The 53,496-nt window shown below is 59.2% G+C and carries 66 protein-coding genes, 1 tRNA gene and 1 pseudogene (1 of these 68 running past the window's edge); 47 read left to right on the top strand and 21 right to left on the bottom strand.

Annotation, left to right across the window (positions count from 1 at the left end; all coding sequences use genetic code 11):
* Window positions 1-23 precede the first annotated feature (23 nt).
* Complete coding sequence (locus J4721_RS11945; protein ID WP_081498373.1) at window positions 24-998, bottom strand: DUF4238 domain-containing protein; 975 nt, start codon at window positions 996-998, stop codon at window positions 24-26.
* Window positions 999-1,232: 234 nt separating this feature from the next.
* Here J4721_RS11945 and rpsJ point away from each other — a divergent pair, with 234 nt between their 5' ends.
* Genes rpsJ through J4721_RS11925 form a run of 4 tightly spaced genes read left to right on the top strand, consistent with a single transcriptional unit; the run spans window position 1,233 to window position 3,185 of the window.
* Window positions 1,233-1,547: a 30S ribosomal protein S10 gene (gene rpsJ / locus J4721_RS11940; protein WP_008563081.1), complete on the top strand. Its 315-nt coding sequence runs from the start codon at window positions 1,233-1,235 to the stop codon at window positions 1,545-1,547.
* Window positions 1,548-1,564: 17 nt separating this feature from the next.
* On the top strand, window positions 1,565-2,278 hold the full coding sequence (gene rplC / locus J4721_RS11935; protein ID WP_014876010.1) for a 50S ribosomal protein L3: 714 nt from the start codon (window positions 1,565-1,567) through the stop codon (window positions 2,276-2,278).
* Window positions 2,275-2,892 (top strand): 50S ribosomal protein L4, encoded by a 618-nt coding sequence (rplD, locus tag J4721_RS11930; protein WP_014878913.1) that lies wholly within the window; start codon window positions 2,275-2,277, stop codon window positions 2,890-2,892. Before rplC ends, rplD begins: the two co-directional genes overlap by 4 nt.
* Window positions 2,889-3,185: a 50S ribosomal protein L23 gene (locus J4721_RS11925; protein WP_014876008.1), complete on the top strand. Its 297-nt coding sequence runs from the start codon at window positions 2,889-2,891 to the stop codon at window positions 3,183-3,185. The genes rplD and J4721_RS11925 overlap by 4 nt, the downstream gene beginning before the upstream one ends.
* Window positions 3,186-3,452: 267 nt before the next feature.
* On the opposite strand, the gene J4721_RS11920 is transcribed toward J4721_RS11925, so the two are convergent.
* Window positions 3,453-4,991, bottom strand: a complete 1,539-nt coding sequence (locus J4721_RS11920) for a Fic family protein (protein WP_211003478.1) — start codon at window positions 4,989-4,991, stop codon at window positions 3,453-3,455.
* A 308-nt stretch (window positions 4,992-5,299) separates the two neighbouring features.
* Between J4721_RS11920 and rplB the strand changes: the two genes are divergently transcribed.
* The 5 genes from rplB to rplP are packed head-to-tail and all read left to right on the top strand — an operon-like array spanning window position 5,300 to window position 7,941.
* Entirely contained in the window at window positions 5,300-6,142 is an 843-nt protein-coding gene (rplB, locus tag J4721_RS11915) for a 50S ribosomal protein L2 (protein WP_014876006.1), read from the top strand.
* A 3-nt stretch (window positions 6,143-6,145) separates the two neighbouring features.
* Complete coding sequence (gene rpsS / locus J4721_RS11910; RefSeq protein ID WP_005980699.1) at window positions 6,146-6,424, top strand: 30S ribosomal protein S19; 279 nt, start codon at window positions 6,146-6,148, stop codon at window positions 6,422-6,424.
* 3 nt (window positions 6,425-6,427) lie between these two features.
* On the top strand, window positions 6,428-6,808 hold the full coding sequence (gene rplV, locus J4721_RS11905) for a 50S ribosomal protein L22 (RefSeq protein WP_008560423.1): 381 nt from the start codon (window positions 6,428-6,430) through the stop codon (window positions 6,806-6,808).
* On the top strand, window positions 6,808-7,515 hold the full coding sequence (rpsC, locus tag J4721_RS11900) for a 30S ribosomal protein S3 (protein WP_014876005.1): 708 nt from the start codon (window positions 6,808-6,810) through the stop codon (window positions 7,513-7,515). The genes rplV and rpsC overlap by 1 nt, the downstream gene beginning before the upstream one ends.
* A gap of 12 nt (window positions 7,516-7,527) precedes the next feature.
* The gene (gene rplP, locus J4721_RS11895; RefSeq protein ID WP_014876004.1) at window positions 7,528-7,941 is read left to right on the top strand and encodes a 50S ribosomal protein L16; all 414 of its coding nucleotides are present in this window, start codon (window positions 7,528-7,530) and stop codon (window positions 7,939-7,941) included.
* Between the two features lie 120 nt (window positions 7,942-8,061).
* Here the strand turns inward: rplP and J4721_RS11890 are convergent, their stop codons facing one another.
* On the bottom strand, window positions 8,062-8,529 hold the full coding sequence (locus tag J4721_RS11890; protein ID WP_102859342.1) for a DM13 domain-containing protein: 468 nt from the start codon (window positions 8,527-8,529) through the stop codon (window positions 8,062-8,064).
* 122 nt (window positions 8,530-8,651) lie between these two features.
* On the opposite strand from J4721_RS11890, the gene J4721_RS11885 reads away from it, so the two are divergent.
* Entirely contained in the window at window positions 8,652-9,272 is a 621-nt protein-coding gene (locus tag J4721_RS11885; RefSeq protein ID WP_211002745.1) for a TIGR02466 family protein, read from the top strand.
* Between the two features lie 458 nt (window positions 9,273-9,730).
* On the opposite strand, the gene J4721_RS11880 is transcribed toward J4721_RS11885, so the two are convergent.
* Window positions 9,731-10,162: a hypothetical protein gene (locus J4721_RS11880; RefSeq protein WP_211003477.1), complete on the bottom strand. Its 432-nt coding sequence runs from the start codon at window positions 10,160-10,162 to the stop codon at window positions 9,731-9,733.
* A 174-nt stretch (window positions 10,163-10,336) separates the two neighbouring features.
* On the opposite strand from J4721_RS11880, the gene rpmC reads away from it, so the two are divergent.
* The 11 genes from rpmC (at window position 10,337) to rpmD (ending at window position 14,700) form a co-directional block, all read left to right on the top strand.
* Window positions 10,337-10,537, top strand: a complete 201-nt coding sequence (gene rpmC, locus J4721_RS11875; protein ID WP_014876000.1) for a 50S ribosomal protein L29 — start codon at window positions 10,337-10,339, stop codon at window positions 10,535-10,537.
* Window positions 10,538-10,549: 12 nt separating this feature from the next.
* A complete protein-coding gene (gene rpsQ / locus J4721_RS11870; protein ID WP_014875999.1) occupies window positions 10,550-10,780 on the top strand; it encodes a 30S ribosomal protein S17 in 231 nt (76 codons plus the stop codon).
* A 99-nt stretch (window positions 10,781-10,879) separates the two neighbouring features.
* Window positions 10,880-11,248 carry a 50S ribosomal protein L14 gene (rplN, locus tag J4721_RS11865; RefSeq protein WP_005621870.1) on the top strand — a complete coding sequence of 123 codons (369 nt, stop codon included), beginning with the start codon at window positions 10,880-10,882 and terminating at the stop codon, window positions 11,246-11,248.
* A 2-nt stretch (window positions 11,249-11,250) separates the two neighbouring features.
* The gene (gene rplX / locus J4721_RS11860; RefSeq protein ID WP_014875998.1) at window positions 11,251-11,562 is read left to right on the top strand and encodes a 50S ribosomal protein L24; all 312 of its coding nucleotides are present in this window, start codon (window positions 11,251-11,253) and stop codon (window positions 11,560-11,562) included.
* A complete protein-coding gene (gene rplE, locus J4721_RS11855; protein ID WP_014875997.1) occupies window positions 11,555-12,118 on the top strand; it encodes a 50S ribosomal protein L5 in 564 nt (187 codons plus the stop codon). Before rplX ends, rplE begins: the two co-directional genes overlap by 8 nt.
* Window positions 12,119-12,136: 18 nt before the next feature.
* Complete coding sequence (rpsN, locus tag J4721_RS11850) at window positions 12,137-12,442, top strand: 30S ribosomal protein S14 (RefSeq protein ID WP_008561382.1); 306 nt, start codon at window positions 12,137-12,139, stop codon at window positions 12,440-12,442.
* Between the two features lie 13 nt (window positions 12,443-12,455).
* Window positions 12,456-12,848 carry a 30S ribosomal protein S8 gene (rpsH, locus tag J4721_RS11845; protein ID WP_014875996.1) on the top strand — a complete coding sequence of 131 codons (393 nt, stop codon included), beginning with the start codon at window positions 12,456-12,458 and terminating at the stop codon, window positions 12,846-12,848.
* 12 nt (window positions 12,849-12,860) lie between these two features.
* Window positions 12,861-13,394: a 50S ribosomal protein L6 gene (gene rplF / locus J4721_RS11840; RefSeq protein ID WP_014875995.1), complete on the top strand. Its 534-nt coding sequence runs from the start codon at window positions 12,861-12,863 to the stop codon at window positions 13,392-13,394.
* A gap of 11 nt (window positions 13,395-13,405) precedes the next feature.
* Window positions 13,406-13,765, top strand: a complete 360-nt coding sequence (gene rplR, locus J4721_RS11835) for a 50S ribosomal protein L18 (protein WP_014875994.1) — start codon at window positions 13,406-13,408, stop codon at window positions 13,763-13,765.
* Window positions 13,766-13,932: 167 nt separating this feature from the next.
* A complete protein-coding gene (rpsE, locus tag J4721_RS11830; RefSeq protein WP_014875993.1) occupies window positions 13,933-14,499 on the top strand; it encodes a 30S ribosomal protein S5 in 567 nt (188 codons plus the stop codon).
* 12 nt (window positions 14,500-14,511) lie between these two features.
* Window positions 14,512-14,700 carry a 50S ribosomal protein L30 gene (gene rpmD / locus J4721_RS11825; protein WP_014875992.1) on the top strand — a complete coding sequence of 63 codons (189 nt, stop codon included), beginning with the start codon at window positions 14,512-14,514 and terminating at the stop codon, window positions 14,698-14,700.
* A gap of 208 nt (window positions 14,701-14,908) precedes the next feature.
* Here the strand turns inward: rpmD and J4721_RS11820 are convergent, their stop codons facing one another.
* Window positions 14,909-15,127, bottom strand: coding sequence for a hypothetical protein (locus J4721_RS11820; protein WP_014875991.1), 219 nt, complete (start codon window positions 15,125-15,127; stop codon window positions 14,909-14,911).
* 208 nt (window positions 15,128-15,335) lie between these two features.
* Window positions 15,336-16,748 (bottom strand): PLP-dependent aminotransferase family protein, encoded by a 1,413-nt coding sequence (locus J4721_RS11815; protein WP_211002743.1) that lies wholly within the window; start codon window positions 16,746-16,748, stop codon window positions 15,336-15,338.
* An 80-nt stretch (window positions 16,749-16,828) separates the two neighbouring features.
* On the opposite strand from J4721_RS11815, the gene J4721_RS11810 reads away from it, so the two are divergent.
* The 20 genes from J4721_RS11810 (at window position 16,829) to J4721_RS11715 (ending at window position 35,377) form a co-directional block, all read left to right on the top strand.
* Window positions 16,829-17,773: a DMT family transporter gene (locus J4721_RS11810; RefSeq protein ID WP_211002742.1), complete on the top strand. Its 945-nt coding sequence runs from the start codon at window positions 16,829-16,831 to the stop codon at window positions 17,771-17,773.
* Window positions 17,774-17,920: 147 nt separating this feature from the next.
* Window positions 17,921-18,136 carry a DUF1127 domain-containing protein gene (locus J4721_RS11805; protein ID WP_014875988.1) on the top strand — a complete coding sequence of 72 codons (216 nt, stop codon included), beginning with the start codon at window positions 17,921-17,923 and terminating at the stop codon, window positions 18,134-18,136.
* A 484-nt stretch (window positions 18,137-18,620) separates the two neighbouring features.
* Window positions 18,621-19,229: a hypothetical protein gene (locus tag J4721_RS11800; RefSeq protein ID WP_211002741.1), complete on the top strand. Its 609-nt coding sequence runs from the start codon at window positions 18,621-18,623 to the stop codon at window positions 19,227-19,229.
* Between the two features lie 156 nt (window positions 19,230-19,385).
* On the top strand, window positions 19,386-19,856 hold the full coding sequence (gene rplO / locus J4721_RS11795) for a 50S ribosomal protein L15 (RefSeq protein WP_014875986.1): 471 nt from the start codon (window positions 19,386-19,388) through the stop codon (window positions 19,854-19,856).
* Window positions 19,857-19,966: 110 nt separating this feature from the next.
* A complete protein-coding gene (gene secY / locus J4721_RS11790; RefSeq protein ID WP_014875985.1) occupies window positions 19,967-21,331 on the top strand; it encodes a preprotein translocase subunit SecY in 1,365 nt (454 codons plus the stop codon).
* Window positions 21,328-21,975: an adenylate kinase gene (locus J4721_RS11785; RefSeq protein ID WP_014878922.1), complete on the top strand. Its 648-nt coding sequence runs from the start codon at window positions 21,328-21,330 to the stop codon at window positions 21,973-21,975. Before secY ends, J4721_RS11785 begins: the two co-directional genes overlap by 4 nt.
* A 334-nt stretch (window positions 21,976-22,309) precedes the next feature.
* Window positions 22,310-22,678: a 30S ribosomal protein S13 gene (gene rpsM, locus J4721_RS11780; RefSeq protein WP_014875983.1), complete on the top strand. Its 369-nt coding sequence runs from the start codon at window positions 22,310-22,312 to the stop codon at window positions 22,676-22,678.
* Between the two features lie 15 nt (window positions 22,679-22,693).
* Entirely contained in the window at window positions 22,694-23,083 is a 390-nt protein-coding gene (rpsK, locus tag J4721_RS11775; RefSeq protein WP_014875982.1) for a 30S ribosomal protein S11, read from the top strand.
* Window positions 23,084-23,198: 115 nt separating this feature from the next.
* Window positions 23,199-24,215, top strand: a complete 1,017-nt coding sequence (locus J4721_RS11770) for a DNA-directed RNA polymerase subunit alpha (RefSeq protein ID WP_014875981.1) — start codon at window positions 23,199-23,201, stop codon at window positions 24,213-24,215.
* A 146-nt stretch (window positions 24,216-24,361) separates the two neighbouring features.
* On the top strand, window positions 24,362-24,784 hold the full coding sequence (gene rplQ / locus J4721_RS11765; protein ID WP_014875980.1) for a 50S ribosomal protein L17: 423 nt from the start codon (window positions 24,362-24,364) through the stop codon (window positions 24,782-24,784).
* A 190-nt stretch (window positions 24,785-24,974) separates the two neighbouring features.
* Complete coding sequence (locus J4721_RS11760) at window positions 24,975-26,372, top strand: trypsin-like peptidase domain-containing protein (RefSeq protein ID WP_102915852.1); 1,398 nt, start codon at window positions 24,975-24,977, stop codon at window positions 26,370-26,372.
* Window positions 26,373-26,374: 2 nt separating this feature from the next.
* Window positions 26,375-27,697, top strand: a complete 1,323-nt coding sequence (locus J4721_RS11755) for a replication-associated recombination protein A (protein ID WP_211002740.1) — start codon at window positions 26,375-26,377, stop codon at window positions 27,695-27,697.
* Window positions 27,698-27,833: 136 nt separating this feature from the next.
* Complete coding sequence (crcB, locus tag J4721_RS11750; protein WP_014878925.1) at window positions 27,834-28,214, top strand: fluoride efflux transporter CrcB; 381 nt, start codon at window positions 27,834-27,836, stop codon at window positions 28,212-28,214.
* A complete protein-coding gene (locus J4721_RS11745; RefSeq protein ID WP_102888519.1) occupies window positions 28,211-29,257 on the top strand; it encodes an RluA family pseudouridine synthase in 1,047 nt (348 codons plus the stop codon). Before crcB ends, J4721_RS11745 begins: the two co-directional genes overlap by 4 nt.
* Before the next feature lie 14 nt (window positions 29,258-29,271).
* Window positions 29,272-29,937, top strand: a complete 666-nt coding sequence (locus J4721_RS11740; RefSeq protein ID WP_211002781.1) for an HAD-IA family hydrolase — start codon at window positions 29,272-29,274, stop codon at window positions 29,935-29,937.
* 4 nt (window positions 29,938-29,941) lie between these two features.
* Window positions 29,942-30,649: an ATP12 family chaperone protein gene (locus J4721_RS11735; protein WP_211002739.1), complete on the top strand. Its 708-nt coding sequence runs from the start codon at window positions 29,942-29,944 to the stop codon at window positions 30,647-30,649.
* Window positions 30,650-30,878: 229 nt separating this feature from the next.
* On the top strand, window positions 30,879-31,895 hold the full coding sequence (locus tag J4721_RS11730) for an amino acid ABC transporter substrate-binding protein (protein ID WP_014875973.1): 1,017 nt from the start codon (window positions 30,879-30,881) through the stop codon (window positions 31,893-31,895).
* Window positions 31,896-32,038: 143 nt separating this feature from the next.
* A complete protein-coding gene (locus J4721_RS11725) occupies window positions 32,039-33,271 on the top strand; it encodes an amino acid ABC transporter permease (RefSeq protein WP_014875972.1) in 1,233 nt (410 codons plus the stop codon).
* A 3-nt stretch (window positions 33,272-33,274) separates the two neighbouring features.
* A complete protein-coding gene (locus tag J4721_RS11720; RefSeq protein WP_014878930.1) occupies window positions 33,275-34,573 on the top strand; it encodes an amino acid ABC transporter permease in 1,299 nt (432 codons plus the stop codon).
* Window positions 34,574-34,585: 12 nt separating this feature from the next.
* Window positions 34,586-35,377 (top strand): amino acid ABC transporter ATP-binding protein, encoded by a 792-nt coding sequence (locus tag J4721_RS11715; protein WP_040174773.1) that lies wholly within the window; start codon window positions 34,586-34,588, stop codon window positions 35,375-35,377.
* A gap of 148 nt (window positions 35,378-35,525) precedes the next feature.
* Here the strand turns inward: J4721_RS11715 and J4721_RS11710 are convergent, their stop codons facing one another.
* The 4 genes from J4721_RS11710 to argB all read right to left on the bottom strand — a co-directional run bounded on the left by J4721_RS11710 (window position 35,526) and on the right by argB (window position 38,500).
* Window positions 35,526-35,984, bottom strand: coding sequence for a DUF411 domain-containing protein (locus J4721_RS11710; protein WP_102859334.1), 459 nt, complete (start codon window positions 35,982-35,984; stop codon window positions 35,526-35,528).
* Window positions 35,985-36,202: 218 nt separating this feature from the next.
* Entirely contained in the window at window positions 36,203-36,700 is a 498-nt protein-coding gene (locus J4721_RS11705) for a histidine phosphatase family protein (RefSeq protein WP_014875968.1), read from the bottom strand.
* Window positions 36,697-37,440 (bottom strand): ferredoxin, encoded by a 744-nt coding sequence (locus J4721_RS11700; RefSeq protein WP_211002780.1) that lies wholly within the window; start codon window positions 37,438-37,440, stop codon window positions 36,697-36,699. The genes J4721_RS11705 and J4721_RS11700 overlap by 4 nt, the downstream gene beginning before the upstream one ends.
* Before the next feature lie 199 nt (window positions 37,441-37,639).
* Window positions 37,640-38,500 carry an acetylglutamate kinase gene (gene argB, locus J4721_RS11695; protein WP_014875966.1) on the bottom strand — a complete coding sequence of 287 codons (861 nt, stop codon included), beginning with the start codon at window positions 38,498-38,500 and terminating at the stop codon, window positions 37,640-37,642.
* A gap of 224 nt (window positions 38,501-38,724) precedes the next feature.
* Between argB and J4721_RS11690 the strand changes: the two genes are divergently transcribed.
* On the top strand, window positions 38,725-39,453 hold the full coding sequence (locus J4721_RS11690; protein ID WP_014875965.1) for an SDR family NAD(P)-dependent oxidoreductase: 729 nt from the start codon (window positions 38,725-38,727) through the stop codon (window positions 39,451-39,453).
* An 89-nt stretch (window positions 39,454-39,542) separates the two neighbouring features.
* Here J4721_RS11690 and yihA read toward each other — a convergent pair whose 3' ends face one another.
* The 5 genes from yihA to ttcA form a co-directional block, all read right to left on the bottom strand.
* Window positions 39,543-40,193, bottom strand: coding sequence for a ribosome biogenesis GTP-binding protein YihA/YsxC (yihA, locus tag J4721_RS11685; protein WP_211002738.1), 651 nt, complete (start codon window positions 40,191-40,193; stop codon window positions 39,543-39,545).
* Window positions 40,193-40,945 (bottom strand): MOSC domain-containing protein, encoded by a 753-nt coding sequence (locus J4721_RS11680; RefSeq protein WP_211002737.1) that lies wholly within the window; start codon window positions 40,943-40,945, stop codon window positions 40,193-40,195. Before J4721_RS11680 ends, yihA begins: the two co-directional genes overlap by 1 nt.
* Window positions 40,942-42,759 carry a membrane protein insertase YidC gene (gene yidC, locus J4721_RS11675; protein WP_014875962.1) on the bottom strand — a complete coding sequence of 606 codons (1,818 nt, stop codon included), beginning with the start codon at window positions 42,757-42,759 and terminating at the stop codon, window positions 40,942-40,944. Before yidC ends, J4721_RS11680 begins: the two co-directional genes overlap by 4 nt.
* A gap of 439 nt (window positions 42,760-43,198) precedes the next feature.
* Window positions 43,199-44,743 (bottom strand): bifunctional diguanylate cyclase/phosphodiesterase, encoded by a 1,545-nt coding sequence (locus tag J4721_RS11670; RefSeq protein ID WP_211002736.1) that lies wholly within the window; start codon window positions 44,741-44,743, stop codon window positions 43,199-43,201.
* Window positions 44,744-44,809: 66 nt separating this feature from the next.
* Entirely contained in the window at window positions 44,810-45,697 is an 888-nt protein-coding gene (ttcA, locus tag J4721_RS11665; RefSeq protein WP_014875960.1) for a tRNA 2-thiocytidine(32) synthetase TtcA, read from the bottom strand.
* A 164-nt stretch (window positions 45,698-45,861) separates the two neighbouring features.
* Here ttcA and J4721_RS11660 point away from each other — a divergent pair, with 164 nt between their 5' ends.
* Window positions 45,862-46,434 (top strand): DUF3833 domain-containing protein, encoded by a 573-nt coding sequence (locus J4721_RS11660; RefSeq protein ID WP_014875959.1) that lies wholly within the window; start codon window positions 45,862-45,864, stop codon window positions 46,432-46,434.
* 5 nt (window positions 46,435-46,439) lie between these two features.
* Here J4721_RS11660 and yidD read toward each other — a convergent pair whose 3' ends face one another.
* From yidD to rpmH, 3 genes are all read right to left on the bottom strand, one after another.
* A complete protein-coding gene (gene yidD / locus J4721_RS11655; RefSeq protein ID WP_014875958.1) occupies window positions 46,440-46,712 on the bottom strand; it encodes a membrane protein insertion efficiency factor YidD in 273 nt (90 codons plus the stop codon).
* Between the two features lie 98 nt (window positions 46,713-46,810).
* The gene (gene rnpA / locus J4721_RS11650; RefSeq protein ID WP_211002735.1) at window positions 46,811-47,263 is read right to left on the bottom strand and encodes a ribonuclease P protein component; all 453 of its coding nucleotides are present in this window, start codon (window positions 47,261-47,263) and stop codon (window positions 46,811-46,813) included.
* Window positions 47,264-47,289: 26 nt separating this feature from the next.
* The gene (gene rpmH, locus J4721_RS11645) at window positions 47,290-47,424 is read right to left on the bottom strand and encodes a 50S ribosomal protein L34 (protein WP_005980833.1); all 135 of its coding nucleotides are present in this window, start codon (window positions 47,422-47,424) and stop codon (window positions 47,290-47,292) included.
* Between the two features lie 396 nt (window positions 47,425-47,820).
* Between rpmH and J4721_RS11640 the strand changes: the two genes are divergently transcribed.
* From J4721_RS11640 to J4721_RS11625, 4 genes are all read left to right on the top strand, one after another.
* A complete protein-coding gene (locus tag J4721_RS11640; protein WP_102873487.1) occupies window positions 47,821-48,624 on the top strand; it encodes a TVP38/TMEM64 family protein in 804 nt (267 codons plus the stop codon).
* Between the two features lie 2 nt (window positions 48,625-48,626).
* Window positions 48,627-50,048 (top strand): NAD(P)/FAD-dependent oxidoreductase, encoded by a 1,422-nt coding sequence (locus tag J4721_RS11635; RefSeq protein WP_102873488.1) that lies wholly within the window; start codon window positions 48,627-48,629, stop codon window positions 50,046-50,048.
* Window positions 50,049-50,064: 16 nt separating this feature from the next.
* The gene (locus J4721_RS11630; protein ID WP_014875954.1) at window positions 50,065-51,453 is read left to right on the top strand and encodes a HAMP domain-containing sensor histidine kinase; all 1,389 of its coding nucleotides are present in this window, start codon (window positions 50,065-50,067) and stop codon (window positions 51,451-51,453) included.
* Window positions 51,454-51,563: 110 nt separating this feature from the next.
* Window positions 51,564-51,640, top strand: a tRNA-Arg gene (locus J4721_RS11625).
* 123 nt (window positions 51,641-51,763) lie between these two features.
* Here J4721_RS11625 and J4721_RS11620 read toward each other — a convergent pair.
* From J4721_RS11620 to J4721_RS11610, 3 genes and pseudogenes are all read right to left on the bottom strand, one after another.
* A pseudogene (locus tag J4721_RS11620) lies at window positions 51,764-51,904 on the bottom strand (IS5/IS1182 family transposase); the annotation flags it as partial.
* A 136-nt stretch (window positions 51,905-52,040) separates the two neighbouring features.
* Entirely contained in the window at window positions 52,041-53,342 is a 1,302-nt protein-coding gene (locus J4721_RS11615) for an MFS transporter (RefSeq protein WP_102873489.1), read from the bottom strand.
* Window positions 53,343-53,356: 14 nt separating this feature from the next.
* Window positions 53,357-53,496 carry the end of a zinc transporter ZntB gene (locus J4721_RS11610; RefSeq protein WP_014875952.1) on the bottom strand. The gene runs 823 nt beyond the window's last position, so the window shows 140 of its 963 coding nt (coding positions 824-963); its start codon lies beyond the right edge, outside the window — the gene reads right to left on this strand; the stop codon is at window positions 53,357-53,359.

The following is a 53,496-nucleotide window of genomic DNA, read 5'->3' as shown; positions in this document are numbered from 1 at the left end:
GTCCGGGCGGGGATGAGCAGCAATTATATGCGAGAAAGTTTATGCTCTGGCTGATAGGCAAGCTTCAGCTTGGCTTTTTTCCCGGTTAACGACTCGATTAGTCTCTTGGAGTGGGAGGCTATCTGGCTGCTGTTGCGTGCAGCATACTCGTTGACTTCTCGGATATGGGAAGGCGCCTCAACCACCCTGTCTGGAATTCGATTGGCTTTGTCGCGAGTAAGTACCATCGAGATTTTTGGCGAAATCGGCAGCCAAATCTCCATGTTGGGATTGATTAACCCATTTGGGCCACCGTTTCCTATGCGGTATGCCATCATACTTGACAGGATAAAGGAGTGGTGAGTTTCGCTCACTGCCCATCGAACCTTGAAATCCTTCAACGCCTCTGCTGTCTTTTCAGATCGTTTGACAGTGGCTCTGACACGCACGTCGCGCCCATACTGCCTGAGTAGGGCAGGGTCGTTAAGTATTTCGAGGTAGTGAGAACGCTTCTCGAAATCGGTTTCATCCTCAAGCCCTGCCAAAACGCTCTCCACTAGCGATTGCCCGATTTCTTGGTCGCTTTCGTACTGCTTGACGAACTCTGGAGTCCGCTTGGCCATTTCCATTGCTACAGTTCGCGCGCTTTCCAGAGAGGCTTCTGACAGCCGTGGAACTTTGTCGGCGTCAAATATCCCCAAGACCTCTGGTATGAAGTCGCCTAGAAAGTTGTCTATTTCTCCATAGAAAAGACGTTCAATCGCATCAGAAGGTTGCCCATTCTCGAGGACAGTGTAGTAGTTTCTAATTCGAAAGGTCTTTTCAATGTTTCGAAGTTCAGGCTGAGAGAAACGCCCGTCAGTCCCGCGCTCGGAATACCATATGCGATTGTCTTCGGTTCGAAATCTCTTCTGAAGGACTTTCGGGACAAAGTGGTGGTTCTTAATCCTTTTGGACACAGCGCCCTCTAGCTTCGTTCCTCTTAGGGTTGTTGTAAGGGCGGGTGGTTGTCTTGACAACCACCCGCCCTTAACCCCAACTCAACCTCCCCAACAAACCCAAACCCACCACGTTCTGCAAACCCAACCATCCCCACCCAAACCCCCTTGCCACACACGGCTATCAGGCGTATACGGCGCCATCCCGCTCTGCGGGGATGAGGCGGGGTGATTCCCGCCTTTTGGGTTCGATGAGGGTGCGCGGTGGTCGCTTGCCCTCCTCTCAACCCCAACGCCTGAAAAAAAGGCATGACTATGCAAAGCCAAAATATCCGTATCCGGCTGAAGGCATTCGACTTCCGTGTACTGGACGCCAGCACGCAGGAAATCGTGAACACTGCCAAGCGGACCGGCGCGCAGGTGCGCGGCCCGATCCCCCTGCCGAACAAGATTGAGAAATTCACCGTTCTGCGTGGCCCGCACGTTGACAAGAAATCTCGTGACCAGTTCGAGATCCGCACCCACAAGCGGCTCCTGGACATCGTTGATCCGACCCCCCAGACCGTGGACGCGCTGATGAAGCTCGACCTCGCCGCTGGTGTGGACGTCGAAATCAAGCTGCAATCCTAAGATCGGAGGGTAAACATATGCGCTCTGGTATTATCGCAAAGAAAGTCGGCATGACCCGGCTGTTCCTCGAAGACGGCAAGCAGGTTCCTGTGACCGTTCTTCAGCTGGACGGCCTGCAAGTGACCGCACAGCGCACCGAGGAAAAAGACGGCTACACCGCCGTTCAGCTCGGCGCAGGTTCGGCCAAGGTCAAGCGCGTCTCCAAAGCCATGCGTGGCCACTTCGCAGCAGCGAAGGTTGAGCCCAAGCGCAAGCTGGTTGAATTCCGCGTGCCTGCGGACGCCCTGATCGAAGTGGGTGCGGAAATCTCCGCCGAGCACTTCCTGGAAGGTCAGAAGGTTGACGTGACCGGCACCTCCATCGGTAAAGGTTTTGCCGGTGCGATGAAGCGCTGGAACTTTGGTGGTCTGCGCGCCTCGCACGGTGTGTCGATCTCCCACCGTTCCCACGGTTCGACCGGTCAGTGTCAGGATCCCGGCAAGGTTTTCAAAGGCAAGAAAATGGCCGGTCACATGGGTGCTGCCCGCGTGACAACTCAGAACCTTGAAGTCGTCAAGACCGACGCCGATCGTGGCCTGATCATGATCAAAGGCGCCGTTCCCGGCTCCAAAGGTGGCTGGGTCACCGTCAAAGACGCCGTGAAAAAGAAAGCCCCCGAAGGTCTGCCCTATCCGGCAGCTCTGAAGTCGGCTGCAGCGGAAGAAGTCTCCGCGGAAGGTGGTGAAGCATGAAACTTGATGTGATCAAACTGGACGGCGGCAAAGCCGGCGACATCGAGCTGGATGCAGAGCTGTTCGGCCTCGAGCCGCGCACCGACATCCTGCACCGTGTGGTGCGCTGGCAGCGTAACAACGCGCAGGCCGGTACCCACAAGGTCAAGACGCGGTCCGAGACCTCCTACTCGACCAAGAAGATCTATCGCCAAAAAGGCACCGGTGGCGCACGTCACGGTGACCGTAACGCGCCGATCTTCCGCAAGGGTGGTATCTACAAGGGTCCGACCCCGCGTTCGCACGGCCACGATCTGACCAAGAAATTCCGCAAGCTGGGTCTGCGCCATGCGCTGTCCGCCAAAGCAAAAGCGGGTGAACTGGTCGTTATTGAAAACGCCGATTCCGCAGGCAAGACAGCCGCTCTGGCCAAGCAGGTCAAGGACCTGGGCTGGAAGCGCGCGCTGGTCATCGATGGCGCATCCGTGGACGAGGGCTTCGCCCGCGCCGCGCGCAACATCGAAGGTCTGGATATCCTGCCGACAATGGGCGCAAACGTCTATGACATCCTGAAGCGTGACACCCTGGTGCTCACCAAAGCAGGTGTCGAAGCACTGGAGGCTCGCCTGAAATGAGCGCGAAGGCAGAACACTACGACGTGATCCGCAAGCCGATCATCACCGAAAAAGCAACCATGGCATCCGAAACCGGTGCAGTGGTGTTTGAAGTGTCGATCGACTCCAACAAACCCCAGATCAAAGAAGCCGTAGAGGCGCTCTTTGGTGTGAAGGTCAAAGCGGTTAACACCACCATCACCAAGGGTAAGGTCAAGCGTTTCCGCGGCCAGCTGGGCAAGCGTAAAGACGTGAAAAAAGCCTATGTCACCCTGGAAGAAGGCAACACCATCGACGTGTCCACCGGACTCTGAGATCCGTTTGTCTGAGACTTAAGAAGGCCCCTGCGAAAGCGGGGGCCTTTTTTTGTTGAGGGAGCCACGAAGGGTGGGGCCCGACCTCGGGCGGATGCGAAGCGCCCTCCCGAGGCCGGGCGCTGCTCGGCTAGATTCTTGACACGTCGCGTGCGGAGCCTGCGCAACGAGCTTCCGGAGAGAAGGCACTGCATAAGCTGTAAGAAGGAGCTTTCCCAGAGTGATTTATCGCAGAGCCGGGCTTGGCTACGGCGCCAGGACTAGAGCCTAAACGCCAAGCTTCTTTTCAAAGAGGTCATAGTAAAGGTGCTCCAAAATATTGTTCAGTGATAAATTGCAATCAACCTCCCACTCTTCAATTTTGTCTTGCCGGCCCATTCTTTCTTTCCCTTTGAAATAGTAGTGGTACAAGTCCTCTGCATGAAAAAGAATCTCCCTCAATCGAATATCGAGGTCTTGAAATAAGCCGAAATCATATCGTTCGCTAGGAGCGCCACCCGTAAACCTCAAACAGATAAGCGCGTCATCTGTTTGAAATGGGTCTGCGGGAAAATTGATGTGTTGCCGAAAGTAGAAGACAAACCGGTACACTCTTTCACCATCCACTTTAAGCGTTTGACTGAAGAACCAAGTGTCGCGCCTACGTACTCCTGAGTTCATTTCTTTCCATGCCTTGAAGTCCATTATAGGATAGGATTGATGCTCAATTTCTAGTACGTCGGATGCAGTTCCGACTTCTTGCGCGGTGGCTTCAAAGGCTGATTGAATTTCATTCATTTTATGCGCCCAAACCAAATACTGTTTGTGTTGCGCGCCACGCTTTTTGTCATCGGCTTTTTTAGCCAGGCGAGTCACCCAGACAGTACGTTCTTGACGCTCATTGGCAATACCACTTGCTTTGGCAACAATATTTAATTGCCGGTTAGCGATAATACTTACCAAGCCGTCCCAGTCATCGTTGTCAGCTTCGGAAAGAGCATCGTAGTAGTCGTCCCTTAATGCAGATGGGACGCCAGTTGGGAATAGCTTTCCTGAGAGCAACGCAAAGTCCTGTAGCAGGCGAGCAGTTCTCCCATTACCGTCGAGAAAAGGGTGTATGTACGTGAAGCGATTGTGTAGCCAGGCTGCTCTTACGATAGGATGCGCAGTGCTATCCTCTAAATAAATTGCTATCATTTCCTTCATGCAAATCGGTACATCTGTATGCGAAGGAGGAGTGAATAAAGCCTGCGATATTTTCACGTCCCGCTGTCGGTATGATCCCGGCGTCTCACCTACTTTATCTTCGATCTTCGCGTGGATTTGACGAATTAGAGCCTCGCTGAGTTTTTCACCAGCTTCAGCTGCGTCAATTGTCAGCTCATCGGCGCTCAAAGCATTGAGAACTTCTTGCTCGGACTTAGATGAAGAGTCCATAAGCGTCATGGAATCCATTATGGCTAATGTTTGCCTGCGTGTTGCAACGATTCCTTCCATATTGAGACTGGAAGTGACCCGGTCAGGCAAAAAGGCCATCTTAAGTCTGTCTTTAACGTCCGAACTCAAGGGGCGGAGTTTGTTGAACTCTTTGATCTCGGAATCCACTTGGTCCAAAAGTTGTTCAGTATCTTGACGTAAAGTGATGTGTGAGGGGGTTCCAAGTTGTATCAATTCTACGTCTCCAAGGTCGCCTGTTGTGCTTATTAAATTTATTGGTTTCGCGATGCGATGCGAAGTGAGGGGAAGGCTTCGCGCTTGAGTATGGTTCGCGCTGTTGGAAGTGTCTATAGGTTGTGCGTTAATTGAGGGATCGCTATCGTGGCTCACTAAGGTTTCAATTCGGCTAGTTGAGGCAGACATGGTAGGAGAAGCTGTCAATCTTTTTCAAGAATTCTTCGTAGCCCCGTAGACTTGATCAAGCACCTCTGCTAAGCCGCAGCAATCCTGACGACCCCGGATTCGCTCCGGGGTTATTACGTTTGTCAGGATGTTCGAACCTGGGGACCTTCGGGGCCCTATAATCTGGCCACCCTAGTAGGGCGTCTCATCGTGGGACAACCGGGCGGGGGGCTTACACATAGCGGGCCCAAAGACAAAAACCTAAGGGTCTGCACGCTAAACGGAAGACAGAAAGCATGGCACTCAAGTCGTATAAGCCGACGACGCCGGGCCAGCGTGGGCTGGTTCTGATCGACCGTTCGGAGCTTTGGAAAGGGCGTCCGGTCAAATCTCTCACTGAGGGTCTGACCAAATCGGGCGGCCGGAACAACACCGGACGGATCACTTCACGTCGTCGTGGCGGCGGCGCAAAGCGTCTCTACCGGATCGTTGACTTCAAACGGAACAAATTTGATGTCGCGGCAACCGTTGAACGGATCGAATATGACCCGAACCGGACCGCATTCATCGCGCTGATCAAATACGAAGACGGCGAGCAGGCCTATATCCTCGCTCCGCAGCGTCTGGCAGTTGGTGACAAAGTCGTTGCATCCGCAAAGGCCGACATCAAGCCGGGCAACGCAATGCCGTTCTCGGGCATGCCGATCGGTACCATCGTTCACAACATCGAAATGAAGCCCGGCAAAGGCGGCCAGATCGCCCGTGCAGCCGGTACTTACGCTCAGTTCGTTGGTCGTGATGGTGGCTACGCTCAGATCCGCCTGTCCTCGGGCGAACTGCGCCTGGTTCGTCAGGAATGCATGGCCACCGTTGGTGCGGTCAGCAACCCCGACAACTCGAACCAGAACTTTGGTAAAGCCGGCCGTATGCGCCACAAGGGCAAGCGTCCTTCTGTGCGTGGTGTGGTTATGAACCCGATCGACCACCCGCACGGTGGTGGTGAAGGTCGTACCTCCGGTGGCCGTCACCCCGTGACACCCTGGGGTAAGCCGACCAAAGGCAAGCGTACCCGCAACAAAAACAAAGCGTCGCAAAAGCTTATCATCCGCTCGCGCCACGCCAAGAAGAAGGGACGTTAATCTATGTCTCGCTCTGTATGGAAAGGCCCCTTTGTCGATGCTTACGTGCTGAAAAAAGCCGAAGCAGCGCGCGAGTCGGGCCGCAACGAAGTCATCAAGATCTGGTCGCGTCGTTCCACCATTCTGCCCCAGTTCGTGGGTCTGACATTTGGTGTGTACAACGGTCAGAAGCACATTCCCGTCAACGTCTCGGAAGACATGATCGGTCAGAAGTTCGGTGAATACTCCCCGACTCGGACCTATTACGGTCACGCTGCGGACAAAAAAGCGAAGCGGAAGTAAGTCATGGGCAAGGCAAAAAATCCCCGCCGCGTGGCAGACAACGAAGCAATGGCAAAACTGCGCATGCTCCGTACCTCCCCGCAGAAACTGAACCTCGTCGCCGGCATGATCCGTGGCAAGAAAGTTGAGAAGGCTCTGACCGACCTGACTTTCTCCAACAAACGGGTCGCGCAGGACGTGAAGAAATGCCTTCAGTCCGCGATTGCGAACGCCGAGAACAACCATAACCTGGACGTCGATGAACTGATCGTTGCCGAGGCTTATGTGGGTAAGAACCTGACCATGAAACGCGGCCGTCCTCGTGCCCGTGGCCGGTTTGGCAAAATCCTCAAGCCGTTTTCGGAGATCACCATCAAGGTGCGTCAAGTTGAGGAGCAAGCCTAATGGGACATAAAGTCAATCCGGTCGGCATGCGCCTTCAGGTCAACCGTACCTGGGACAGCCGTTGGTACGCCGACACCAAAGATTATGGTGATCTGCTGCTGGAAGACCTGCGCATCCGTGATTTCATCAAGGAAGAGTGCAAGCAGGCAGGCATCGCTCGCGTGATCATCGAACGCCCCCACAAAAAGTGCCGTGTGACCATTCACACCGCGCGTCCGGGCGTGATCATCGGTAAAAAAGGTGCTGACATCGAAGTGCTGCGCAAGAAGCTTGCCTCGATGACAGACTCGGAACTGCACCTCAACATCGTTGAAGTCCGCAAGCCCGAGCTCGACGCACAGCTGGTTGGCGAGTCCATCGCTCAGCAGCTGGAACGTCGTGTGTCCTTCCGTCGCGCGATGAAGCGTGCCGTACAGAACGCCATGCGCATGGGCGCCCTGGGTATCCGGGTGAACGTTGCTGGCCGTCTGGGCGGTGCTGAAATCGCACGGACCGAATGGTACCGTGAGGGCCGTGTGCCGCTGCACACGCTGCGCGCCGACATCGATTACGCTCACTCCGAAGCCATGACCCCTTACGGGATCATCGGGATCAAAACCTGGATCTTCAAAGGCGAGATCATGGAACACGATCCTCAGGCGCGTGACCGTAAAGCACAGGAACTCCAGGACGGTCCGGCACCTCGCGGTGCAGGCGGTCGTCGCTAAGGAGGAGATGACATGCTTCAACCAAAGCGTACTAAATTCCGCAAAATGCACAAAGGCCGGATCTCCGGTCTGGCAAAAGGCGGTTCGGACCTGAACTTCGGCACCTATGGCCTGAAGGCAACCACTCCTGAGCGCGTCACCGCGCGTCAGATTGAGGCTGCTCGTCGTGCCATGACCCGTCACATGAAGCGTCAGGGTCGTGTCTGGATCCGCATCTTCCCGGATACCCCGGTGACCTCCAAGCCCGTCGAAGTTCGTATGGGTAAAGGTAAGGGTTCCGTGGATTACTGGGCTTGCAAAGTGAAGCCCGGTCGCGTGATGTTCGAGATCGACGGCGTCAATGACGACATCGCACGTGAGGCCCTGCGCCTGGCCGCGATGAAGCTGCCGGTCAAGACCCGCGTCGTGGTTCGCGAAGACTGGTAAGCGGCGGCGCTCTTGCGCATCCGATGAGAAAACAAAAAGCCCCCGCCGAGCAATCGGTGGGGGCTTTCTTATGTTCCTTCGGCGCGGAGTGATTTGTCCGGCTCGGCGCCGCCGGTCAGGCTAGCGATATTTTGCGGCGGTGATGAACTCTCCGAAGGCCTCACACCAGATCACTACGGTGGTGTAATCCTCGATGTTGATCCCTTCGGAGATGGGCAGGATCAGCCCGTCGAACATCTTCACATCGCCAATCCGCACCGACGCGGCCTTGATCGCCTCGAACCCGGCCTCATCCTCAACAAACTCCGGCGTCAGGTAGAGTTTGTAGTCCGGTCCCGGCGCCAGCGCGCCCATATGGGTGATCTGCTGCGGCGACAGGCTGATACTGCCGGTGCCCCAGTGCAGGAAATCGCTGCCCGCCAGATCGCGGGTGAAACTGCCGGTATATGTGGCCCCTTCCGCGCTGGCGGTCAGAGCTGCAGCATCGGGACTATCGGGGGCCGTCAGAATGGGCAGCATGTAGATCCCCAGCGCAAAGCCGATCGCCAGCGCAATACCGTGGCTCAGCAGTCTCAAAATCCAGCGCATATTCTGTTCCTCCTATGGGTGAGGCCAGCTTAGCCAGCCCGCGGATCAAAAGGGAAGATGCGCGCGTGCAGGAGCCGGCAAAGGTCCTCGTACTTCGCGCTGTGTTGCGCTAAAGGACGGATATGGCACAGATCGATTCCCTCTTCGTAACCCGTCTCTACCGCGCTGCTTTGTCCGAACACGGACCCAAGGTTGACGCTGGTGAACTTGAAAACTCCTGCTTTGTGATCGCTCAGGATGACGATGCAGGCCAGGACTGGTGCGAGGAGAACGGTTATCCCGGCTACACCTCCTATGCCTCATTGACTGATCTGCCCTGGCGTTTCCCGATCTTTGCCGATCTGGTGAAATCGCTCGATCTTCATGTCGCGGCCTTTGCCAAGGATCTGCAGCTGGATCTGGACGGTCGCGCATTGGTGCTGGAGGATCTCTGGATCAACATCCTGCCCGAGGGCGGCACCCACGCCAGCCACATTCATCCCCATTCGGTGATTTCCGGCACCACCTATGTCTCAATGCCCGAAGGCGCCAGCGCGCTGAAGCTGGAAGACCCGCGCCATGCGATGATGATGGCCCACCCGCCGCGTGTCAAAGACTGTCGGCAGGAGCTGAAGACATTTGTCTATCAGTCGCCCGCAGCGGGCGATGTGCTGCTGTGGGAAAGTTTCATCCGCCACGAGGTGCCGATGAACATGGCCGAAGATGAGCGCGTCTCGGTGAGCTTTAACTACCGGTGGGAGTGAAACTTGGGTTGCACTTGCAGCGCTGGCAACTATGCAGGGCGCACAACCTAAGAGGACGGCTGATTAAATGAAATCAATTCTAGTTCTTGCTTCTGTATCCCTAATGGCGCTGTCTGCCTGCGTTGATTCTGAGAAGGCAGCGATGCGACGTGCGTCTCTCATCGCGCAGATTTTTCCTAACCCGGCTGATCGAACGGGCATCCATCTGGCTTTCCCTGTGGGCTCATCGTTGGAGATCATCTACTTCAAGAACGAAGTTAGCTCTAATGCTATTGATCGTCGTGTCGCGGGCTATTGCGAACGTATCGGTAAGCCCGTCTTAACCGTGTATAAGGCCCCGAAGGTGAGCGTTGCGACGTTAGCAAATGGAACGCAGCGACCCGCTACGACAATCTGGTATGACTGTGACTAACCTGTGAGTTCCCTTTGCCCCACCTTCATTCCAGGTGGGGTAAAATTCAAATGACGAACGGTAAGTAAGCCAGATGTACGATCACGCGGCAATCGAGCTTCTTGCCGGTGAGCAGGTGGTTCACGCCACTCACGCCCGAATTGCACCAACGCTGACTGAGGTAATCGTTATCTTGCTTTGCGCGCCAGTGGCGCTGGTGATCTGGCTGTTCATCCATCGTGCCTTTCGCTCGGTCACCTACATCATGACCACACAGCGCGTGCTGATTGTCGAAAAGCAAGGCATCGCCGATCAGATCCGCATTCAGGATATCCAGCGTGTTCAGGCGAGGCGGCATGCGGTGATGATCTCTGGAATGGGGAAACGCCTGTGGCTCGCGCGGCTCCAAAACGGGTGGCAATTTGACACGATCTTGACGCGGGTTCGCGGGCTGCGCAAAGCGCAGTGACCGGGTGCCAAACGGTGTCGCAAACTTCACCCTTGCCCCCACCCTCTACCTCCTGTAAGTGGACCCATCGCCTGACCCTTGATCTGTATGGATCCGGGGCTGGTGATTCTTTTTGCCGTGCCCTCTGGCGCGGTGTGACATAACCCACCAGGTAACAAGGTGACCCTCGGGGCCTTCTGGTGCTTTGGACAAGGAACAAAGGCGATGAACGCCAATGATCTGCGCGAGAAAACCGTGGATGAACTCCGCGATACCCTCGCATCCCTGAAAAAAGAGAGCTTCAACCTGCGTTTTCAGCAGGCAACCGGTCAGCTGGAATCGACTGCAGGCATCAAGGCGGCTCGCCGCAATGCTGCACGCGTCAAAACCATCCTGAACGAAAAAGCTGCAGCAGCAGCTGAATAAGGAGCTTCTCGAATGCCTAAACGTATCCTGTCCGGCGTTGTGACCTCCGACGCCAACGCACAGACCGTAACCGTTTCCGTAGAGCGTCGCTTTACGCATCCGGTTCTGAAGAAAACCATCCGTAAGTCCAAGAAGTACCGGGCTCACGATGAACAGAACGCTTTCAAGGTCGGCGATTCCGTACGCATCATCGAGTGCGCGCCGAAATCGAAAACGAAACGCTGGGAAGTTCTGGAAGCCTAAGAGTCTCATCCGAGACTCCTGGCGACTAGACTTAACAGTTAGTCGAAACCCTGGGGGATCACGCCACGCATCGGCGCCCCAAAGGTCGGGAGAAACCACATGATCCAGATGCAAACAAACCTGGATGTTGCTGACAACTCCGGCGCTCGCCGAGTTCAGTGCATCAAGGTTCTGGGTGGTTCCAAGCGTAAATACGCATCCGTAGGCGACATCATCGTCGTCTCGGTCAAGGAAGCCATCCCGCGCGGCCGCGTGAAAAAAGGGGACGTCCGCAAGGCCGTCGTCGTACGCACCGCCAAAGAGGTCCGTCGTGAAGACGGTACCGCAATCCGCTTTGACCGCAATGCAGCTGTCATCCTGAACAACAACAACGAGCCCGTAGGTACACGTATCTTTGGCCCGGTTGTTCGTGAGCTGCGCGCCAAAAACTTCATGAAGATCATCTCGCTCGCTCCGGAGGTGCTGTAATCATGGCTGCTAAACTCCGCAAAGGCGACAAGGTCGTCGTGCTGGCCGGCAAGGACAAGGGCAAAGAAGGCACCATCGCCTCCGTTGACCCCAAAGCTGGCAAAGCCATCGTTGACGGTGTGAACATGGCAATCCGCCACACCCGTCAGACCCAGTCCGACCAGGGTGGCCGCCTGCCTAAGGCACTGCCGATCCAGCTGTCGAACCTGGCTCTGCTGGACGCAAACGGCAAGGCAACCCGCGTTGGCTTCCGCATGGAAGGCGACAAGAAAGTGCGCTTCGCCAAAACCACGGGGGACGTGATCGATGCTTGATAACGCAACCTACACCCCGCGTCTGAAAGCTCTTTACAAGGACTCCATCCGTGGCGCCCTGAAAGAAGAGTTCGGCTACAAGAACGAAATGATGATCCCTAAGCTGGAGAAAATCGTTCTGAACATCGGCTGCGGCCGTGCTGCCGTCAAAGACAGCAAGAAAGCCAAGTCTGCTCAGGCTGACCTGACCGCAATCGCGGGCCAGAAAGCTCTGACCACCGTGGCCAAGAACTCCATCGCCGGCTTCCGCGTTCGCGAAGGCATGCCGATGGGCGCAAAGGTGACTCTGCGCGGCGACCGGATGTACGAATTCCTCGACCGTCTGACCACCATCGCGATGCCCCGTATCCGCGACTTCCGCGGCGTGTCGGGCACGTCTTTTGACGGCCGTGGCAACTACGCCATGGGTCTGAAAGAGCACATGGTCTTCCCCGAGATCGACTTCGACAAGATCGACGAACCCTGGGGTATGGACATCGTGATTGCCACCACCGCGAACACCGACGCGGAAGCAAAGGCGCTGTTGAAAGCTTTCAACATGCCCTTCAACAGCTAAGCGCGGGAAGGAAGAGACATGGCTAAGAAAAGCATGATCGAACGCGAGAAGAAGCGCGAGCGCCTGGTGGCAAAATACGCCGCAAAGCGTGCCGAGCTGAAAGAAATCGCAAACGACGAATCTCGTCCGATGGAAGAGCGTTTCAAAGCGCGCCTCGATCTGGCGAAACTGCCGCGTAACTCGTCGGCAACCCGTCTGCACAATCGCTGCCAGCTGACCGGCCGTCCTCACGCTTACTATCGTAAGCTGAAGATCAGCCGTATCGCTCTGCGGGAACTGGGCTCGAATGGCCAGATCCCCGGCATGGTGAAATCGAGCTGGTAAGGGAGAGACTGATATGAACGATCCTATCGGCGATATGCTCACCCGTATCCGTAACTCGCAAATGCGCGGCAAATCCACTGTCATGACACCGGCTTCCAAGCTGCGTGCATGGGTTCTGGATGTGCTCAAGCAAGAGGGTTACATCCGCGGTTATGAGTCTGCGACTGATGCAAAGGGCCATCCGGCTCTCGAAATCAGCCTGAAGTACTTCGACGGCGAACCTGTCATTCGTGAACTGAAGCGGGTCTCCAAACCCGGTCGTCGCGTTTACATGGGCGTCAATGACATCCCGTCGGTCCGTCAGGGCCTGGGTGTGTCGATTGTCTCCACCCCCAAGGGTGTGATGTCGGACGCAAGCGCACGCGCAGCCAACGTTGGCGGCGAAGTGCTCTGCACCGTCTTCTAAGGAGGCCCCACGATGTCCCGTATTGGTAAAAAACCGGTCGAACTTCCCAGCGGCGTAACTGCTTCTGTGTCCGGCCAGACCATCGAAGTCAAAGGCCCGAAAGGCGCCCGTACCTTCACCGCGACCGACGACGTCACCCTGACTGTTGACGACAATGTCGTCAAAGTTGACCCCCGCGGCAAATCCAAGCGCGCGCGCCAGCAGTGGGGCATGTCCCGCACTATGGTCGCAAACCTGGTTGCAGGCGTGACCTCCGGCTTCAAAAAAGAGCTGGAGATCCAGGGTGTGGGTTACCGGGCTCAGATGCAGGGCAACACCCTGAAGCTGAACCTGGGCTACAGCCACGACGTTGATTTCACTGCTCCGGAAGGTATCACCATTACCGCACCGAAGCAGACCGAAATCGTTGTCGAAGGTAATGATCAACAACTCGTTGGCGAAGTTGCGGCCAAAATCCGCGACTGGCGTCGTCCCGAGCCCTACAAAGGCAAAGGCATTCGCTACAAAGGCGAGTTTATCTTCCGCAAGGAAGGCAAGAAGAAGTAAGGACCAGCAAAATGGCAAACAGCAAACGCACCCTGTTTCTGAAGCGCCGGCTGCGCGTCCGGAACAAGCTTCGCAAGGTCAACGCAGGCCGTCCGCGCCTGTCCGTGCACCGCTCGAACAAGAACATCTCTGTTCAACTGATCGACGACGTACGTGGTGTGACCCTCGCTTCGGCATCGACCCTGGAAAAAGACCTGGGTCTCGTTGGCAAGAACAACGTCGAAGCAGCCACCAAAGTGGGTTCGGTTATCGCCGAACGCGCCAAGGCGGCAGGCGTCTCCGAGGCCTATTTCGATCGTGGCGGCTTCCTGTTTCACGGCAAGGTGAAGGCTCTGGCCGACGCTGCGCGTGAAGGCGGCCTGAAGATCTAAGGATCTGCGCCCTGTGTTCTCGGCTATCCGGGAATACGGGGCGCACCCAAGTCAAGGTGGATGGCGTTCGCGCCATCCCGATGATCCGGGGGTGGGTCGGTTCGGCCCTCGCCCACCTGGATTGAGTATAAGTCAGGCGCTTGTCGCCAGAATAAAAGGATTGCCTCATGGCAGAACGTGAAAATCGCCGTGGCCGTGGCCGCCGCGAAGAAGAAACACCGGAATTCGCTGACCGTCTGGTCGCGATCAACCGGGTGTCGAAAACCGTAAAAGGTGGTAAGCGCTTTGGCTTCGCCGCTCTTGTGGTTGTTGGCGATCAGAAAGGCCGCGTCGGCTTCGGTAAAGGTAAAGCGAAAGAGGTCCCCGAGGCCATTCGTAAAGCCACCGAGCAGGCCAAGCGTCAGATGATCCGTGTGCAGCTGAAGGAAGGCCGCACCCTGCATCACGACATGCACGGCCGTCACGGCGCAGGCAAAGTTGTCATGCGCACCGCACCTGAAGGTACCGGTATCATCGCAGGTGGTCCGATGCGTGCTGTCTTCGAAATGCTCGGCGTCAAAGACGTTGTTTCGAAGTCGATCGGTTCGCAGAACCCCTACAACATGATCCGCGCCACTATGGACGGTCTGAAAAAAGAGCAGTCGCCCCGTTCGGTTGCTCAGCGTCGTGGCAAGAAAGTCGCCGACATCCTGCCCAAGCGGGATGAAGCACCTGCTGCTGAAGCAGAAGCGTAAGGAGACGGACACATGGCAAAAACCATCGTTGTTAAGCAGATCGGTTCCCCGATCCGCCGCCCCGCAGACCAGCGTGCAACCCTCGTTGGCCTGGGCTTGAACAAGATGCACAAAACCCGTGAACTGGAAGATACCCCTTCCGTACGCGGTATGGTCAACAAGATCTCGCATCTGGTTGAGATCATCGAAGAGCGCGACTAAGCGCTCTCTCGTATGACCCAAACAAAAGAAAGCGCCCCGATTTCGGGGCGCTTTTTTGTTGCAGAGATCAATTCGGGAGGAGGGGGCTATCTATCTGATCCGCCGGGAGAGAGGCTCCCGGCCATCTGGATTATCGGTTTTCAACATCAGCGATGATCACCGGATCCGCGATGGCACAGACGAGGGGCGGCCAGCGGTGGTCGGATGATCAGCCGAAGTAGGTGCGGGCGTCGTAGTAGGGCAGATCAGGGCTGGCTTCAGCCGCGTCCCGGCGGTCGATGATGGCCTGCAGCAGGCGGGTCGCCAGCTCGGCAGTCAGAGGGTAGAGAACCAGCAGCGCCACAACGGTGGTGGAGAGGCCGATATAGCCGCTTGCGACTGCGGTGACGGTTGCGCTTGTGCCGATGAGAGTGCTGAGGAGAGCCATGATCGTGTTCCTTGATGCTGATGTTTTCCTTGTCCTCAATTTGCCATTTGTCTCAAATCGCATCAATCACACGAAAGGATAGTTGGCCGTTCCGGAGGTTAGCCGCCGCATCCCTAGGGTGAAGGAAAACGCCGTTGGAGCGGATATTCGGCTGATATCGGCACCCGTCCGGTGTGGCATCACACTGAAAACAGACGCAACGGCCCGTTTAGATCTGCAGCGCGTGGGATTTGCGCGACTCGCGCAGAAGATGTGCGACACGCTGGAGCCCCGTCGTCAGCCGGTCTTCGGAAACTTCGTGGCTGAGGCAGAGCCGTATCGCTTCCGGTGCGTCCCTGGGCGCGAGCGCAAAACTGCGTCCTTCGCTGACCAGCACCTCGGACTGGGCACATTGGGCACGAAACACATCAGCGCGCAGATCCGGGGGCAAGGGCAACCACAGATGTAGCCCCTGCGGATCAGCCTGATAGGACATTGGCGTGGCACCGGGCGGGGACAGGACTGATCGGGCCAGTGTCTGGCGATGTTGTGCTGCGCGCCGCTGCTGCTCTGCCAGAGTTTCAGCGGTCCCATCAAGGATCAGCCGCGCGCCAATCTCCGCCGTTAGCGGCGGCGCCATCCACAGGCTGAGGTTGGCCGCATGGCGCAGCGCAGGCATCAGCCGTTGCGGCGCCTTCAGGATGCCGACCCGCAGGCCTGGTGCAACGGATTTCGAAAGGCTGGTCACATAGATCGTATGATCCGGCGCATGCGTGGCCAGCGGGGCAGGGCGGTCAGGTTTCAGCGGCGCGAATACGTCATCTTCGATCAGGATCACATCGTGGCGCATTGCAATCTCGGCGATCTCGGCGCGACGTTCATCATCTAGGGTCACCGTGGTCGGCGCCTGCAATGTGGGGGTCAGATAAAAAGCACGGGGCCTGGCATGTCTGCACAGCGCCTCAAACGCCTCAGGCTGCACCCCTTGCGGATCCATCGCCACCGCCGCGGTGGTCACGCCCAGACGTTCCGCCATCGCCTGAACCGGCATATAGGTTAGCGCCTCTGTCAGCAGGAGATCACCTGCTTTCAACACGCCCGCCACCGCGCAGAACAGCGCATGCTGACCGCCCACCGTTGTCATCACTTCAGATCGGATGGCATCGACGCCACAATAGGCCAGCCAATGTTGCCAGGCGTCGATATGTCGGTCGAGATCGGCATCCGACTGGTAGTCGAGCAGCGGCGACAAATCACTGCCCTCAGCCAGAGTATGCAGCGCTTGGCGGATATGCGGTTGGGAAAACCCCGCCAGCGGCAGGTTGCGCGACAGGTCAATTGGCCCCTGAGCATCCCGGCGCAGACTGTTGGCGGCTCCGCCCTGGTGCACCATCGGTTCGGCCGCACGTACGAAGCTGCCGCGCCCGATCTCTCCCCGCAGCAATGCCCGCGTCACCGCCTCGGCATAGGCGCGGCTGGTGGTATTTGCGGATACGCCAATCTGATAGGCCAGCTCCCGATGGGGCGGCAACTGGGCGCCGGGGGCCAGCCGCCCGCTTGCGATATCCTCCGCCATCGCTTCCACGATTTGCAGATATTTCGGACCACTGCGTCCGTTCAGATTGGGGAGCCAAATTGCCATCAGATCAATGTTTCAATTGCATAGGTGCAATACTGGGGGCGATCTTCGATTTGGTCAATGCAATTTGAAGAGGTCTCCAGATGAGTCGTATTTCCCCCTCTGTCGGTACCGGTATCGCGCTGTCGCTTGTTAGTCTGGCGCTCCTGGGCATCATGCCGATTATCTCCAACCTGCGACCAGCAGTGTTGGGTGCGCTGCCCTTCGCCTTTGCTCTGTCGGTCTGGCAACTGATCTTTGCCCTTCCGTGCTTTGCGGTTGAATACAACCGTGGCACCCGCGGGATCTTCGCCGACGTCCTGTCGCCGAGGCAACGCCGCAGAATGGTGGGGCTGGCCCTATTCACCGGCGGCCTCTTCGGCCTGTCGACCTATCTTTACGTGCTTGGTGTGGAACAGGCTGGTGCCGCCAATGCTGCGATCGCCATTCAGGCCTATCCGCTGTTTGCAATCCTCTGGGAGAGCCTGTTTCTGAAGCGCCGGAAAACCACCACGGAGCTGACACTGACCTTCCTGCTGCTTGGCGCGCTCTATTATCTGGGCACCGACGGGACGCTGCGGATGTCGGGCCTGTCGCCGTGGTTCCTGCTGGCGCTCGGTGTGCCATTCTTGTGGAGCATTGCCCATGTCATCATCAAGGAAGAGCTGAGCGCAACGACCATCACGCCCATTCAGGTGACGCTGATCCGGGTGGCGATCTCGTCGGTGTTTCTGGCCGGGGTGCTCGGGGTGGCCCTGCCGTCAGGAATGGCGCTTGGCTTTGCGGCCCTGCTCCAGCCGATGGCGGTGCTGATGGGCTTGGTCTATTTTCTGGAACTCATCGTCTGGTTCTACGCAGTGCGCCATATCGACGTATCGCTGGCCAGTTCCATCACCACGCCCTGGCCAGCCCTGACGCTGGCGCTTTCTGTACCGCTGTTGGGCGACCGGATTGAGCCGCGTCAGATTGCTGTCCTGGTGGTTGTGGTGGCCTGTATTTATGGGCTGACGCTGGTGGGCCTGCGCCGCGCGAGGCAGGTTAATGTCTGAGTCATCTCCTATGCTTGGCGTGCATAGCGGGCAGTCCGACCTGTCAGTTGTTTGCGCAAACATTTCCCCCTATCTCTCAGATGTCACTGAAACAGACATAACTGAGACCACCCGGAAATTCGTCCGGTCAGATAGAGGACTAACACCATGGCACATGTCATCAACACCACCGACACCAGCGTCAATATCATCGCCCGCCTGCGCGGCTTGGCAGAAGAGATCAAGGACAGCTGGGCCCGTCGCGCTGAATACAAACGCACCTTCGCCGAGCTGGACGGCCTGTCCAACCGCGATCTGGCCGACATCGGCGTGCGTCGCTGCGATATCCCGCATATCGCCCATGTTCAGGCCTACGGCCACTGAGCTTTGCCACCCGGGGCGGATCGCAGCACTGCTGCCGTCCCTGGGTCGCCCAAGTGTCAGACCGGCTCTTTCTCCTCCCTCAGGGGCCGGACTGGACGCGCCTCCGCTTTGCGGGGGCGTTTTTGGTTTCTGGGGTGACGATGCCAATAGTCGGCCCGTTGCGACCCCGGCGCGCGCCCGCTCCATGATCCGTTTATGCGCACGTGGCATTCTGCACAGGATCGCGATCACTCGTCGGGCCTGACACCCCCGGCACCTATGACCAGGGCCCCGGCGTGGCAGCCGGGGAGCACGATAATGTTATCCACGCACGGGAGAGATCCCGTCCCAAATCCCCCGGCGGCGCCGCCACCCTTTATCGGTCGGCCACAAACGCTACGGACACCGTAACAGACCTGCAATAGCAGTAACCGACAGGGCAGAAGCCTTGGCGAGTGTTTTGTGTGCACCTACATTCGAATTTTAGAGGGAGTGGGGCGGATACATGGCAAAGTCTTTTACAGACCTTTTAGACATCAGCAATTTCAATTGGCCGAAGGGCAAAGGAAAGACGTTCGGCCCTAGTAACGACTTTCACTCTAATATTGAGTTGACGGCGGACTCAAGCAAACGCCTCTCGCTGATGGTAAGTGGTTACAAAGAGGCTGCAGATGCACTGATCGCAGGGTTAAGTTCCCCATGGCAGCAGAACACTCAAATATACCCAATACTGCATCTATATCGGCACTTTCTGGAGTTGAGTCTCAAAGAGATAGTCCTTTGGTTCGGCGAAGACGTTCAGGTGAACACAAATTGGAGGAGCCACTCCTTAACTGTGCAATGGAAAAAGGTTCGCGAAATAATGGAAGGGTTCGGTGTTGAAGGCGACCCAAATGCTGATGGGAAAGTGAACTCTGTAATCGAGCAGTTCAACGGTGTTGATCACGACTCCACAGCGTTTCGTTATTCAACCAAACCCTCAGGTGAGCCAATAGATCTCAGCGTGAAGCTCATTGATGTTGTGCGTCTTTCCCGTGATATGGATGAGTTGTACCATTACTTCCAAGGCACTGTTGGATACCTTAGCTCTTTACAGTCAGCGTCGGAGCATTGAGCACTAACTGAGACCTCGATCATACAACTCTTGATCCCGCCCCGCATCGGGTCTATACGCCCCCGGTGGTCCTGTGGGCTGCAGAATCAGAAAATCAAGAAACGCCGTGTTTGCCCTAATCCGCTTCGGGGGCAGTTCCGGCAAAGGAGAAGCGATATGAAACTCAATGAACTGCGCGACAATCCAGGCGCCTCCAAAAAACGTATGCGCGTTGCCCGTGGTCCGGGTTCCGGCAAAGGTAAAATGGGTGGCCGTGGTATCAAAGGTCAGAAATCCCGTTCGGGTGTTTCGATCAATGGCTACGAAGGTGGCCAGATGCCCCTCTACCAACGTCTGCCCAAGCGCGGCTTCAACAAGCCGAACCGGAAGTCCTACGCCGTTGTGAACCTGGGCCTGATCCAGAAATTCATCGACGAAGGCAAGCTGGAAGCCGGCTCCATCACCGAAGATACCCTGATTTCTTCGGGTCTGGTGCGCCGCAAGCTGGACGGTATCCGCGTTCTGGCAAAGGGTGACTTCACCGCCAAGGCAACCATCGCTGTGACCGGCGCCTCCAAGGCCGCCGTTGACGCAGTCGCAAAGGCTGGTGGCGCCCTGACCGTGGCAAACACTGCCGCAGCTGAGTAACAGCTTGTGAGCGGCGCCGATGCCGCTTACATAGTCTTCAGTTTTCCATTAACGCCGCCCGAGCCGGAAAACGGCCCTGGGCGGCGTTTTCGCAAGAAGAGACCTTTTTTATGGTATCAGCAGCAGAACAAATGGCGGCGAACACCAGCTGGGCCGCTCTTGGCAAAGCCACGGATCTGCGCAACCGCATCCTGTTTACGCTCGGGCTTTTGATTGTCTATCGCCTGGGCACCTATATTCCCGTTCCGGGGATTGATGCGGATGCACTGCGCCAGTTCATGACCTCGGCAGGGCAGGGGATCGGGGGCATGGTGTCCATGTTTACCGGCGGTGCGCTTGGCCGTATGGGCATCTTTGCACTTGGCATCATGCCTTATATCTCGGCGTCGATCATTGTGCAGCTGCTGACCTCGATGGTCCCGGCGCTCGAACAGCTCAAAAAAGAGGGCGAGCAGGGCCGCAAGAAAATCAATCAATACACCCGGTACGGCACCGTGCTGCTGGCGACAGCGCAGGCCTATGGCCTGGCGGTCTCGCTCGAATCGGGCGATCTGGCGACGGATCCGGGCATGTACTTCCGTCTTGCCTGCATGATTACGCTGGTGGGCGGCACCATGTTCCTGATGTGGCTGGGGGAACAGATCACCCAGCGTGGCATCGGCAATGGTATCTCGCTGATCATCTTCGTCGGCATCATCGCCGAAGTGCCTGCCGCGATTGCCCAGTTCCTGGCCTCCGGCCGATCCGGTGCGATCAGCCCGGCAGTGATCATCGCGGTGATCCTGATGATGATCGCCATCATCATGTTTGTGGTGTTCATGGAGCGCGCCCTGCGCAAGATCCATATCCAGTATCCGCGCCGCCAGGTCGGCATGAAGGTCTATGACGGTGGCTCCAGCCATCTGCCGGTCAAGGTGAACCCGGCAGGCGTGATTCCCGCGATCTTCGCTTCGTCCCTGCTGCTGCTGCCGGTGACCATCTCGACCTTCTCCGCAGGCAGCACCTCCGGCCCGATCATGTCCTGGCTGCTGGCCAACTTCGGTCCCGGTCAGCCGCTTTACCTGCTGTTCTTTGTCGGCATGATCGTGTTCTTTGCCTATTTCTACACCTTCAACGTGTCCTTCAAGCCGGACGAGGTGGCCAATAACCTGAAGAACCAGAACGGTTTTGTCCCCGGCATCCGCCCTGGCAAGAAAACCGCTGAGTACCTCGAATATGTGGTCAATCGCGTGCTGGTTCTGGGCTCGGCCTATCTCGCGGCTGTCTGTCTGCTGCCGGAAATCCTGCGTGGTCAGCTTGCAATCCCGGTTTACTTTGGCGGTACCTCCGTGTTGATTGTGGTTTCTGTTGTGATGGACACCATTCAACAGGCACAAAGCCACCTGCTTGCGCATCAATACGAAGGTCTCATTGAAAAGAGCCAGCTGCGCGGTCGGAATAAGAAACGGACACGACGGGGACCTGCACGCCGATGAGCAATATTATCCTTCTGGGCCCGCCCGGCGCGGGCAAGGGAACACAAGCCCGCTACCTGGTAGAATCTCGCAACATGGTTCAGCTGAGCACCGGCGACATGCTGCGCGATGCGCAAGCCTCTGGCAGCGAGATGGGCAAACGCGTTGCCGATGTGATCGCTCGAGGTGAGTTGGTGACCGACCGTATCGTGATCGGTCTGATCCGCGAGAAGATCGAAGAGGGTGCCGAAGGCGGCTTTATCTTCGACGGCTTCCCCCGCACACTTGCTCAGGCGGATGCGCTGGCAGAATTGCTGCGCGAAACCGGCCAGAAACTGGATGCGGTCATTGAGATGCAGGTGGATGATACCGCGCTGGTCGCCCGCATCACTGGTCGTTCTACCTGCGGCGACTGCGGCGAAGTCTACCACGACGAGACCAAGCCCTGGCCCGAGGATGGCAAATGCGCCAACTGCGGCGGCACCAACCAGAAACGCCGGCCGGACGATAACGAGGAAAGCCTCCGCACCCGTCTGATGGAATATTACAAGAAGACCTCGCCGCTGATTGGCTACTACTATGCCAAGGGCAACCTGCAGCGTCTCGACGGTCTCGCCTCCATCGAAGAGGTGCGCAAGAACCTCGGCTGGATCATGGGCGACTGATCGCACGATCCTTTCGGATTTAAAAAACGCCCCGTGCCACCCCGGCCGGGGCGTTTTTTGTGCACGGGTCGCGCGCTGGCGGAAAAACATCACAAATCGCGTTGCGAGCAGTTGACCTTGGGGGAAACTTCGGCCCCAGTCTTGCCGACGGGTTGACCATAGTGCGATTTCCACATAGGGAACCCCATCCCTTCTGGGAATCATCACAGGCGCGTGCAATTTCTGCCGCCCTGACCACCTCGAAATGCTGGACCAACGGGCGACACTGCCAAGGTCAAGCGTTGTGAAAAAAGGTTCCGGCGCTACGGAACCGCAACGAAAAGGAAAGTGACACGTGGCACGTATTGCCGGCGTAAACATCCCGACTGCAAAGCGGGTACCTATCGCCCTCACCTATATCACCGGCATTGGCACGACCTCTGCTGAAGCCATCTGCGAAGCCGTAGGCATCGACGCAACCCGTCGTGTGAACGAGCTGTCCGACGCTGAAGTTCTGGCCGTGCGTGAGCACATTGACGCCAACTACACCGTCGAAGGCGACCTGCGCCGTGAAGTTCAGATGAACATCAAGCGTCTGATGGACCTCGGCTGCTACCGCGGTCTGCGCCATCGTCGTAACCTGCCCGTTCGCGGTCAGCGTACCCACACCAACGCTCGTACTCGCAAAGGCCCCGCAAAGGCCATTGCTGGTAAGAAGAAATAAGGGAGGGTTTGATCAATGGCACGCGATAAGACTCGTACCAAGCGCAAAGAGCGCAAGAACATCGCCTCCGGCGTTGCACATGTGAACTCCTCGTTCAACAACACCAAGATCCTGATCTCGGACGTGCAAGGCAATGCGATTTCCTGGTCCTCCGCAGGCACCATGGGCTTCAAAGGGTCGCGTAAATCGACTCCTTATGCTGCTCAGATGGCTGCTGAAGACGCAGGCAAAAAAGCGCAGGAACACGGCGTTAAAACTCTGGAAGTCGAAGTTCAGGGCCCCGGTTCGGGCCGTGAATCCGCACTGCGCGCTCTGGCCGCAGTGGGCTTCAACATCACCTCGATCCGTGATGTGACCCCGATTGCGCACAACGGCTGCCGTCCGCCGAAGCGTCGTCGCGTCTAAGCGACACTGATTATTGCTGGGGCTTTGCGATTTCTGCAAGGCCCCAGTACGCCATTTGAAACCTCGGGCGTCTGTACCTTCGGACATGAGGTATAGACAGGAATGGAGGGACCGCATGATCCACAAGAATTGGGCTGAACTGATCAAGCCGACTCAGCTTGACGTGAAGCCGGGCAATGATCCCGCACGCCAGGCCACCGTTGTGGCTGAACCGCTGGAGCGCGGCTTTGGTCTGACACTGGGCAACGCGCTGCGCCGCGTTCTGATGAGCTCGCTGCAAGGCGCCGCCATCACCTCCGTGCAGATCGACAACGTCCTGCATGAATTCTCCAGCGTCGCCGGCGTTCGCGAAGATGTCACCGACATCATCCTGAACCTCAAAGGTGTGTCGCTGCGTATGGAAGTCGAAGGCCCCAAGCGCCTCTCGATCAATGCCAAAGGCCCCGCAGTTGTCACCGCCGGTGACATCTCCGAATCCGCTGGCATCGAAGTGCTGAACCGTGAGCACGTGATCTGTCACCTCGATGATGGTGCTGATCTGTTCATGGAACTGACCGTCAACACCGGCAAGGGCTATGTCTCTGCTGACAAGAACAAGCCTGAAGATGCGCCCATCGGCCTGATCCCGATCGACGCCATCTATTCGCCGGTCAAGAAGGTCTCCTATGACGTTCAGCCGACCCGTGAAGGTCAGGTTCTGGACTACGACAAGCTGACCATGAAGATTGAAACAGACGGCTCCATCACGCCCGATGACGCGGTTGCCTACGCGGCCCGTATCGTGCAGGACCAGCTGTCGATCTTCGTCAACTTCGACGAACCGGAATCGGCAAACCGTCAGGACGACGATGATGGTCTCGAGTTCAACCCGCTTCTGCTGAAGAAAGTGGACGAGCTGGAACTGTCTGTCCGTTCGGCAAACTGCCTGAAGAACGACAACATCGTCTACATTGGCGATCTCATCCAGAAGACCGAAGCAGAAATGCTGCGCACGCCGAACTTCGGCCGCAAGTCCCTGAACGAGATCAAAGAAGTGCTGTCGGGCATGGGTCTGCACCTTGGCATGGACGTTGAGGACTGGCCGCCGGACAACATCGAAGATCTGGCCAAGAAATTCGAAGACAGCTTCTAAAGCGCGTCTTTGAGGGGAGGGCTCAGGTCCTCCCCGAAACATTCCCGGGTTTGGCCGGGGACAGCATGGGCACACGCCCCAAGGTGAGCCGCTGACACGCATCAGCAGCCTGACAAAGCAAAAACGCAGATCAAAGGACTATCAAAATGCGTCACGCACGTGGTTACCGCCGCCTGAACCGTACTCATGAGCACCGTAAGGCCCTGTTCTCCAACATGGCTGGCTCGCTGATCGAGCACGAGCAGATCAAGACAACCCTTCCCAAAGCAAAAGAACTGCGCCCGATCATCGAAAAGATGATCACTCTGGCAAAGCGCGGCGACCTGCACGCCCGTCGTCAGGCCGCATCCAAGCTGAAGGAAGACAAGGACGTCGCAAAACTGTTCGAGGTTCTGGGCCCGCGTTACAAAGACCGTCAGGGCGGCTATGTCCGTATCCTGAAAGCCGGCTTCCGCTATGGCGACATGGCACCGATGGCGATCATCGAATTCGTTGATCGTGATCGCGACGCAAAAGGCGCTGCCGACAAGGCACGTCTGGCCGAAGCAGAAGCTGCAGCTGACGAATAATCAGATCGGTCATCCGACCGGACCTGACCCCCGCTCTGGCAACAGGGCGGGGGTTTTTCGTTTTCGCACGCCGTGCGCGGGGGAGTGAAAGCGGGTGGGTGAAAATGCTGGGTTTTTCCCCCGGAAATCCAGCCTTGTAAAAGAGGGCGGCGGTCCGCATATCCTGTTCATTAGAACAATCGGAGTCGTCATGTTTCGCGCAATCCTGACCGCAGCGGGCCTGTTTCTGGCCACTCAGATCCCCTCTACACAGGCGCTCGCGGATACCCGTGTGCCGCAGAATCAGGCAGAGATTTCCCTCGGTTTCGCGCCGCTGGTGAAAGAGGCCGCGCCGGCAGTGGTCAATATCTACGCCAAGATTGTTCACGAACAGCGCCGCACGCCCTTCATGAATGACCCGTTCTTTGATGATTTCTTTCGCGGATTGTCGAAGCCTCAGCCCCGTGTGCAGAACTCCCTCGGCTCTGGCGTGATCCTGTCACCGGATGGAATCGTGGTGTCGAACTACCATGTTGTTGGCATGGCCACGGATATACGGGTGGTGACCACCGACCGCCGTGAATATGCAGCGCAGGTGGTGCTGGCGGATCAGGCCAGCGACCTGGCCATTCTGCAATTGGAAGAGGCCGAGGACCTTCCCTATCTTGAGCTGCGCGACAGTGACGGGGTCGAGGTGGGCGAGCTGGCGCTGGCCATCGGCAATCCCTTCGGCGTTGGTCAGACGGTCAGCAGCGGGATCGTCTCTGGTCTGGCGCGCAGCGGCGCCGCCACGGGGGAGGGGATTGGCTATTTCATCCAGACAGATGCGCCGATCAACCCCGGTAACTCTGGCGGCGCGCTGATTGACGTCAATGGCGATCTGATTGGCATCAACACCCGCATCGTGACCCGCTCCGGCGGGTCCAACGGCATCGGCTTCGCCATCCCGGCCAATCTGGTGCGGGCCTTCATGCGGCAGGCCCACGACGGGGCCGAGGAATTTCAGCGCCCCTGGGCCGGGATGATGGGGCAACCGGTGGATGCGGATCTTGCCGCCTCGCTGGGGATGGACCTGCCGGAGGGGATGGTGATCTCCGAACTTCACCCCGCCAGCCCCTTCACCAAAGCTGGATTTGAGGTGGGAGATGTCGTTCTTGATGTGGCAGGAGAGGCTGTGAACTCCCCCTCGGAGATGGTGTTCCGCATGTCAGTTACCGGGCTCGGCGACACCGCCGAGGTCACCCGCCTGCGCGCAGGCGCGCGTGAGGTGCTGACCGTAGAGATGATGCTGGCCCCCGATGAACCACCCGCCAACCCGCTCAGCCTTGATGAGGGCACGCCGCTGCCGGGTCTGACCGTGGCGCGGATCAATCCGCAGTCAATCCTGCGATTCCAGCTGCCGATGTCCTCTGACGGGGTGGTGATCACCGACCCCGGTGCCTATGGCAGCCGCGTCGGTCTGCGCGCGGGCGATATCATTCTGGGCATCAACAATGAGGCGATCAAAACGCCTGCGGATGTGTCTGAGGTGCTGGGCAATATCGGTCGCTGGATGAAGGTCGATCTCAACCGGCAAGGCCAGCGGGTCTCGCTGCGCTATCGGCTCTGATCATGGCAGATCTCTTTGACAGCGGCGATGCCGCGCCTCGCCCTGATCCGCAGTCGGAGGTGAACCGCCCACTGGCAGATCGCCTGCGGCCCAAGACATTGGCTGAGGTCATCGGTCAGGCGCAGGTTCTTGGTGAGGACGCCCCGCTTGGGGTGATGCTGGCCTCCGGCTCGCTGTCATCGCTGATCTTCTGGGGGCCGCCGGGCGTGGGTAAAACCACCATCGCGCGGCTGCTGGCGCGGGAGACGGATCTGCATTTCGTACAGATCTCAGCCATTTTTACCGGTGTGCCTGATCTGAAGAAAGTGTTTGAGGCGGCCAAGATCCGCCGTCAGAACGGGCAGGGCACGCTGCTGTTCGTGGACGAGATCCATCGCTTCAACAAGGCGCAGCAGGACGGGTTCCTGCCGCATATGGAGGATGGGACCATCCTCCTTGTGGGGGCGACCACCGAAAACCCGAGTTTTGAACTGAACGCCGCTGTGCTCTCTCGCGCGCAGGTTTTGGTGCTGGAGCGATTGTCGCTTGCTGATCTGGAGAGGCTGACCCAGCGGGCCGAGCAGGAGCTGGATCGTGCCCTGCCGCTGACCGCGGATGCGCGGGACGCGTTGCAGGAGATGGCGGATGGGGACGGGCGCGCCCTGCTGAACCTGATCGAACAGGTCGCCGCCTGGAAGGTGGACAGCCCGCTGGGCCGCGAGGCGCTGGCCACCCGGCTGATGCGGCGGGCGGCGAAATATGACAAGTCCGGCGATGAGCATTACAACCTGATTTCCGCCCTGCATAAATCCGTGCGCGGCTCCGACCCGGATGCCGCACTCTATTGGTTTGCCCGCATGCTGGAGGGCGGCGAGGATCCCAGATACCTGGCCCGCCGCCTGACACGGATGGCGGTTGAGGACATCGCCCTTGCCGACCCGCAAGCGCAGGGGATCTGTATCCAGGCCTGGGAGACTTATGAGCGTCTCGGCAGCCCGGAGGGCGAGCTGGCGCTGGCACAGGCAGTGATTTATTTGGCCCTCGCGCCGAAAACCAACGCCGGCTACATGGCCTACAAAGCGGCGCGGCGGCTGGCGAAACAGACCGGCAGTGCGCCACCGCCGAAGCATATCCTGAATGCGCCAACCAAGCTGATGAAGTCGCAAGGTTACGGTGACGGATATGACTACGACCACAATGCGGCGGATGGGTTTTCAGGGCAGAACTATTTTCCCGACGACGTGCCGCGCCCGGTGCTGTATCAGCCGGTTGAGCGGGGTTTCGAACGGGAGTTGAGGCGCCGGACCGAGTATTTCGCCAATTTGCGCGCCAAGCGGAACAGCTGATCCGGCTTTGCGTGGCAAAGCCGGTGCCTGCGGCGCGAGTATTTGGGGAAAGGTGACAGGGCCTGCTCCGGTGCTGCAATGCTGCCATGCTTGCGCGAAACTTGACATCCACGCGCCAGCCGGCGACAGACCGTTGATGGTTTTTTCGGTTCTATATGTGGCCTTGGGCGGTGCGATCGGTGCTGCCTGCCGCTATCTGGCCGGTTTGGGGATCACCCGCCTCTTTGGGGTGGGAGAGTTCCCGGTGGCGATTCTGGCGGTGAATGTGATCGGCTCCTTTCTGATGGGCGCCTTTGTTGTCACTGCCGCCCATAAGGGTCTAACCCACCTGAGCCCTTTTGTGATGACTGGCCTTCTGGGCGGTTTCACAACGTTTTCGGCCTTCTCGCTTGAGACGGCCACCCTGATCGAGCGCGGTGCCTTTGGGCAGGCTGCGCTCTATGTGCTGTTGTCCGTGGGCCTGTCGGTCGGCGGACTGTTTTTCGGCCTGATGGCCGCCAGAGGAGTGTTCGCATGAGCGGCGTACAGATGATTACCGTCAGTGAAGACGACGCAGACCAGCGTATTGACCGCTGGCTGCGGCGGCTGTTCCCGCATGTGAGCCAGGGGCGGATCGAGAAGATGTGCCGCAAGGGCGAATTGCGTCTGGATGGGGGCCGGGTGAAGGCCAACAGCCGCGTCGCAGCCGGGCAGGTGGTGCGTGTGCCGCCGCTTGGGGCAAGCGACCTGAAACCGGCAGAGGCGCCGAGCTACCGGATTTCCGAAGCGGACGCTAAGATGATCCGGGGCTGTGTGATCTACAAGGACGATGCGGTCATCGTGCTGAACAAACCGGCAGGTCTGGCGGTGCAGGGCGGCAGCGGCACCACCAAACATGTCGACGGGCTGAGTGCTGCCTTGCAGTTCGACGCCGAGGAAAAGCCGCGTCTGGTGCATCGTCTGGACAAGGACACCTCAGGTGTGTTGGTGCTGGCGCGCACCCGTCTGGCGGCGCAGTCGCTGACCGCAGCCTTCCGGCATCGTGCCACCCGCAAGATCTATTGGGCGCTGGTGGCGGGCGTTCCTACGCCCTATCTCGGTGAAATCAAATGTGGGCTGGTGAAGGCACCGGGACACGGCAAAAGCGGCGAAGGCGAGAAAATGATCGCCATCCATTCCAACGAGGTGGACAGCACACCCGGGGCCAAACGCTCGCATACGCATTATGCCACGCTCTACCGCGTGGCCAGCCGTGCGGCCTGGGTTGCGATGGAGCCGATCACCGGCCGCACCCATCAGCTGCGCGCGCATATGGCTGAAATCGGTCACCCGATTGCCGGTGACGGCAAATACGGCGGGTCCAGTCAGGAAAACCTCGGCGATGGCTGGGGGGCGCAGTTGGGGGGGATTATCTCCAAAAAGCTGCATCTGCACTGCCGCCGCATGGCGTTTGAGCATCCGGTGACGCGCAAGACGCTGTCGATCACCGCGCCCTTGCCCGATCATATGAAGGACAGCTGGGACACCTTTGGCTGGTCTGAAGATCTGGCTGCAGAAGATCCGTTTGAGAGCCTGCAGTAACGAGGTTCATGACGATGAGCGGTGATCTGCGTTTGATCCTGTTTGATGTGGATGGCACCCTGGCGGATAGCGAGGGCACCATTGTTCAGTGCATGCAGGAAGCTTTCGAGATGTATGAAAGAAAGCCTGTGAAACAGGATATTCTTTCGATAGTTGGCCTTTCATTGCCGGAGGCTGTCGCGCAGTTGGCCCCTGATCTGCACCCAGAGTCGCGGGATATAGTGGTTGGGCGATACAAGGATGCGTATCACCGGGCGCGCGTTACCAAGGGCGCAGGGCATTCACCGCTCTATCCCGGGGCGGCAGAGGTGCTGGCGGAGCTGAATGCGGTGCCGCACTACCTGCTGGGGGTGGCCACTGGCAAATCTCAACGTGGATTGGATGCGCTGATCGAGGCGCATGAGCTGCGGTGTTTCGTAACCCGCCAATGTGCCGATCACCACCCGTCAAAGCCGCATCCGTCCATGGTGCTGCGGGCGATGGCCGAGACCGGGGTACTGCCTGAGCATACTGTGATGATCGGCGACACCAGTTTTGACATCGATATGGGCCGGGCTGCCGGCGTGCGCACCATCGCCGTGAACTGGGGATTTCATCCGGCGGACCAGCTGGGTGCAGATCACATTATCGACAGCTTTGCCGACCTGGCACCGCTGTTGCAGCACATCTGGAAAGACTGACGATATGAGCGAGTGGAAACAGAAACGATTCTGGAAAGCTGTCTCCGTGGCCGAGACCGAAGATGGGTTTGCGGTGGAACTGGACGGGCGGCGCGTAAAAACTCCCGCAAAAGCTGCGCTTGCTGTGCCGGTCCGCGAAATGGCCGAGGCAATTGCGGCGGAATGGGACGCGCAGACCGAATCAGTTAACCCAAACACCATGCCAGTAACCCGTTCTGCCAATGCCGCAATCGACAAGGTGACACATCAGCACGCGGCCGTTGCGGATATGCTGGCCGAATACGGTGATTCCGATCTTTTGTGTTATCGCGCGGAGATGCCGGTTGAGCTGGTGCAGCGACAGGCCGAAATCTGGGACCCGGCGCTGGATTGGGCGGCGGAGACTCTCGGGGCCCGGCTGGAGCCGCGTTCTGGTATTCTGCATGCACCGCAGAATCCTGAGGCGCTGGCGCAACTGCGCCGCTTAGTCCATGAAATGACACCATTTCAGCTGGCGGCCTTCCATGATCTGGTGGCGATGTCGGGGTCTCTCGTCCTTGGGTTCGCAGCGACAAGGAGCTGGCGCCCGGCGGATCAGATCTGGGAGATGTCACGGCTGGATGAGCTGTGGCAGGAACAGCAATGGGGCCAGGACGAAGACGCTCAGGCCACTGCAGACCTGAAACGCGCCGCGTTTTTACACGCTAAGCGGTTCTACGATTTTTCCTGCTAGCGCAATTAATTACCCAAAACGCGACGTTGCCGCAAAATTCGTTCGCGGCCACGAAAATGTTCTCTATACGGCCATCGAAATTCCTGATCACGCACTTGACGTTTGTTGATGAATGCGACCACACTTGGTCGCGAAATGGGGAAAATCCTGTTTCAACACCTATCTCCGGCATGGCTGGTGCCGGGCAAAAAGAGCCGCCAAATAGGCGGACAATCAGGAAGAGGTAAACATGAAGAATAAGGTAATTTTGGGTGCGCTGACTGTTGCTGGTCTGGCTGCCGGTGCCGCTGCGGCGGGGACGCTGGACGACGTCAAGGCCCGTGGCAAGCTGAACTGCGGCGTGACCACTGGTCTGGTCGGCTTTGCAGCGCCCAATGCCAATGGCGAATGGGAAGGTTTTGACGTTGCTGTCTGCCGCGCGGTTGCTGCGGCTGTACTGGGCGACTCGACCGCCGTCGAATTCGTGCCCACCACCGGCAAAACCCGCTTCACCGCTCTGGCCTCCGGCGAGATCGACATGCTGGCGCGCAACACCACCTGGACCTTCAGCCGCGATGTCGACCTGAAGTTCGAATTCGTTGGTGTGAACTATTACGACGGTCAGGGCTTTATGGTTCCCAAGGAACTGGGCGTGTCCTCCGCGAAGGAACTGGACGGCGCGACCGTCTGCATCCAGACCGGTACCACAACCGAGCTGAACCTGGCGGATTTCTTCCGCTCCAACAACATCAGCTATGAGCCGGTTCCGATCGAAACCAACGCTGAAGCACAGCAGCAGTATCTGGCTGGTGCCTGCGACGTCTACACCACCGACGCCTCTGGTCTGGCGGCGACCCGCGCGACCTTCGATGATCCTTCGGCGCATGTTCTGCTGCCCGAAATCATCTCCAAGGAGCCGCTGGGCCCGCTGGTTCGTCACGGCGACCACGAGTGGGGCGACGTTGTGCGCTGGAGCCTGAACGCACTGGTTGCAGCTGAAGAGCTGGGCGTGACCTCCGCCAACATCGGCGAAATGGCTGCTGGTACCGAGAATCCGGAAATCAACCGTCTGCTGGGCACCGAAGGTACCCTGGGCGAGATGCTGGGTCTGTCGGCTGACTGGGCGAAAAACGCCATCGGCGCTGGCGGCAACTATGGCGAAGTCTTTGCGAAGAACATCGGCGAAGACACTCCGATTGGTCTGGCACGCGGTCTGAACGCACAGTGGACCGAAGGCGGCCTGCTCTACGCACCGCCCTTCCGCTAAGAACGACTGAGGAAAGGGCGCAGGACCAACCTGCGCCCTTTTTTCCTACCGACCTATCCTAACAAAAACGCTTGAGGTCTGACGCGAGCAGGGAACCAACCCCGCCGATCAGTTGACCTATAAGCCACGGGGATCACACATTCATGTCAACTCTCACTGACCCTCCAAAGGCACAGTTTCAGCTGTCCATGTTGGTCAACGATACCCGCTATCGTTCGTTGACCTTCCAGGCAATTGCTGCACTGGTTCTGGCCTTGGCCATCTGGTATCTGGGGAACAACCTAATTCAGAACCTGCGGGCCGCGGGTCTGAATATCTCATACGGGTTCCTCGGGGATCCATCCGGTTATGATATCAACCAGCGTCTGATCGAATACGACAGCCAGTCCAGCCACGCGCGCGCGGCGGTTGTTGGTGTTCTGAACACGCTGCTGGTGGCCGTTCTTGCCTGTATCACTGCCACCATCTTTGGTGTGGTTGCGGGTGTTCTGCGCCTCTCCAACAACTGGCTCGTCTCCAAATTGATGGCCGTTTATGTGGAAATCTTCCGCAATATTCCGGTTCTGATCTGGATCATCATCATTTTCACCATCATGACCGCCGTGATGCCGGGGCCTCGGGAATTCCGGGGTGACAACGCCACGTCGAGCATGCTGTTTGACCTCTTTGCCTTTACCAACCGGGGTGTCTACATCCCGATGCCCTGGTTCGAGAGCGGTTTCTTCGCCTCAGGTGCGTTGAACTGGCTGGTGGTGATTGCGGCGCTGGTCGGGTCCTTCCTTGTGATGCGCCGGATTGAGGCCAACGCGACCAAGACGCAGGAAAAAACCGGCGTGCGTCCCAAAACCAAGCTGATTGCCCTTGGCGTCTGGCTGGTGCCTCTGGCGCTGGTCCTGTTTGTCATGGGCCTGTCCTGGGAAGTGCCGGAGCTGAAAGGCTTCAACTTCAAAGGCGGTATCAAGATTGGTGGGCCACTGATTGCCCTGTGGTTTGCTCTGTCGATCTACACCGGTGCCTTCATCGCGGAAAACGTGCGTGCGGGTATTCAGGCGATCAACAAGGGGCAAACCGAAGCTGCCGCGGCGCTGGGTCTGCGTCCGGGTCGGATCATGAACCTCGTTGTGCTGCCGCAGGCGCTGCGCGTCATCATTCCGCCGCTGATCTCCAACTTCCTCAACATCACCAAGAACTCCTCGCTGGCGATTGCTGTGGGCTATGCCGACATCACCGCGACCCTGGGCGGCATCACGCTGAACCAGACCGGCCGCGCCATCGAATGCGTGCTGCTGCTGATGTTGTTCTATCTCACCGCGTCGCTGCTCATCTCCATGGTGATGAACGTCTACAACGCATCTGTGAAACTGAAGGAGCGCTGAGACATGAGCGATACACACGCACAAACTGTCGCCTTTGTCCGCGAAACCCAGATCCCGCCGGCACCGCCGCCGGGCCGCGAGACCGGGGTCTATAAATGGATCCGCGAGAATCTGTTCTCCAGCGTCCCCAATTCGATCCTGACACTGGCGGCGCTGGCGCTGATCTATGCTCTGCTGAGCAGCACGCTGCCGTGGTTGCTGAACGGCGTCTGGACCACCAACTCGCTCGCGGAATGCCGTGAGGTTCTGGATGGCAAGCTTGGCGCCTGTTTCTCGGTCCTGACGGAGCGTTGGAACCAGTTGCTCTATGGCTTCAAATACCCGGGGACGGAATATTGGCGCCCTAATCTGGCGTTGGTGCTGTTGCTCGTCGCGCTGGCACCGGTGCTGTTCTTTGACCTGCCGCGCAAGCTTTTGGCCTTCACTGCGATCTATCCGTTCCTGGCCTTCTGGCTGATCTGGGGTGGCTCCATCCTGGTGCCGATCGTTGCCCTGCTTGGCTTTGTCGCTGCTGGGTTTGTGTTCCAGAAATTCGGCAAGGGCAGCTTTGCTCTGGGGTTCTTCGGTGCGATTGTTGCTGCGGTCGTGGTCTGGAATATCGGCGGCTTTCTGATCCCGGAGGGGGCATCTGACAACGCAATGCTGTCGGCTGTACCCTCGCGCGATCTGGGCGGCTTCATGCTGAACATGATGCTGGGTGTCACCTGTGTGTCGCTGTCGGTGCCGCTGGGTATCGCGCTGGCGCTGGGGCGTCAGTCCAACATGCCGTTGATCAAGTGGATCTGCGTCGTTTTCATCGAATTCGTGCGTGGCGTGCCGCTGATCACCCTGTTGTTTGTGGCATCGGTGATGCTGTCCTACTTCTTCCCGCCAGATGCCACCGTGGACCTGTTCCTGCGTGTGGTCATCATGATCACCCTGTTCTCTGCGGCCTATATCGCCGAAGTGATCCGGGGCGGTCTGGCCGCGCTGCCCAAGGGGCAGTACGAAGCAGCAGACAGTCTGGGGCTGGATTATCCGCAGGCGATGCGCCTGATCATCCTGCCGCAGGCTCTGAAGATCTCGATCCCCGGTATCGTGAACGTGGCCGTTGGTCTGTTCAAGGATACCACGCTGGTGTCGGTCATCTCGATGTTCGACCTGGTGGGCATGATCCGGGGTCCAATCCTCGCCTCCACCGAGTGGAACGGCGTTTATTGGGAACTCCTCGGCTTTGCCGCCTTCCTGTTCTTCATCGTCTGCTACGGCATCTCTCAATATTCACAGTGGCTCGAGCGTCGTCTCGCCACCGATCACCACTAAGGAGTTCAACATATGTCTGAACTTATGTCTGACCGCGCCATCGACCGCTCCAAAATGCAGGTGAGCGACGAGGTAGCCATTGAAATCAACAATATGAACAAGTGGTATGGGTCCTTCCATGTGCTGCGCGACATCAATCTGACCGTCAATCAGGGCGAGCGGATCGTGATCGCGGGGCCGTCGGGGTCTGGTAAATCCACCCTGATCCGCTGCCTCAATGCGCTGGAAGAGCACCAGCAGGGCAAGATCATGGTGGATGGCACGGAGCTGTCCAACGACCTCAAGAACATCGACAAGATCCGGTCCGAGGTTGGCATGGTGTTCCAGCACTTCAACCTGTTCCCGCATTTGACGATTCTTGAGAATTGTACGCTGGCGCCGATCTGGGTGCGCAAGACGCCCAAGAAAGAAGCCGAAGAGCGCGCGATGCACTTCCTGGAAAAGGTGAAGATCCCCGACCAGGCGCATAAATATCCCGGTATGCTCTCCGGTGGTCAGCAGCAGCGTGTGGCGATTGCCCGCTCACTCTGCATGATGCCGCGGATCATGCTGTTTGATGAGCCGACATCGGCGCTGGACCCGGAGATGATCAAAGAGGTGCTCGATACAATGATCGAGCTCGCGGAAGAGGGCATGACCATGCTCTGCGTCACCCACGAGATGGGCTTTGCCCGTCAGGTGGCGAACCGCGTGATCTTCATGGATGCGGGGCAGATCGTGGAACAGAATGAGCCGGAAGAGTTCTTCAACAATCCGCAGAGCGAACGCACCAAACTGTTCCTGAGCCAGATCCTCGGTCACTGAGGGGCGTTTGGTATAACATTGGAAAGGCCGGGCATTTGCCCGGCCTTTTTTGTTTGGCGGCTCTGGTTGGGATCACTGGCAGGGGGCGCTGCCCCCTGACCCCCGGAGTATTTACCGGAAAGATGACGGGGCGGGGTTGTGCCGGTTTTTAGCCGTGGCGTGCAAAGATCTCGCTGTTGCCGTCTGGCCGGATCAGCAGCGTGGCAAAGGGCTCTGTGTCGTCGCCCATCTCCATCCCGGGAGAGCCGATTGGCATGCCGGGCACACTGAGACCCAAGGCATCGGGACGTTCGGCGAGAAGGCGGGTGATATCTTGTGCAGGCACATGGCCTTCAATCACATAGCCGGCAACCATTGCAGTGTGGCAGGAGGCCAGCGCATCGGTGATGCCAAGCCGGGACTTCATCTGCCAGAGCTGATCATCGGTGACATTCCGGACCTCTGTCTGGAGGCCTGAGGTGGTGAGGTGGTCCACCCATCCGGTGCAGCAGCCGCAGCTGGGGGACTTCATCACTTCAATCAGCGGGGTCGCGTCCGTGGTGGCCAATGCGCCTGTGGCGAGGGGCAGAGTGGCGGCCGCGGTCAGTAGAAAGGATCGGCGGTTCATATCAGGGAGGCTCCATTTGCGGTGGTCTCGACCTCCCGATGCTAGTGGATATCCGAGAGAGGGGGCGAATGGGTTCCTGCGTGGGAGCGACAGGATGCCACAGATGCGTTGACCCACGCCCAACGGGAGCGGTTGCATGGTAATGCTGCCACGACGGGCGGGAGGTCCTGCCGGTGCGGCGGGAGGCGCTTTGATGATGGGCGTGGCCGGGCGTGTCGTCAGGCGCCCAGCAACTCACGCGGGACAGTGAATTCCGCCACCTTGCCGCTGCTCCATGTCAGATCGGCCCAGCGGTCGATGTCGAAGCGGGCGATCAGCGTGGCACCGGTGGGGAAATCGTCAAACCGGGAATGATCCGGTGGGTGTCGGACGATGGAATGGGCAAAGGCGGCGAGGCCGGGGTTGTGGCCCAGGATCAGCACCCGTTTGTGTTCCGCTTCGCGCAGGACTTGAAACAGGATTTCCGCGCTGGCGTGATAAAGCCGTTCGATGAAGACCGCAGGCGCGCCAAGCTCCATCAGATCACAGGTCTCGCGGGTGCGTTGTGCCGAGGAGGAGATCACCTGATCCGGGATCATCCCGATTTCGCGCAGCCAGGTCCCAACGGCCGCGGCGGAATGGCGGCCGCGGTTATTGAGCGGGCGGGCGTGGTCGCTGGGGGCGGAGGTATCCCAGGCGGATTTGGCGTGGCGGGTCAGGATCAGCGTGCAGGTCATTTTATGTGAAAATACCTCATGTGATGGGCGGATTGCGCCGGGAGACGGTCAGCGCCTGCGCTCAGTGGGCAGGCACGGCGGGCGAGACAGCCCGCGGACAGGCAGGACGCGCCTGCAGGGCTGTCCAGATGGTCGTGGCAGGCGGCCAGATCATAGGGGCCGCCGTCGTTCAGGGCGGCCACAAGACAGGCGGTCAGGCAGGGTTGGGTATCGCAGCTGAGGCAGGGGGCCTCGGCCTGTGGTGGGGGCGGCAGGTCCAAATGGGTTGTGAGATAAAGCGCGCCGCGAAAGGAAATCATCATACCGTAGCGATCATGCACCAGCATTTGCGACGGGGATGTGAAACAGCGGCCCGTTGCCAGCGCCCAACCCACAAAAGGCGCATAAGGCGGGCCTGTGAAGGGAAAAGCCGGTATGGCCTGCCACGCCTCCGCCAATGCGGTGATGACGCGGCGTGACCAGCGATCAACCGGGTCGGCGGCGCCATCCTGAGCCTCCGGACTGCTGCGGAACTGTGGCCAGAAGGACGGCGCCGTGCCCAGCAGGATCAGCGTGCCGTATGGGACGCCGGGGGCAGCGTGCTGGGGCTGGGTGATGCCTGGACTGCGCCGCATCTCCGCCGGTGTCGGATGGAAGCCGCCGTAGATATCCAGCCCAAGCTTTTCGGCGGCTGCTTGCAGCCGGGTGTAGCTTTGGGTGGTCGCAATAGGGTCAGCGACAGGTGCCGTTGCGGTATCCATGGCAACGGCCCTGTCCGTGTCGGGGGGGCTGGTCATGGCCACAGTCTAGCGCAGTTTTGCCGGTTTCCCTAAGAGGATTTCGCCGTCGTCAATCACGCGCAAAGGTGCCACTCGTGCCTGCCTCGCCCGGCAAGGCGGGAATCAGGTTGCGACCAGAAGGTGCGAATAGGAGGGAGATTGGGCCGAAGGTCGGGATGCCTCAGGGGCGGATCATCGACCCGGCCCCGTGGTCGGTGAACAGCTCCAGCAACACCGCATTGGGCACCCGCCCATCCACGATGGTGCAGGCCCGCACGCCGCTGCGCACGGCAGCCAGTGCGGTTTCGGTTTTCGGAATCATGCCGCCGATGATCACACCATCGCGGGTCATCGCCTCGACGTCGGCGGCTTTCAGTTCGGTCACCACCTCGCCTGCGCCGTTCTTGACGCCGGACACATCGGTCAGCAGCAGCAGGCGGTCGGCCTTCAGCGCAGAGGCAATCGCGCCTGCGGCGGTGTCGCCGTTGATGTTGAAGGTCTCGCCATTGGGGCCCGCACCGATGGGGGCAATGACCGGGATCATGTCCTGTTCAAACAGGTGGTGGAGCACGGAAGGGTCCATCTGCGATGGGGTTCCGACAAAGCCCAGATCCGGGTCCGCCTGGGTGCAGGTGATGAGATTTGCATCCTTGCCCGAGAGGCCGACCCCAGCGCCGCCCTGACGGTTGATTGCCTGAACAATACGCTTGTTCACCACGCCGGACAGCACCATTTCGACCACTTCCATTGTGGCGGCATCGGTGACCCGTTTGCCGTTCACGAAATCGGATTTGATCTGTAGTTTTTCCAGCATGGCATTGATCATCGGGCCGCCGCCATGAACGATGACCGGGTTTACCCCAACCTGCCGCAACAGCACGATGTCGCGGGCAAAGGTTTCCATCGCCTCGTCGCTGCCCATGGCGTGGCCACCGAGTTTGACCACGACGATGGCGCCGTCATAGCGCTGCAGATAAGGCAGGGCGCTTGAGAGGGTCTCGGCTGTAGCAATCCAATCGCGGTTCATGTCTTGTTTCTTCATCGTTGCAATCCCTGGAACTGGCCGCAGCAAGCGGCGCAGGCGGCGGTGCCATGGCGCTTGTGTTACGCGGTTCTGCCCGCTGTGCCAAGCATCGGTCGGAGTATTCGCCCCATTGCGGTTGTCTGTTGTGGTGCTAGGTTCGCCTGAACGTGCTGATGATGCGGTGCGGATCGTCTGACTGTCAGACGAAACCTCGGTAGTGGCTTTGGGCCAAGGATGGTGAGATGCGCAAGAAAACCCTTTTGTTGACCGGTGCAAGCCGGGGCATTGGCCATGCGACGGTGCAACGGTTCAATGCCGAAGGCTGGCGGGTGATCACCTGTTCGCGCCAGCCCTTTCCTGCCGAATGTCCCTGGGGTGGAGGGCAGGAAAACCATGTGCAGGTGGACCTGTCCGATCCGACCGACACGATAAATAAGGTAGGTGAAATTCAAGAACTCTTGGGGGGGCAGTTAGATGCGCTGGTCAACAATGCTGGCGTCTCGCCCAAGGGGCCGGAGGGTGAGCGACTGAACACGCTGGACACTGACCTGATGACCTGGGGCAAGGTGTTCCACGTGAATTTCTTTGCTTCCGTGGTGCTGGCACGGGGGCTGAAGGATGAATTGGCCGCCGCCAAGGGCTCGGTTGTCAATGTGACCTCGATTGCCGGCAGCCGGGTGCACCCGTTTGCGGGGGCGGCCTATGCCACATCGAAGGCGGCGCTGGCAGCTCTGACCCGCGAGATGGCGCATGATTTCGGCCCTCTGGGCGTGCGTGTCAATGCCATTGCGCCGGGGGAGGTGGAGACCGCGATCCTCTCGCCGGGCACAGATAAGATTGTCGAGAAACTGCCGCTGCAGCGGTTGGGCCAGCCAGAAGAAGTGGCCGCAGCGATCTATTATCTTTGCTCTGACGAAAGCTCGTATATCTCGGGCGCGGAGATTGAAGTGAACGGCGCCCAACACGTCTGATATCGGCTCTACCTTGCGCATTAGAGACAAAACGCCCCCGGATCAGCGGATCACGGGGGCGTCTGTCATTTCACTGAATGGGGTTGGCGTCATTCAAGCCCGGCGATGATGGACCGCAGGGTGGCAATGCCGTCGCCTTTCTCCGAGGAGGTCATCACGATCTCCGGATAGGCGGCAGGGTGTTTGGAGAGGGCGCTGCGCACCTGTTCCATCACGACGGCCCGATCCTTGTCCTTGACCTTGTCCGCCTTGGTCATCACGCATTGGAAGGTCACGGCAGAACTGTCCAGCCGGGTCATGATCTCGTCATCGACCTTCTTGATCCCATGGCGGCTGTCGATCAGCACAAAGGCCCGGCGCAGGGTCTGACGGCCGGAGAGATATTGTTTCAGCAGGCGCTGCCATTTCTCCACCACAGGTAGGGGTGCATTGGCATAGCCATAGCCCGGAAGGTCGACCAGATACAGTTCAGGGCCTTGGGTGAAATAGTTGATTTCCTGCGTGCGCCCCGGCGTGTTGGAGGCCCGCGCCAGACCTTTGGTGCCGGTCAGCGCGTTGATCAGGCTGGATTTGCCCACATTGGAGCGGCCGGCAAAGCAGACCTCAATCCGGTCGGCAGGCGGTAGGCCGGACATCGCAACCACGCCTTTGACAAATTCCGATTGTCCGGCAAACAGTTTGCGACCCTTTTCGGTCATGAGTTCATCTGGCGTTTCGGCCAGGGGGAACGGCATCTGCATCAGAGCACCTTTACAGTATCGCCGACGCGGATCGCGCCGTCTTGGATGACCTCTGCATAGACAGCAAAGTCCTGATGACCCCAGGTGTCGCGCAGGGTCTTCAGCGTATCGGCGTCGCGGACGCCGGTCTCGGGATTGGTTGTGGTTGCAAGGCAGCGCACGGTACGTTCGCGGACGGTCAACACCGCCTCGCCAATCTGTACATTGCGGCCGATCCAGTCGTTTTCTTCCCAGGCGGTGCCTGTGTCGAACCAGATATTGCCGCGCCAGCGCTGCGGCGACAGCGGATGACCGATGGCGGCTTCCACTGCGCGGTGAGACGCCCAGTTGCACAGGCTGATCGACGGGAAATCGCTGTCGGTCATGCCCCGTCCCGGCACCCGCAGAATGCGGGCGGAGGCGGCGCGGTCTTCGGGCATCAGGGGGCGTACCCAGTCAAGGAACCGGGGCAGGTCAGCCGCGCTATCAGGGGTGAAGGTCAGCGCATCCTGTGTCGGATGGGTCAGTGTCACCTCGCCCGTGGCCGTGTCGTAGCGGGCTTCTACCGCCATCAGCTGCGGTGCCTTGGCGACACGGCTGAAGTTGGCGCAGGGCACCCAAGCGCTTCCGTCAGCCTTGGAGGCCTCATGGGCGACCGCCCAAACGCGATCGCCGGGCAGACACTGCCCGGCGACCAAAGAGGCGCTCTCCAGCGGCTCCCGACCATGTGATTTGATCGGATGCCGCCAGATATGAGTTATGCCTTCGCTCATTTCTTTTCAGCCTTTGGCGTCTTCTTGAAGCCGGATTTGATATTGCCGAAGACATCCGGCTTGTAGCCGTGGCTGCGCATGATCAAATACTGCTGCGTGAAGGTGATGGTGTTGTTCGCGATCCAGTAGACCACCAGACCGGAGGCAAAGCCGCCCAGCATGAACATGAAGACCCACGGCATCCAGGCAAAGATCATCTGCTGGGTCGGATCGGTCGGCGCCGGGTTCAGTTTCTGCTGCAACCACATCGAGATACCAAGAAGAATCGGCAGAATCCCGATGAAGATCGTCGCCATCAGCGTGCCCTCGACCGGGGCTGCCATCGGCAGCAGGCCAAAGAGGTTCATGATGGACGTCGGATCCGGCGCGCTCAGATCCTGGAACGGACCAAAGAAGGGCGCGTGACGCAGTTCCAGCGTGACGAAGATCACCTTGTAGAGCGAGAAGAAGATCGGGATCTGGATCAGGATCGGCAGACAGCCGGCGGCCGGGTTGACCTTTTCCTTCTTGTAGAGCGCCATCATCTCCTGCTGGAGTTTCTGACGATCGTCGCCCGCCTTCTCCTTGATCTCCTCCATCCGCGGTTGCAGCTCTTTCATCTTCGCCATGGAGGCATAGGATTTATAGGCCAGCGGGAAAACAAGAAGCTTGATCAATACGGTCAGGCCGATGATCGCCCAGCCCATGTTGCCAATCAACGCGTTCAGCCAGTGCAGAACCGCAAAGATCGGCTTGGTCAGGAAGAAGAACCAACCCCAGTCGATGCTGTCGAGGAACCCCTCGATGCCGTCTTTCTGATAGCCGCGAATGGTGGCCCATTCCTTGGCACCCGCAAACAGCATGGTGGTGACTTCAGAGGTGTCGCCAGCGGCAACGGTGACGGTCGGCAGCACGATATCGGTCTGATAGATCTCGCGGCGCTCATCGAATTTGGCGATGGAGCGGAAGGCCTGACCCGGCTCTGGCACCAGGGTCGACATCCAGTAGTGGTCGGTGAAACCGATCCAGCCATTGGTTTCGACCTGGGTCACCTCGGCGCGGGCACCGCTGCGGGCGTCCACTTCGAAATCGGTCATGTCGTCATAGTCGATTTCGGCGAGGGTACCGTCGGCCATGCCAATCACGCCCTCATGCAGGATGAAGAAGTTCTTCAGATCCTGCGGCTCGCCATGGCGGGCCAGCGTGCCGTAAGGCGCCAGCGCGACCGTGCTGCCGGAGGCGTTGGTCACCGACTGCGTGATGGTGAAGAGATAATCCTGATCGACCGCAATGGTGCGGTTGAATGTGAGGCCCTTGCCATTGTCCCAGGTCAGGGTGACCGGGCTGTCCGGCGTCAGGGTCGCGTCGCCTTCGGCCTGCCATAGGGTGTTGGCTCCGGGCACATCATCAGGGCCAAGACCGGCACCCGGTGCCCAGCCATAGAGCGCGTAATAGGCATTCGGATCACCAGCAGGGGACAGCATCTTGACGATGGCGGCATCCTCTTCCAGCGAGACGCGGTAGTCCTTGAGAGACAGGTCGTCGAGACGCCCGCCCAGCAGGGAGATGGTGCCGGAGACGCGGGGCGTTTCGATGGTGAGACGCGGCGCATCGGCGGCGGTCTCAGCCTCGGCCGTGACAGCTGCGCCTTCGCTGCCAGCTGCGGGGCTGGCGGCGGCTGGTGCGCTCACAACGTCGCCTGCAGGCGCGGTCTCTGCAACAACAGCGTCCGGCTGGGGCTGCGGTTCTGGCGGTGGGAAAAAGACATACCACCCCAGAATCACCAGGAAGCTAAGCGCGGTTGCGAGAAGAAGGTTCTTGTTCTGATCGTCCATTGGGGACTGCCACCTCGTGTATGGAATGACAGGGTGTGGTTCAACAGAGATGCCCCCCAAAGGTCAAGCGGAATCGCCCCCATGGCGGCCTCGCGACGCGGTTGACGGGGTATTTCCCTGTATCGCTGCTATAAAATACCGGATTGCCACCTCACGATGGACGGGAGGGCGGGCGAAAGGACCGGAAGAGCGGGCCGAGGCTTGGCCCGCATTGGATCCGTATCAGGCCCGATGCCGGGGCGAAGAGGATTGGGATGACGGGAGAAGGTCTGGGGAGGGAGTGGCAGGTCAGGCGGGCGGCGTTCACAGACAGGCGGCCTTCAGTTGAGCGGACTGATCATGGTCAACGGTCGCGCGGGGCAGGCAAGGCGGCTGGATGCCCTGCGCAATGTCTGCCCAGGTTAGCTGCCCTGATTGGCTCCCCTGACGAGTTGCCCTGTTAGTTGCCTTGGCGTCCGATGGTTGGGGCCTCTTGCAGCTTGGCCTCATGGGCGGCAATCCAGTCAAGCGTCTGGTCAAAGGGCATAGGGCGGCCGATGCCAAAGCCCTGCACGTGATCACAGCCCAGCTGAGACAGAAGCGCGTGTTCGCCGACGGTCTCCACCCCCTCGGCGAGGGTGGCCAGATCCAGCCGTTCGGCCATGGTCAGAATCGCTGCGATCAGTTTCTGCTGTTCGGGATCGCGGTCCGCTTTCATCACAAAGGAGCGGTCAATCTTGATGCGCGAGACGCGGAAGCGCTGAACCGCTGCGATAGAGGCATGGCCGGTGCCAAAATCATCCAGATCAATGCCGCAACCCAATTCGCCAAGGGCGGCGATATTGCGCACGATCATGTCATCCGGGCGATCTGTCATCACGGTTTCGAGGATCTCGATGCTGAGCCGGTCCGGCGTGAGGCCAAACCGCTCCAGCTCCCAGCTGATCCGTTCCACCAGATTGGCGTTGCGCAGCTCATCAGTGGCGAAATTCACGCCGACAGAGGGCACATTGAGACCAGCAGCATCCCAGGCCTTGAGTGCGGTCAGCGCGTTGTAGAGCATGATTTCACTCAAACGTTCCATCAAACCGGCGCTTTCCAATGTCGGGAGGAAGGACATCGGCGCGATCATGCCGCGCACCGGATGGGCCCAGCGGGCCAAGGCTTCAAACCCGGAGACGCGGCCAGTGTCTGTGCAGATCTGTGGCTGAAACCAGGCCTGGATCTGGCCATTCTCCAGTGCCTCGGTCACTTCGTCCAACATATCGCCGCGCGCCTTGCTGCGCTGATCCATCTCGGGAGAGAAGGCGCGAATGCCTGAGGGGCCGTTGTTCTGGGCGTCCAGCAGGGCGGTACAGGCCGCGCTCATCCAGTCGTTGCCGCTTGGCCGGGGGGTGCGGCTGTGCAGGCAGAAGCCGATTGAGCAAGACACGTAGAGCGAGGCCCCATCTACGGCAATCGGCTCTTCAATGGAGGCCTGCAGGCGACCGGCCATTTGGATCGCCAGTTCGAGATCCATTTGCAAGACCGGTGTCAGGCAGATGGCAAAACGCGAATCGCCGATGCGGGCGACGTAATCCTGCGGGCGCAGGATAGAAATGATGCGGTCGCCACAGCGGTTGACCAGCTGATCGGCGGTTTCCTGTCCGTGGCGCTGTGCCAGTTCCTTGAAATCATCCAGTTCGACGATGAAGACTGCAGACCGCAGGCCGGTATCGGCAGCGCTGTCATATACTTCGGAGACGATTTCCTTGAACCCGTCACGCATCATCATGCCGGTGAGGCTGTCGCGGGGCATGGTTGGGCGGCGGAAATAGGCAAACCCGCCTGAGGCCGCAAAGATCAGCGGCAGACCGAGGGCCACGGCCAGCAACGCGGCCTCGCCGGCCAGCCAGAAGGTGGCCAGTGTCAGAGCCGGTAAAAACGCAAGCAGCGGCGGCCCGAGCAGCACCGGGGCAATCCGTTTCCTGACCTGTGTCAGCGTCTGCGACAGCGTTTTTGTCATCTGTAGACCTTTCACCTACGGCATATGGTGCCTGCTGTAGACTAAGGTCGCGGTCTGACCGGCAAGTTAACGCAAATCAGGAATCTCATCTGAATCTGCCCCCAAATCGGGATTTTTCAACATAAGCGCAGAAAAATCGAACAGTTTGGGGTCCAGCAGATGCGACGGGCGGGCGTTCATCAGGGCGCGGAACATCACCTGACGGCGTCCCGGGCTGTTTGATTCCCACTGATCGAGGATCTGTTTGACCTGCTGGCGCTGCAACCCATCCTGACTGCCGCAAAGATCGCAGGGGATGATCGGATAATTCAATGCCTTGGCGAATTTCTCACAGTCCACCTCGGCGACATGGGCGAGGGGGCGAAACACGAACAGATCGCCCTCTTCATTGACCAGTTTCGGCGGCATGGTTGCCAGACGGCCCCCGTGAAAAAGATTCATGAAAAAGGTTTCAAGAATGTCGTCGCGATGATGGCCCAGCACCACCGCAGAGCAGCCCTCTTCGCGCGCGATCCGGTAGAGGTTGCCGCGCCGCAGACGCGAGCAGAGCGCGCAAAACGTGCGGCCTTGCGGGACCTTATCCATCACGATGCTGTAGGTGTCCTGATATTCGATGCGGTGGGGAACTCCCATCTTTTCCAGAAACTCCGGCAGCACAGTGGCCGGAAAGCCGGGCTGCCCCTGATCCAGATTGCAGGCCAGAAGATCCACCGGCAACAACCCGCGCCACTTCAGTTCATAGAGAACCGCGAGCAGGGTATAGCTGTCCTTGCCACCGGAGAGGCAGACCAGCCATTTCGGTGTACTGCCATCCTCGCGCCGTTCCACCATGCCATATTGGTCGATCGCCTCGCGCGCGTAGCGCACGATCCGTTTGCGGAGCTTCTTGAACTCCGTCGTCGAGGGGGCGCCGGCGAACAGCGGGTGGATATCGTCCAGATCATCATCAAGCATGGGCGCGCCCTAGCCGAGGATCGGCGTTTTGCCAAGGAAAAAAGGCTCCGAAGACCCGTTGCAATGGCCCGGATGGGGGATGGGCGGCGTGGCAGAGTCATCCAAAATCGGGGCCGTTGCGTAGCCAAGGGCAAGAGGAACAAGACAAAGATGAGGTGTGAGACATGGCAATTGCGACGGAAACACCGCGCCGGCTTCGGATTGGCCGCTGGGCGGCTCTTGGCGCGGGGGCGGCAGCTGTTGCGGCACTGGCGTCCTGCGGGCGGCCCAGTCTGACAGATGAGAAGCTGAGTGATAAGACCTTCAATCTGGAGGAGTATTTCGAGGGCAAGACGGTTGCCTATGGGCAGTTCGCGGATCGGTTCGGCACTGTTCGGCGCCGGTTCAAGGTGGATATTACCGGTGAATGGGACGGCCGTGTACTGACGCTGGCGGAGGATTTCCGCTACGCCGATGGCAGTACCGAGCAGCGGATCTGGTCGCTGACCAAGACAGGCGAGAATACCTGGGAGGGCAGCGCCGATGGGGTGCAGGGCATCGCCAAGGGGGAAGAGCGCGGTGATACCTTCAACTGGGGCTACACGATTGATCTGCCAGTGCCCGGTGGTGACACCATGCGGGTGACGTTTGATGACTGGATGTGGCTTCTGGAGGACGGCAGGTTGCTGAACAAAGCGTATATGAGCCGCTATGGCGTCACGCTGGGTGAGGTCACGATCTTCTTTGAGAAGCTCTGAGCGGATTACTTGTCGCCTGTAGCCGTGTCGCGTGTTCTGCGGTCATGTTCGGGGTCACAGCCGGGCACCGGGTCATAGCCATCCCCACCAAGGGGGTGGCAGCGGCCGATCCTGCGCGCGGTGAGCCAGGCGCCCCGAATGGCGCCGTGTTTCTCCAGTGCCTCCAGCGCATAGGCCGAGCAGGTGGGCTGGTATCGGCAGTTAAAGCCAACCCATGGGCTGAACAGCAGCCGATAGGCGCGCACGGGCAGAGCAAAGAGATGGGCGAGCGGAGTCATGGCGTCTAGATAGGCGCGACGGCGCCCCATAGCAATCTGCGGGGGGGGGCGGCTGCGGAGTAAGGCGCAACGGAAGGCGCGGGCCTTGCCTGTTGTGATTACTTGCCGTGAATTTTCTTCAGCGCGTGGATCAGATCGTTTTTCAGATCGTCGAACGGGCGGTCAGCGGTTTCGCCTGCACGGCCTATCAGCACGTAGTCCCAGCCTGTGCGGCCGTGGATTGGCAGAATCATCCGCGCCACCTCGCGCAGTCGGCGTTTGGCGCGGTTGCGGGCCACCGCATTGCCGACCTTCTTGGAGCAGGTAAAGCCCATGCGAATGCCATCGCCGACGAAATCGTCCGCGTGGCGTTTGCGGCCCTGAACCATCATCCCCTTGGTGCCCTGACGTCGGGCGCGCGCCGCCGCGAGAAAGTCGCGGCGTTTGGCGATTACATCAGGTTGCGGACGGGGCAGGGGGTGGGTCAAACTATCAGATACGCAAACGGACACCGCCGGAGACCTGGTCCCTCGGGCAGCTGAGCCATCCTTGGGGGTCTCCGGCGGTGTCATGTCTGTCTGAACAGAACTGGGCGCGATTACGCGCTCAGCGACTTACGACCGCGTGCGCGGCGTGCGTTCAGGATCTTGCGGCCTGCCTTGGTGGCCATGCGCGCACGGAAGCCGTGGCGGCGTTTGCGAACCAGGTTCGAAGGCTGATAGGTGCGTTTCATCGCTCCGGTCTCCAACTGTTTACATCGGGACGGCGCGGAATCGGCCACCCGGGGGTCTATCTCGAAGCCCGGTCTCTAGAAGGGAATGACCTGCGAGTCAAACCCCAACGCGGTTGTTTTCTGCGTGAAATGCAACATTTCCATGAAAACCGGACGCTGGAGGCTCTCTAACAGAAGAGAATTGTAACAGACAGGGGGCAGATTGGTGTTTGGCTCACTTTTTCGCAGGGGATGATCAAGCGGACGTGAAGAGGCGGCGTCTATGCTCGTACAGGGCCCATTTACCGGATAGCCAGAGACAAAGGCCTGCGGCGGCGGTGCCCCCAGCCCCAACCGCAGCTGCGGAACAGAATATGACCGGCCAGCCATGGCCCAAGACAGCAGGATTTACAGAAGATGTCCGATCAGTCCGACCAGCCAGATATCGCAGATCGTTCTGGGGGCGTGGCCCCGGCAAGCGAATCGGGAGGGCGGGGCAAGAAGACTCCTGCGCTGACCCGGTTCCTGCCACTGGCGCTGGTGCTGGTGGTGGCGGTGATCGGTGCGATGACCCTGGGCGACTATCTGACGTTTGAGACGCTGCGCGACAACCGGGTGGCGCTGATGGCGTTTCGCGATGACAATTATCTGGGCCTCGTTGGTCTGTTTGTTCTGGCCTATGTGGTGATTGTCGTCTTCTCACTGCCCGGTGCTGCGGTGGCGTCGGTCACTGGCGGGTTCTTGTTTGGACTGGTTGCGGGCACGGTGTTCAATGTGTTGGCGGCCACGGTCGGGGCTGTTGGCATCTTTCTGGCGGCGCGCTGGGGGCTTGGGGCGATGCTGACCCACCGGCTGGAAGCGGCGGAGGGACGGGTGCGGATCCTCAAACAGGCCCTGCGCGAGAATGAGATCGAGGTGCTGTTGTTGCTGCGGTTGGTGCCTGCGGTGCCGTTTTTTGTCGCCAATCTGCTGCCCGCGCTGGTCGGGGTGAAGCTGATCAATTTCCTGTGGACCACGGCGGTTGGTATCATCCCCGGCGCCATCGTCTTTACTTGGATTGGTGTGGGCCTTGGCGCGGTGTTTGACCGGGGGGAGACGCCGGATCTGTCGATCCTGTGGGAACCGTTTGTGATCGGGCCGATCCTTGGCCTGTGTGTCTTGGCGGCACTGCCCATCCTGCTGAAGAAACGTCGCCCAGCCGCACCCGGAAAGGAGCAGTGACCATGCAAGAGCTAACCTGCGATCTTCTCGTGATCGGCGCCGGGTCGGGCGGTCTCTCTGTTGCGGCAGGGGCAAGCCAGATGGGCGCTGATGTGGTGCTGCTGGAAGGGCACAAGATGGGCGGCGATTGCCTGAACTACGGTTGTGTGCCGTCGAAATCGCTGCTGGCCAGCGCCAAGGTGGCCTATGGTCAGGCCCACGCCAGCGCTTATGGTGTCGCGGATCAGATGCCGGTGGTGGATTACGCTGCCGCCAAGGATCACGTGCAGGACGTGATCGCCACCATTGCGCCGGTGGACAGTCAGGAGCGGTTTGAAGGCTTTGGCGTGCGGGTTATTCGCGCCTATGGCCGGTTCGTCGATGATCGCGTGGTCGAGGCAGGGGAGCACCGGATCACCGCCCGGCGCATTGTGATTGCCACCGGATCCTCGCCCCTGGTGCCGCCCATCGATGGGCTGGCGGATGTGCCGTATTTCACCAACGAAACCCTGTTTGATCTGCGCGAGCGGCCAGAGCATTTGCTGATTATCGGCGGCGGTCCCATTGGCATGGAAATGGCGCAGGCCCATATCCGGCTGGGCAGTCAGGTCACGGTGATCGAGGGCGACCGGGCGCTGGGCAAGGATGATCCGGAGCTTGCGGCCATCGTATTGGACCAGTTGCGCACCGAAGGCATTGAGATCGCCGAGGGCGCGCAGGCTGAGACTATTGCCTCCACCGAGGGTGGCGGCATTCGCGTTACAGCAAAGGATGGCCGGGTGTTCGACGGCAGCCACCTCCTTATGGCGGTCGGGCGCAAGGCCAATATCGACAAGCTGAACCTGGAGGCCGCAGGCGTTGAGACCAATCGGGCAGGCGTGGTGGTGGATGACAGTCTGCGCAGCAGCAACCGTCGGGTCTATGCCATTGGTGATGTGGCCGGTGGGATGCAGTTCACCCATGTGGCCGGCTACCATGCCGGGGTGATCATCCGCTCGATCCTGTTTGGGCTGCCGTCGAAGGCCAAGACCAATCACATTCCCTGGGCGACCTATACCGCACCGGAACTGGCGCAGGTTGGCCTCACGGAGGCGCAAGCACGCGAGAAACATGGTGACCGGCTGGAGGTTGCACGGTTCGATTATCACCACAACGACCGCGCGCTGGCAGAGCGCAAGAGCAAAGGTCTGATCAAGGTGATGGTGGTCAAGGGGCGTCCTATAGGCGCCTCTGTGGTCGGGCATCAGGCGGGGGAGCTGGTGGCGCTGTGGTCCATGGCCATCGCTAATAATCTGAAGATGAGCCAGATCGCGGGCATGGTGGCGCCGTATCCCACCATATCGGAGGTGAATAAACGCGTCGCAGGGGCCTATTTCTCGCCACGGCTTTTTGATAGTCCAATGGTGAAACGAGTGGTGCAATTTGTGCAGCGCTGGCTCCCGTAACGCCGGAAGGGGCTGAATGCTCAACACGCTTTCAGGCAGATTCCTGATCCTGACCACGGTCTTCGTGATGTTGGCCGAGATCCTGATCTTTGTGCCCTCTATCTCTCGGTTCCGGCTCGACTATCTGGCAGACCGGCTGGAACGGGCTCAGATTGCGTCGCTGGCGCTGCTTGCAGATGATATGCTGGAGACCGAGCTGGAGGCAGAGCTCTTGGAAAACGCGGGCGTTTTCAATGTGGTTCTGCGACGGGATGAAGTGCGCCAGCTGGTGCTGTCCTCGCCGATCCCGGCTCCGATATCGGGCACTTATGATCTGCGGATGAGCAGCCCGTTTGCGCTGATTGGCCATGCGATGCAGCGGCTGGTGACGCCGGAAAATCAGATCATCCGGGTGATTGGCGCGCCAGTGCGTGACGCCGGGCTGCTGATCGAGATCACGATTGAGACGGACGGGCTGCGTGATGCGATGATCGACTATGGCGTGCGCATTCTGCTGCTGTCGGCGGTGATCTCCATCTTTACTGCGGTGCTGCTGTTTGCGGCGGTGCGTCGGTTCATGGTGAAACCGATCAAGGGCGTCATCGGCTATATGCAGCGCTATGCCGCCGCGCCGGAGGACGCCCGCGGCATTATCCACCCCAGCGCCGGGGTGCGCGAGCTGCGCGAGGCCGAAGAGGCGCTGATGCAGTTGCAGACCGAGCTGACGCAAGCGCTGAAACAGCGCGAACGGCTGGCGCAGCTCGGTGGCGCGGTGGCCAAGGTGAGCCATGATCTGCGCAATATCCTGACGTCGGCGCAGCTGTTCACCGACCGCATCGAGATGAGTGAAGACCCGCTGGTGCGGCGCTTGGCGCCTAAGCTGGTGAATTCGATCACCCGCGCGGTGTCGCTTTGTGAGGGGACGCTGGCGTTTGGCCGGGCGGAGGAGCCGGCGCCAACCTTTGGCCGCGTGGCCCTGCATGGGCAGGTCGAGGATATTCTGGAAAGCGAGAGCCTGGCAGGTGGCACTGAGGGGCGGATCCGGTTCCTGAATGAGGTGCCTGTGGATCTGAGCCTGCGGGCCGATCCCGAACAGCTGTTTCGGATCGTGATGAACCTGGTTCGCAACGCGCGTCAGGCGATCGAGGCCACGGGGCAGGAAGGGCAAATCACCCTCTCTGCCCGCGAAGACACCGAAAGCTGGTGGATCTCCGTTGCGGATACTGGCCCCGGTCTGCCGCCAAAGGCGCGGGAAAACCTCTTTACCCCGTTCCAGGGGGGCATCCGCAAGGGCGGCACCGGCCTGGGCCTTGCCATCGCCGATGAGCTGGCGCGCGGCCATGGCGGCATGGTGGTTCTGCGCGAAACCGGTCCGGAGGGCACGGTGTTTGACATCTGTCTGCCCAAGGGCGACGGGACTCTCTGAGAGTTTATCGTCGGTAAGGCGCGCCGGATGCGCAAAAATGCGAAAACCTGCGAAAGGCTGACATTTTAGGCTTGCACCCGCGCGCCGCTGCGCATAAACCCCGCCGCAGTGGACCGATAGCTCAGCTGGATAGAGTACTTGACTACGAATCAAGGGGTCGGGGGTTCGAATCCTCCTCGGTCCGCCACTACCTCCTTTTGATACGACAAATAGTTCTGCCTTTTGCGATAGAGCGTTTCTATTGTGACTGCACGTAGGCTTTGTTGCACAAATCGGGGTTTGAGCGCACTTTTCCTTTCCCCAGACGGACTTATCCTACGGGCTCTGTGAGTGGTATGCCGAGAGCGGTGTAGCGGTTGAGCACCGCGATCGGGATCTGGAGTTCAGCGACCTGTCGGTCGAAGTCTCGTGCCATGATGCCTTGGTCAACGCGTTTGACACAGTCCATCCGCTGACCGGCAGGGCAGTGCGCATCACTGTCCCGAAAGGGCTGCTTTCGACGGGGCCTCGGCGGTGATAGCCGGTCAGAGTGCCCGTCCAGGATACTTGCAGGCCCTCACGCCGTTTGTGCAGCAAAGCCATAGCGCTCATTCTTTTGGGTCGTTCTCCGCAGGAGGTGTGCTTGTTGGCTTTTGGGATGGCTGATCGGCATCCAGTTCAGATTGATCCGCCGCAAGAGCTGCCGTTTCGGGCGTAGACCCACGCGCGAGTGGCTTGGCTTGGAACAAGGCCTTGTTTTCGGCGGTGACTGGTGGCGCGATCTTCAAGCGCAGCAGTGCAAATAGGACAAGCAGGATATGCGCTACCCCGGTAATTGCAAACAGGCTGGTCGCGCCAAAGGATGTCATTGCAAAACCCGCAACGGTTGGCCCGACAATCGACCCGATCCCAAACACCAGCAAAAGCCCCCCACTGACCTGAATGAACGTGCCCGGCTCTGCATGGTCGTTCGCGTGGGCCACAATCACCGGATACATCGAAAATACCGTTGCCCCAAAAAGCGCCGAAAGCGCGAGCACGACGAGCGGTTGCGTGGCGCCAGTGAACAGAAACAGAGCATCCGCCAGCAAGGCAAAGACAGTGACGCCAATCAGAACCTTGCGGCGGTCAAATTTGTCTGAGGCAATACCAACAGGGATTTGCATCGCGGCCCCGGCAAGGATGGGAATACTGGCAAAGAACGCGATGTCGTCGAGTTCCAGCTGGATCCTCGCGGCATAAACAGCCGCAAGTGTCCCGAAGGCAGCATTTGATACGCCAACCATCAGCACCGCAAAGACGGCAATGGGTGAGTTTTTCCATAGACCTCGCAGATCCAAGGAAACCTGTGTCAGTGGGCGCGGCGTTGTGGTAGCGCTGATCGCGGTCGGCAAGAGCGCCAGACAATAGACCATAGCGGCCAGTACAAAGAAGAAATACCCGTTTGAGTCTCCCAGCGTCAGTACCATCTGCCCCGCAGTCGTCGCAGCCAGGTTGACCATTGTGTAGATGCCGAAGATGCGACCACGCGAGGATGCATCCGCGCGTTCGTTTAGCCAACTTTCCACGATCATTGCCGCCCCGGCAAAACAGAAACCGGATAAAGCCCGTACAGGTATCCAGACCCATGGCGTGATCAGTACCAGCGACAGCAAGACGGCAATCGCCGCAATTGCGCACATCGCACCAAAAGCACGGATATGACCGACGCGGGCGACCAAGGCAGGCGTTCGCATACATCCGGCGACATAGCCAACCGCCCAGCCTGTACCCAGCAAACCCAAGGAAGCCGCCGTAAATCCCTCGGCTTCCCCTCTGATCGGCAAGATCAGTCCATTGACCCCACCGGCAAACAGCAGGAAGGCCGAGCCCATGAGAAGCGCTGAAAGCGGAAGTAAGCTGCGTACCATGATCGATTAATCCCTCAAAGCCACTTCGCAAACTTGAATATCAGAAACAGCGCTAAGCCACCTACGGCTGACACCCCGGCCAGTACCCAAAACGCAGATGGCGCGGTCGTTCCTGGCATTCCGGCCACATTGACGCCAAAGAGGCCGGTCAGAA

Source organism: Phaeobacter sp. HS011, from assembly GCF_018101215.1.
Lineage (GTDB): Bacteria > Pseudomonadota > Alphaproteobacteria > Rhodobacterales > Rhodobacteraceae > Phaeobacter > Phaeobacter inhibens.
This window is presented reverse-complemented; position numbering and strand designations above follow the sequence as displayed.

Excerpts from the sequence above, each read along its gene's own strand:
- rplF (WP_014875995.1), top strand. The coding sequence starts at position 12,861 with ATGTCCCGTATTGGTAAAAAACCGGTCGAACTTCCCAGCGGCGTAACT.
- rplR (WP_014875994.1), top strand. The coding sequence starts at position 13,406 with ATGGCAAACAGCAAACGCACCCTGTTTCTGAAGCGCCGGCTGCGCGTC.
- J4721_RS11800 (WP_211002741.1), top strand. The coding sequence starts at position 18,621 with ATGGCAAAGTCTTTTACAGACCTTTTAGACATCAGCAATTTCAATTGG.
- rpsH (WP_014875996.1), top strand. The coding sequence starts at position 12,456 with ATGAACGATCCTATCGGCGATATGCTCACCCGTATCCGTAACTCGCAA.
- J4721_RS11700 (WP_211002780.1), bottom strand. The coding sequence starts at position 37,440 with ATGGATACCGCAACGGCACCTGTCGCTGACCCTATTGCGACCACCCAA.
- yihA (WP_211002738.1), bottom strand. The coding sequence starts at position 40,193 with ATGCAGATGCCGTTCCCCCTGGCCGAAACGCCAGATGAACTCATGACC.
- crcB (WP_014878925.1), top strand. The coding sequence starts at position 27,834 with ATGGTTTTTTCGGTTCTATATGTGGCCTTGGGCGGTGCGATCGGTGCT.
- J4721_RS11770 (WP_014875981.1), top strand. The coding sequence starts at position 23,199 with ATGATCCACAAGAATTGGGCTGAACTGATCAAGCCGACTCAGCTTGAC.
- yidD (WP_014875958.1), bottom strand. The coding sequence starts at position 46,712 with ATGACTCCGCTCGCCCATCTCTTTGCTCTGCCCGTGCGCGCCTATCGG.
- J4721_RS11925 (WP_014876008.1), top strand. The coding sequence starts at position 2,889 with ATGAGCGCGAAGGCAGAACACTACGACGTGATCCGCAAGCCGATCATC.
- J4721_RS11740 (WP_211002781.1), top strand. The coding sequence starts at position 29,272 with ATGAGCGGTGATCTGCGTTTGATCCTGTTTGATGTGGATGGCACCCTG.
- J4721_RS11635 (WP_102873488.1), top strand. The coding sequence starts at position 48,627 with ATGCAAGAGCTAACCTGCGATCTTCTCGTGATCGGCGCCGGGTCGGGC.
- J4721_RS11730 (WP_014875973.1), top strand. The coding sequence starts at position 30,879 with ATGAAGAATAAGGTAATTTTGGGTGCGCTGACTGTTGCTGGTCTGGCT.
- rpsN (WP_008561382.1), top strand. The coding sequence starts at position 12,137 with ATGGCTAAGAAAAGCATGATCGAACGCGAGAAGAAGCGCGAGCGCCTG.
- J4721_RS11810 (WP_211002742.1), top strand. The coding sequence starts at position 16,829 with ATGAGTCGTATTTCCCCCTCTGTCGGTACCGGTATCGCGCTGTCGCTT.
- J4721_RS11820 (WP_014875991.1), bottom strand. The coding sequence starts at position 15,127 with ATGGCTCTCCTCAGCACTCTCATCGGCACAAGCGCAACCGTCACCGCA.
- rpsC (WP_014876005.1), top strand. The coding sequence starts at position 6,808 with ATGGGACATAAAGTCAATCCGGTCGGCATGCGCCTTCAGGTCAACCGT.
- rpsK (WP_014875982.1), top strand. The coding sequence starts at position 22,694 with ATGGCACGCGATAAGACTCGTACCAAGCGCAAAGAGCGCAAGAACATC.
- rpmC (WP_014876000.1), top strand. The coding sequence starts at position 10,337 with ATGAACGCCAATGATCTGCGCGAGAAAACCGTGGATGAACTCCGCGAT.
- J4721_RS11710 (WP_102859334.1), bottom strand. The coding sequence starts at position 35,984 with ATGAACCGCCGATCCTTTCTACTGACCGCGGCCGCCACTCTGCCCCTC.
- rplO (WP_014875986.1), top strand. The coding sequence starts at position 19,386 with ATGAAACTCAATGAACTGCGCGACAATCCAGGCGCCTCCAAAAAACGT.
- argB (WP_014875966.1), bottom strand. The coding sequence starts at position 38,500 with ATGAAGAAACAAGACATGAACCGCGATTGGATTGCTACAGCCGAGACC.
- J4721_RS11815 (WP_211002743.1), bottom strand. The coding sequence starts at position 16,748 with ATGGCAATTTGGCTCCCCAATCTGAACGGACGCAGTGGTCCGAAATAT.
- J4721_RS11680 (WP_211002737.1), bottom strand. The coding sequence starts at position 40,945 with ATGAGCGAAGGCATAACTCATATCTGGCGGCATCCGATCAAATCACAT.
- J4721_RS11885 (WP_211002745.1), top strand. The coding sequence starts at position 8,652 with ATGGCACAGATCGATTCCCTCTTCGTAACCCGTCTCTACCGCGCTGCT.
- J4721_RS11660 (WP_014875959.1), top strand. The coding sequence starts at position 45,862 with ATGGCAATTGCGACGGAAACACCGCGCCGGCTTCGGATTGGCCGCTGG.
- rplD (WP_014878913.1), top strand. The coding sequence starts at position 2,275 with ATGAAACTTGATGTGATCAAACTGGACGGCGGCAAAGCCGGCGACATC.
- J4721_RS11715 (WP_040174773.1), top strand. The coding sequence starts at position 34,586 with ATGTCTGAACTTATGTCTGACCGCGCCATCGACCGCTCCAAAATGCAG.
- J4721_RS11805 (WP_014875988.1), top strand. The coding sequence starts at position 17,921 with ATGGCACATGTCATCAACACCACCGACACCAGCGTCAATATCATCGCC.
- secY (WP_014875985.1), top strand. The coding sequence starts at position 19,967 with ATGGTATCAGCAGCAGAACAAATGGCGGCGAACACCAGCTGGGCCGCT.
- rplE (WP_014875997.1), top strand. The coding sequence starts at position 11,555 with ATGCTTGATAACGCAACCTACACCCCGCGTCTGAAAGCTCTTTACAAG.
- yidC (WP_014875962.1), bottom strand. The coding sequence starts at position 42,759 with ATGGACGATCAGAACAAGAACCTTCTTCTCGCAACCGCGCTTAGCTTC.
- rpsS (WP_005980699.1), top strand. The coding sequence starts at position 6,146 with ATGTCTCGCTCTGTATGGAAAGGCCCCTTTGTCGATGCTTACGTGCTG.
- rpsJ (WP_008563081.1), top strand. The coding sequence starts at position 1,233 with ATGCAAAGCCAAAATATCCGTATCCGGCTGAAGGCATTCGACTTCCGT.
- rpsE (WP_014875993.1), top strand. The coding sequence starts at position 13,933 with ATGGCAGAACGTGAAAATCGCCGTGGCCGTGGCCGCCGCGAAGAAGAA.
- J4721_RS11725 (WP_014875972.1), top strand. The coding sequence starts at position 32,039 with ATGTCAACTCTCACTGACCCTCCAAAGGCACAGTTTCAGCTGTCCATG.
- rplB (WP_014876006.1), top strand. The coding sequence starts at position 5,300 with ATGGCACTCAAGTCGTATAAGCCGACGACGCCGGGCCAGCGTGGGCTG.
- J4721_RS11690 (WP_014875965.1), top strand. The coding sequence starts at position 38,725 with ATGCGCAAGAAAACCCTTTTGTTGACCGGTGCAAGCCGGGGCATTGGC.
- rplN (WP_005621870.1), top strand. The coding sequence starts at position 10,880 with ATGATCCAGATGCAAACAAACCTGGATGTTGCTGACAACTCCGGCGCT.
- J4721_RS11615 (WP_102873489.1), bottom strand. The coding sequence starts at position 53,342 with ATGGTACGCAGCTTACTTCCGCTTTCAGCGCTTCTCATGGGCTCGGCC.
- J4721_RS11890 (WP_102859342.1), bottom strand. The coding sequence starts at position 8,529 with ATGCGCTGGATTTTGAGACTGCTGAGCCACGGTATTGCGCTGGCGATC.
- rplV (WP_008560423.1), top strand. The coding sequence starts at position 6,428 with ATGGGCAAGGCAAAAAATCCCCGCCGCGTGGCAGACAACGAAGCAATG.
- rplQ (WP_014875980.1), top strand. The coding sequence starts at position 24,362 with ATGCGTCACGCACGTGGTTACCGCCGCCTGAACCGTACTCATGAGCAC.
- J4721_RS11760 (WP_102915852.1), top strand. The coding sequence starts at position 24,975 with ATGTTTCGCGCAATCCTGACCGCAGCGGGCCTGTTTCTGGCCACTCAG.
- J4721_RS11785 (WP_014878922.1), top strand. The coding sequence starts at position 21,328 with ATGAGCAATATTATCCTTCTGGGCCCGCCCGGCGCGGGCAAGGGAACA.
- rplC (WP_014876010.1), top strand. The coding sequence starts at position 1,565 with ATGCGCTCTGGTATTATCGCAAAGAAAGTCGGCATGACCCGGCTGTTC.
- J4721_RS11630 (WP_014875954.1), top strand. The coding sequence starts at position 50,065 with ATGCTCAACACGCTTTCAGGCAGATTCCTGATCCTGACCACGGTCTTC.
- J4721_RS11755 (WP_211002740.1), top strand. The coding sequence starts at position 26,375 with ATGGCAGATCTCTTTGACAGCGGCGATGCCGCGCCTCGCCCTGATCCG.
- ttcA (WP_014875960.1), bottom strand. The coding sequence starts at position 45,697 with ATGCTTGATGATGATCTGGACGATATCCACCCGCTGTTCGCCGGCGCC.
- rpmH (WP_005980833.1), bottom strand. The coding sequence starts at position 47,424 with ATGAAACGCACCTATCAGCCTTCGAACCTGGTTCGCAAACGCCGCCAC.
- rplX (WP_014875998.1), top strand. The coding sequence starts at position 11,251 with ATGGCTGCTAAACTCCGCAAAGGCGACAAGGTCGTCGTGCTGGCCGGC.
- rpsQ (WP_014875999.1), top strand. The coding sequence starts at position 10,550 with ATGCCTAAACGTATCCTGTCCGGCGTTGTGACCTCCGACGCCAACGCA.
- J4721_RS11720 (WP_014878930.1), top strand. The coding sequence starts at position 33,275 with ATGAGCGATACACACGCACAAACTGTCGCCTTTGTCCGCGAAACCCAG.
- J4721_RS11735 (WP_211002739.1), top strand. The coding sequence starts at position 29,942 with ATGAGCGAGTGGAAACAGAAACGATTCTGGAAAGCTGTCTCCGTGGCC.
- J4721_RS11745 (WP_102888519.1), top strand. The coding sequence starts at position 28,211 with ATGAGCGGCGTACAGATGATTACCGTCAGTGAAGACGACGCAGACCAG.
- J4721_RS11670 (WP_211002736.1), bottom strand. The coding sequence starts at position 44,743 with ATGACAAAAACGCTGTCGCAGACGCTGACACAGGTCAGGAAACGGATT.
- J4721_RS11705 (WP_014875968.1), bottom strand. The coding sequence starts at position 36,700 with ATGACCTGCACGCTGATCCTGACCCGCCACGCCAAATCCGCCTGGGAT.
- rnpA (WP_211002735.1), bottom strand. The coding sequence starts at position 47,263 with ATGACACCGCCGGAGACCCCCAAGGATGGCTCAGCTGCCCGAGGGACC.
- J4721_RS11640 (WP_102873487.1), top strand. The coding sequence starts at position 47,821 with ATGTCCGATCAGTCCGACCAGCCAGATATCGCAGATCGTTCTGGGGGC.
- rplP (WP_014876004.1), top strand. The coding sequence starts at position 7,528 with ATGCTTCAACCAAAGCGTACTAAATTCCGCAAAATGCACAAAGGCCGG.
- rpmD (WP_014875992.1), top strand. The coding sequence starts at position 14,512 with ATGGCAAAAACCATCGTTGTTAAGCAGATCGGTTCCCCGATCCGCCGC.